The following is a 57,671-nucleotide window of genomic DNA, read 5'->3' as shown; positions in this document are numbered from 1 at the left end:
AATGTATACTTCATTTAATGGTCTAGGAGTATTACTGTTTTTAGTTTTAGATGCTGCGTTCCAAGCATTTAAACCTGACTTTTCTTCGACTTCTTTGGTTCTGTATGAATATAAGGGTAAATATACTTCAATAATATCTTCTTCAATTTCTTCTGGATTATCAATTATTGTCAGGTAAGCCTCTAGTAGAAAGGAAAAAGGGTCTTCAATGATTTTTACGTCAAACGTTTTTAGTAATAGGCTTTCGTATTTAGCTGAGTCAAATTTTTGCCATATTTGTGAATCCCCAAAAGTATATTTATAATCCTTATTACCATCAGACCAACTTAAAGCTGTTTTGGTTTCTTTGAAATCATTTAAATTTTTGAGATTTATTAAAGGATAGGCACATTCGTTAATTGTAAAACGACCTTTGTCTCGTGTAACATAATGATAAATATTATTTGATTCTATTAAACCAAGTCGCTCGTAGTCACTTAACATTTTTTCATTTCTAATTTCTGAAATTTTATATGCTAAGCCCTCTTTGTCATTACGGAATTCATTTATTTCATCCTGATAGCGTTTAAGTTGCATCACTTTTTGGTATGACGGTTTACTCCCCATCCATGTTTTCAAACCTATTCCAACCCTTACATTTCCAAAAACTGATAAAATATCATGAGGTGTATTTCCTATATCTACATTTTTACCTTTAAATGATTTTGCAAATATCGTTTCTTGATATTTTGAATCAAGATAAGGGATTAAATCTCCTTTTTTTTGTCGAAATAAGTTCGTTAAAGAACCATAAACTTGTAAAAACTTGACGTATTCATCCCTTTGTTCAATTGAGTACTTCTCCCATACACCCATATCAAATGACTTTTATGATTTCTTTGCTAATTCTTTCAACTAAAGTCGTAGTAACTGAATTCCCAGCTTGCATGTAAAGTTTACTATTTGCAAGGTTGGGCAATACATAATTTTTTGGATATCCTTGAAACAAAAAACATTCTTTGGGGCTTAATTTTCTAATACCATAGTTATCTCTTATTAATGGCACATTGTGTCCTCCAGTACCCATATTTGCAGTTAGGGTAGGACAAACATTACTTTTGTTTTCTCTTACATAAACTCTACGCCATTGATAAATAGTATCTTTAGAAAGCATATTTTTATCTAATTCTTTATAATATGCATGAGTTTTTTTGTAATAAAGTTTTTCATCCTGTTTCTCTTTTTCTAAAATATCATGTATTGTTTTGGTTAATTTAACTTTCGCAGGAAATTTAAAATTAGCGAAATTAGTAACTTGGTGGGGGTCAAATGCTACAATAAATATTCTTTCCCTATTCTGAGGAATATTTGCGTGGGTCATTGAGTTTAAAACTTTTGAATAAACTTTATAACCTAATTTTTTCTCTAGTACTGAAACTATAGTTTTAAAAGTATTTCCTTTATCGTGAGAAACTAAATTTTTTACATTTTCTAAAAAAACGACTTTTGGCCTATGCTTTTCAATAATTTGCTCAATATCAAAAAATAATGTTCCTCTGGTGTCAGCAAAACCTTTTCGATATCCTGCAATTGAAAATGCTTGACAAGGAAAACCAGCACATAGGACATCAAAATTTTGTGGAATAAAATCTTTGACTCTTTCTTTTGTTATATCTCCAAAAGGGATTTCCCCAAAATTTTCTCTGTAGGTTTTTTTAGCACTTTTTTCCCACTCGCTTGTAAAAACACATTTTCCACCAACATTTTGTAATGCCAATCTAAAACCTCCAATACCTGCAAACAAATCAATGAATTTAAAAGTGTAATTTTTAGGCGTAGGAAACGGAACATTTTCAACTTCAAAAAGTAATTGTTGCAATGCGTCCTCTGAGGCGATTGAACTTTTCTCTACATTCTGTTTGTATTCAACAAAAAGACTTAAAACCTTTTCACCAATATTTTTATAGTGTTTTGATACTCCATTTTTATAATTGTGCAAATAATGAGTTAAAATAGCCTTGTCATTGGGTTCAATAACTTTGATTTGATAGTTTTTGCCATCAAATTCTTCTATACTAATTTTCTCTTTTGTGGAATTCAATTTGATGATAGTATTAATTGTAACAAACTTACAATTTTTATTTTATTTTCAAACATTTTAGGAATTATGGAATGCAATAGCATTTCAAAAAAACTAAACTTACTCCCCAACCCTCCTTAAATCCAAATCCTGAAAATCATAGCTAAAATCAATATTTGGCGAAATTCCTTTCATTTTTATGGCAATGGCTTTTCCATTTTCATCCAACGTAAACATCGCCAACGCATCTGCTGGCATATCTTGGTAATCCCATTTAATGGCAAAAGTATTGGCTTGGTAAAAGTGCATTTTACCTGTAAGTTTAGGCGATCGTAAAGATGTAAACCAAAGTTTATTGTCTTTCTCAAAAATCTTGATGTTACCGAACCAATTGTCTTTATAAGTACCTACGAAGTTGGAGTTATTAACGTGATTGGATTTTGCATTAGCAACTGTTTCCCAAACGGCTTTGGTAATGGAATCACTTTCCGTATTATTTTTTTGAAGCCTATCTGATACCTCTGTTATCCAATCTTTCTTTTCAACGCCTAAATAAGCATCCATAATTGTATTGGGAACGGTCCAAAAACCATAACCTCCAGAGTCAGTATTGGTAAGTACCACAATACCCAATTTTAGTTCAGGAATAAGAATGGTTCTTGACAGCATTCCCGGTAAACCGCCGGTATGCTCTACCACTACATAACCAGCTTTATCATTAAGTCGCCAACCCAACCCATACGCATTAAAATGTGTTTTGTAAGGTGGTTCTGGCACTACGTTGAATCCAATATTTGTATGCGGCTTCCAAAGCTCGGCATGGTTTTTTTTGGAAATGAGTTGTTTTTCATCATCTTTACCATAGGCACCGTTGTTTAGGTTCATGATAAGCCATTTGCTTAAATCGTTAACGCTTGCATAGATGCCACCTGCTGCCCCTAAAGATTCGTCGTTTTTTGTATAATGTTTGAGCTGTTTGAGTTTACCGTTTTCCGTTGCGTGTGGAAAAGCGACGTTGCTTTTGTCTTTTAAACGTTGGTAAACACCAACAGATTTTTGCATACCCAAAGGTTTCATTATTCTAGTTTCTACAAATTCTGCCCAAGGCATTCCACTAACCCTAGCCACCACTTCACCTGCCACAACATAGAGCAGGTTATCATAATCGTATTTTGTTCTAAAAGCTGAAACTGGTTTTTGATATTGAAAACTGTTTAATACATCTTTAACGGTAAAGTCTGAACCATCGGGGAAAAACATTAAATCACCCGCTCCGAGTCCGAGACCGCTTCTGTGCGTTAATAAATCTTGGATATTAAAATTTTCCGTTACATACGGATCGTACATTTTAAATTCGGGAATATAATCTACAACCTTATCTAACCAGTTCAGTTTGCCTTCATCAACCAACATACCTAATGCCGTTGTTGTAAAAGCTTTAGAATTGGATGCAATGGCGAACAAAGTGTTTTCATCAACTTTCTGATTATTGTTAGCAGAACTAACGCCATATCCCTTCATGTGGACTATTTTATTGTCTTTTACAACGGCAACAGCAATCCCTGCATTCGGCATTACGGACATTGCTTTATTAACAATTGAGTCTATTTGTGTTGAAGAATAGCTTTGGCTAAAAAGTGGTTGTGAGATTACTAAATAGACAATTGATAGGGTTAGGAAAATTGTTTTTTTCATGGCTATAAATAGTTGAATTACACACACGAAGCTAGTTTAAAATTTATTGCGAAGCAAATGAATAAAATACTAGGCGGTATTATTATGAATTTAAATTATTGAATTTCAGTTAATTATTAAAATAAAAACTAAGTAAATCCAACTGCCCAGTATTTACGGGCTTTTAAGACTTTATCACATTTAAAGTAGGAATTTCACCCTCAAAATTGTTCTATAAATGTAATAGGAATTTAAAATAAGTGGAAAATGACACAAGAAATAAAACGTAAACTGACCCGACAAAAATTAATAGACAAAGGTTATGAGTTAATTAATACCTATGGGTATCATTCAATAAGTATTGACAACATAATAAAAGAAGTGAGTTTAACCAAAGGTGCTTTTTATTATCATTTTGAAAATAAGCATCATTTTGTGGAGGCTATTATTCAAGAAAAAGTGAGCAAGGAAATTCATAGTGATTTTATTGAACCGCTTTCTGAACGTGGAAATCCGATATTTATACTTGGCGATTTATTGCAAGAGAGATTGATCAACGATAAATCGTTACACCTTAATTTAGGCAGTCCTTTAATCAATTTCATTGTCGATTTAAGCCATGAAGCAAATGACTATGATTTGCAATTGCAATTGAAAGACATTATGAACGAATGGAAAGTTGCTTTGATTAATTTTCTATACAGAGGCATTGACGATGGATATTTAAACCGTCATATCAATACCGAACCTGCGGCAGAGTTTATCATTAGTTCTTTAGAAGGCGTTAGAACCATGAAAAGAATTACCAACGACAAAAGTATATTTTACAATTATATAGAACAGTTTAAGAATTATTTGGATACTTTAAAGACAACCGAATCAGATAGCGGTGTTAGACGGTATCAGTTGGTCAGTTAATAGCTCCCCGATAGCTCTATCGGGACTAGCCTCTTATTAGGGGAGGAAACTATCACGTGTAAATTGTTTTCATAGCGGTTGAACTCCTCTATATTTAATTAAAACTACATGAAAACACCCCTAAAGTCCCCTCACCGCGTGTCGCTAAAGCTTTAGTGGAGGCACAAGGGGACAATACTCACAGCGAAAACCCCAAAAGTCATTTAAAAACCCCAAAAATTGTTAATCAATTTTAACTTCGTACCTTTTTTCCTCGTACTTCGTACCTAAACCAACAAATTACACCCTCTAACATCAGAATGGTCAAACCTGCCAAGCACTTCAAAACTTCCGTCTTTATAGACTTTTCCTAAATCTTGTGTAGCTATAAATGAACAGGAATTAACATTAGCCAAATCAATAACATTAATACCACCGGTTTTCTTGTTGGATAATAGTTGTAACGGATCTTCGGTGTCTCTTATTAAAACTTTCATCCAAGGCGGTGTGTTAAAAATACCGTTTCCTTTGGAATAGGCTTGGCTTAATAATTCGGTCATTCCATATTCAGAATGAATTTGGTCAACTCCAAAACCGTTTTTTAGAATATCGTGCAATTCATTTCTAATCAATTCTTTACGACGACCTTTCATACCGCCAGTTTCCATAACAATGGTGTTTTTTAGGTTGAAAGTATAGTTTTCAACCAAATCCAACAAAGCAAAAGAAACACCAATTAGCAAAACCTTTTCTCCCTTTTCATCCAAATCATTTAAGGTTTCATTTAATGCTGATAAATTGTCCAAATAGAATCCGCTTTTAGTTTTTTTTGACCGTTTTATCAAGTCATCAACCATATAAATCAACGAAGAACCATCACGTTCCAAATAGGAGGGAAGTAGGGCCAAAACTGTATAGTTTTCAATATTTCCATAAAAATGTTCAAAACCACTTAAGTAGCTTTTTTCATACAAAGAAATATCGGTTACTTGATGTTTACTCGTGGTAGTTCCTGTGGTACCTGAACTGGTAAATATTTGTTGAACAGCATACGTTGAGGAAATTATGCTGTGTGATTTGAAAAACTGAATGGGCAAAAACGGAATTTCTTCAATGGACCTTACATCGCTAGAATACATATTCAACAACGTACAAAATGCACGATATACCTTATTGTTTTTAAATTGATGATTAAAAACAGATAAAGCGAGAGCGGTAAAATCCTCTTGAGATTGGATGTTAAAAATTTTATTTTGATCCATAAAGTTCTGACAAAATTAAGCAACCTTTTTCTATAGTAATCATCTTGGTATAAAATTAAAACAATCAAACAATGAATAGACGCCATTTATTTTCTTTAATTTTTCTAACCTTGGTATTATTTTCGTGCGAATCGGAAACTGACGAGCCATTGCCCGATTTTAATTCCATAGCTAAAAGTGGAGAAATTGTAGAGTCCAATAACAAATTTGCTTTTGATCTCTTTAAACAGGTTGCAAATGAAGAAACTAAGGCAAATTTTATGATTTCGCCAGTAAGTGCATCGTTGGCTTTGGGTATGGTCTATAACGGAGCCGAAAACGAAACAAAAAGTGCATTTAATACTGTTTTTAATTACGGCGATGCTTCTTTAGAGGAAGTTAATTTGGTAAATCAAAATATAATTGATCAGTTGACGGACAATAGCTCTGGATCTACATTTAATATTGCCAATTCTTTGTGGATTGAAAACAATTTTCCCGTAAAGGATAATTTTGTCGATTTAAACAAGCAATTTTATGATGCAAAAGTTGAGAGTTTAGATTTTAAAGACCCTAAATCTGTTGATATTATCAATAATTGGGTTGCCGATAAAACCCAACAGAAAATACCTACTATTATTGATGCTATTGACCCTGGAATGGTTTTATTCGCTATAAATGCTCTGTACTTTAAAAGCGATTGGAAATATACTTTTAAGGAAGAAAACACGCACAAACAACCATTTTATCCTGAAAATGGAACAGCAGCAGATGTGGACATGATGAATATGGAACAGGATTTATCTTTTTTGTCCAATGATCTATTTTCATCGGTTATTTTACCATATAAAAATGACAAATACAAAATGATGTTGTTTATACCAAATGAAGGAAAAAATGTTTCAGATATCAGTGCAAAAATGGATCAAGAGAGCTGGGATAGTTGGCTCGGTCAATATTATGAGGCCGGAGTTTCTCTAAGTATGCCAAAATTTACTTTTGATTATGAAACAATGTTAAACGATGCCCTTAAAAATTTAGGATTGGGCGTAGCTTTTACTGATGCCGCAGATTTTAGCGGATTAAGCGATAGACCCACCAAAATTTCTTTTGTAAAACAAAAAACCTTTATAGAAGTAAACGAAAAGGGTACAGAAGCGGCAGCCGTAACTGCAGTTGGTATTGAAACCACATCTGCTGGACAAAACATACAATTAATGTTAAATAGACCTTTTCTGTTCTTAATTACCGAAAAAAACACAAACTCTATTTGTTTTATTGGCAAAGTAGGTCTGCCCGAATACGAATAAGCTTAAATTTACGCAACCTTAATGCAAACCATACATCTTTAGCATAAGTAATAAAAAAAAAATTAGTATTATGATTAAAAAAATTTTAATAATCTTTTTGGTCGCTGTTACGTCGGTTTCATGTAAGCTAGGTGACGATAACGATCAAAATCTTGTTTTAAAATCATTACCGATTAAGGAAGCGGTTGTACCCGCAGAGTTTGAATTTGGTATGTCTTACACCATAAAAGTAGAATATGATCTACCTGATGGCTGCCATAGTTTTTATGATTTATATTATAAACAAGAAGGTACATCAAGAATTGTTGCAATAACTGCAATTGTAGATACAAAAGCTGCTTGTACGGAGGCAATTATTCCAAAAGAACATGAATTTGTGGTAAATGTAGCACAACAACAAGATTATACTTTCAGATTTTGGAAAGGAGAAGATAACGACGGTAACGATATTTTTGAAGATGTTGTTGTACCGGTAATAAATTAACCAATTTGAATAATGAGTTTAAAAGAGCTCATAAATAGCTGTAAGCAAAATGATATTAAAGCCCAGTCTCAAATTTACCAGCTATATGCTGGTAAATTGTTTGGGTTGTGCCTGAAATATTCTAAAAATTACCAAGAAGCCCAAGACAATTTACACGAAGGATTTATTACCATTTTTAATAAAATTGAACAATACCAGTTCAAAGGTTCTTTTGAAGGATGGTTAAAAAGAATAATTATTAACACGGCGTTACAGACTTATAGAAAAAAAAATGTGTTAAGCCTAGTTAATGAAGAAATACCGGATGTTGAGGTTGAAGTAGAAATAGAGGATGACGAAATATCGTTAGATTTTTTACTAAAACTGATACAAGAGTTACCGGAAAGGTATCAAATGGTGTTTAATTTGTATGTATTGGACGGTTATCCGCACAAGGAAATTGCCAAAATGCTGAATATTTCCGAGGGTACATCAAAATCAAATTTATCAAGAGCTAGGGTAATATTAAGAAATAAAATAGAAGCCGATCAACTAAACAAAAACGAAGCACTTTAACAATGAGTGACAATAAGAACATAGACAGATTATTTCAAGAAAAATTCAAAGATTATGAAGTTTTTCCTGATCCCAATGTATGGAAAGGCATTGAGAGCGAACTTACGAAAAAGAAGAAGAGAAGAATTATACCGCTGTGGTTGCGTTTAGCTGGTGCAGCGGCAATTCTGTTGCTTTTAATTCCTGCCGGATATTGGTATTTCGCCAATAATAATAACACAAAACCAGCTATTCCTGACACAAACATTATTACCGACACAGATAAAAATGATGAGTTGACAAAAGAAAATCAATCTTCTGATGATGAGAAAACAAAAGACTCTGAAAAGGATGATGATTCTGATAATTTGAACCAGAAACAAAACGATAAAACCTTTATTACTACAACCCAGCAACCGAACCAAAAGAATTCGAGCAATAAAAAGGACAATGTTATTGAGGAAAATATAAAAATCAATGAGATAGTTGAAAATAATGAAGGAATAGCATCTCAACAAAAACCGGTTGAACAACAAGAAAATAAAGCTGAAAATCAACTTAAAATTTTAGAGCGGCAACAAAATGTTGAAGAAACTAAAGTTGCTATCTCAGAAAAAGCAGAAGATAAAAACGCTAAAAAAACGGATTTAATAGAGGAACTGAAAAAGCAAAACACAGAAGATAAAATTACGAATATAAACGATAAAAAATGGTCAATTGGTTCCACTATTGGTCCCGTTTATCTGAATACTTCAAGTAAAGGTTCGCCTATTGACCCTTCTTTGGCAAATAATACCAAAACCGGTAATAATTCAATTTCTTACGGTTTAAAGGTAAATTATAAAATTTCTGATAAATTCAGTTTGCAGTCTGGTATTCAGAATGTTGATTTAGGCTACGCTACCGAAAATGTTTCGGTAATTGCTTCCTCTGCTTTGTTAGATAATTCTAAAACGAATATCAATTCGGATATGGGGGCAACATTGCAAGTTTCGTCAACGGCTGCTCAAAATTCGGAAACTTTTAGCCAACGTTCTCCATTTGATAGTAACGGAAGTCTAGACCAGTCTTTTAGTTATGTTGAGGTGCCTTTAGAAGCAAAATATGCTATTGTTCAAAAAAAATTAGGTGTAAATGTAGTGGGCGGGTTTAGTACGTATTTTTTATACGATAATGATGTCTCCATTACCTCTTTTGGTAAAAAAACCTCTCTGGGCGAAGCATCTAACCTTAACGATTTAAACTTTAGTGGAAACGTCGGGCTTGATGTAAATTACAATCTCAGTCCGAATTTATACATAAACGCATCACCCATGCTTAAATATCAATTGAATACTTTTTCTGAAAATTCAGGTGGATTCAAACCCTATTTCTTTGGTGTTTACGCGGGGTTAAATTTTAGGTTTTAGTTGGTTAATTTATATTTGGTTGGTTGCCAAATATAGCTTTAAAGTCGAGCTTTTTGCTCGACTTTTTTGTTTGTTCGGCTGAAAAGCAGGATCTTTCATTTTTTCTTGTAATAGTTATTATTAATCTTGATTAAAACTTTGTGAAACCACCTTTTTAATATTCTTTTCCATAATTTATATTTCGTAAATTAGCTGTTAAATAGATAATAGTAAAATGATAGCAATAGCAAAAGATTTTGGTATAAAAGAAGCCTTTGAAAAATTGGGCGTAAAAGACATAAATGACGGAACTTCAACAGGTTCAAATAACTTTAGTAATGGTGATTTTATAGAGTCGTATTCTCCAGTAGATGGACAATTGATTGGCAAAGTTAAAACGACCACGGCTGACGATTATGAAAAAGTTATGGAAGCCGCAACTGATGCCTTTAAATCTTGGCGTACAAAACCAGCACCACAACGTGGTGAAATTGTTAGACAATTTGGTGATAAATTAAGGGAGAAAAAAGAGGCTTTGGGCAAATTAGTTTCTTATGAAATGGGCAAAAGCTACCAAGAAGGGCTGGGCGAAGTTCAGGAAATGATAGATATATGCGATTTCGCTGTGGGTTTATCACGACAATTACATGGTTTTACCATGCATAGTGAGCGTCCCGGACATAGAATGTATGATCAATATCATCCTTTGGGTGTTGTGGGTATTATTTCCGCATTCAACTTTCCCGTTGCCGTTTGGGCTTGGAACACAGCGTTAGCATGGGTTTGTGGCGATGTTTGTGTATGGAAACCATCTGAAAAAGCACCTTTGTGTGGCATTGCTTGTCAAAATATAGCCGCTGAGGTTTTTAAAGCTAATGATTTACCAGAAGGAATATGTAACTTAATAAACGGTGATTATAAGGTAGGCGAGTTTATGACGATAGATAAACGTGTGCCTTTAATTTCGGCAACAGGTTCTACCCGAATGGGAAAAATCGTAGCTCAAGAAGTGGCTAAAAGATTAGGTAGGTCTTTATTGGAATTAGGAGGAAACAATGCTATTATCGTTACACCAGATGCAGATATTAAAATGACGGTTATTGGAGCTGTATTTGGAGCTGTGGGCACCGCTGGACAACGTTGTACCTCCACAAGAAGACTTGTTATCCACGAAAGTGTGTACGATAAAGTTAAAAATGCTATTGTAGATGCTTATAAACAACTGCGAATCGGCAATCCGTTGGACGAAAACAACCATGTTGGGCCATTAATTGATAAAGATGCGGTTGAGATGTACCAACAAGCCCTAAAAAAGGTGGTTGAAGAAGGTGGAAAACTGGTCATTGAAGGCGGTGTACTTTCCGGCGAAGGTTATGAAAGTGGTTGTTATGTAAAACCTGCCATTGCCGAAGCAAAACCTCATTTTGAAATCGTGCAACATGAAACTTTTGCACCTGTTTTGTATTTATTAAAGTATTCAGGAGGTGTTGAAAATGCCATAGAAATTCAAAATGAAGTGGCTCAAGGATTGTCTTCTGCTATTATGACCAATAACTTACGCGAAGCCGAACGGTTTTTATCACATGCTGGTTCAGATTGCGGTATTGCCAATGTAAATATTGGCACCTCTGGTGCCGAAATAGGTGGTGCTTTTGGTGGTGAAAAAGAAACGGGGGGCGGACGCGAATCGGGTTCTGATGCGTGGAAAGTCTATATGAGACGACAGACCAATACAATTAATTACACGGAAGACTTGCCTTTGGCACAAGGGATAAAATTCGACTTGTAACAAAAAAAGCCTTGTTTCAGTGCCGATTTTTTCGGGAGAAACAAGGCCTATCTCAAATTGGAAAATAGTAGTACAAACTTCATTCATTTAGAAAAACCAGTCAAGGGGAAAAACCCTAGAATTGAAAGGGGATTTTTCCTAACTAAAGTGTCTTTTTAACAATTGTACTACTTGCCTGTGCAGTGCAAAACACGAGTAGATCAGCAATATTAACATGTGGAGGTCTCGAAATTGCGAAATAAATAATTTCCGCAACATCTTCTGCTTGTAAGGCTTTATAACCTTTATAAACGGTATCTGCAACAGCATCTCCTTTAAAACGTACCTGAGAAAATTCTGTTTCTACCAATCCTGGGTTAATAGCTCCGACTTTAATCCCATAGGGGTTCAAGTCAATCCGCATACCTTCTGTAATCGCTAAAACGGCGTGCTTACTGCCACAATAAACATTTCCTTTAGGATAAACCTCTTTGCCTGCCGATGAACCAATATTAATAATATGTCCACTTTCCCGTTCAACCATTTGTGGAATAATAGCTTTGCTGACGTAAAGTAATCCTTTTACATTGATGTCCATCATTGCATCCCAATCTTCTAAGCTACCATCATGGATTGGATCTAACCCATGTGCGTTTCCCGCATTATTTATGAGTATATCTATACGCTTAAAATCCTCTGGAAGCGAATTTATGGCCTCAGAAACTGCTTTTTTGTCAGATACGTCAAAATTAAGGGTACAAACTTCGGTTTTTTGCTCCAACTCTTCTTGTATGGTTTTCAAACGTTCTTTACGTCTTCCACAAAGAACTAACTTTATGTTGTTTTTGGCGAGTTCATGGGCGGTCGCTAACCCTATTCCACTTGTTGCTCCCGTAATAAATGCTGTTTTGTTCATGCTTTAAAATTAAGCAAATCCTAAGTTTTTTAGAATATTTATTGCCAAAATTCGTTTCTATATGGAAGCGGTTTTATACTTTTAGTGCCTATTTTGGTATGAAATTTGTCTTATGTGGTATGATAAAATTATAAAAATCAACTAGTTAATAAATAAATTATGAAAAAAAAATTACTTTATATATTAGGTTTAACGATTTTAGTGGGCTTTATGAGCTTTACACTGCAAGAAGACCGTTGGAAAGCCCCTGAAGGAGCTAAAGATCTTAAAAACCCTGTTAGTTCAGCTGATAAAGCGGAATCTATCAAAAGAGGAGCAAAAATCTTTAAGACCCGTTGTATGATTTGTCATGGTACAGAAGGTAAAGGCGATGGTATTGGTGGAAAAGCATTGAGCCCCAAGCCACAAAACTTAACTTCCAGCATGGTACAATCACAAGCCGATGGTGAAATTTTTTGGAAAGTTACCAATGGTAGAAACGATATGATTAAATGGGGACCTATCCTTACGGAAGAACAACGTTGGGATGTTGTTAATTATGTGAGAACATTGAAATAGGAATTCTGAATATGTTCGTCATGCTGAACCTATCTGCCGACGGGCAGGCTCGTTTCAGCATCACATTACCTCGGTATTATAGAATGTGACCCTGAACAAGCTCAGGGTGACATTGATTTTAATTGCGAACATTCAGCCCAATTCTACTGACTATACCTTAACTTACGTAAAACCCTTAAGGCATCCTTTAATTTTATATAAGCGGTTTTGTCTGGCAATCTTCGTAAATAGGACCTTGCCAACTCCAACCTGTCCTTAGCATCTTTAAATCCGTTTAAGGAGCATATTAAGTAGGTAGTAGGTATTTGTTCTAAATCTACTTTGTTGTTTTTCGATAAAGGAATGCCTTTTTCTAATTTTTCTAAAATGGCGTTGTTATTATTGTATATATGCCTTAAAACTACAGAATCAAAGGTTGGAGGATTAAAAAGGATTTCACTGGCAATATCGTAAGTGCCGTTTTCTTTAAAGTTTATGATCGTTTTTTCTAACGGATAATAAGTTTGGTCATTTTCAAAGCCCAATTGGATATATTCCGTAATAATAAATGATTGTTTGTTATAATCAATTTCCACCTCGTCAAACGCAGAATAAAACAACCTAATTTGTTCATTTACTAGTTCAATGTCAACTCTAGAATAAAGTGTTTTGCCCTCTAACTCTTTTTTAATGCCCGCCCAGCACAACACAAAATGATCTTTAAAAACAATATAAGCAGGATTTAACTCCTGTTGATGGTCGTTTATAAAATCAAAAACACCGTCTAAAGTTAATTTTATGTTGTTGGTAGCATTTTTTTCAATAGCCTCAACAATGGCTTTATTCGTATTTTTTAATGCTACTTCTTTTACAGCGATGGAATTGCTTCCTTGCCTCAGAAAAATACTTTTTTTGGAATATTTCCAAATGCCTTTTTTAAGTGAAGTAATTTTTTTTAAGGGATTAATGGTTACCAAACCCACAACTTTATGACGGGGCAATTTCGGAAAAGCTATATTCTCATATTGTATTTTGGGCGGATTGTTAAAATAGGCGTTAACTAGGTTTTGAATTTTACTGTCGTCATAAAAATCTACACCAATAATTTTATTGCTCTCATCTTCAATACCAATCACTATGTACGAATTATTTTGTGGATTGGAATTGGACAAGGCACAAACATGCTTTAAAAACTTGGCTTTTCCTTCTTTTGAGCCTAAGTTTAATTGTATTTTTTTATCATAAAAACTATTCTCGTCATTATAAGCGAGTAGGTTTTTGATTAAAAGACGTTTGTTGAGCATTGTTTAGATATGAGACCTTAGACCCGTCTGCCGACAGGCAGGCTTGTGATTTTAGACAAGTAGACTTAAGAATTAAGACAAAAAAAAATACATTTTTTAGACCTTAAAGTTAAAAAAATAATTTGAGGTATAAATGTGAAATCATCTCACGTCTCACATCTAAAATCTAGACATAAAAAAACCGCCCCGAGTAATCGGGGCGGGGATGGTTGAACTTAATCAACCAAAATCAACTAACCAAACCTTATCTTTATACTGTGTCCTCTGTAGCTTTTTAGTGAAAGAGGATTATTATTTCTTTTTTATATTTCTCTTTTTTGTTTTGCGATTTGTTTTAAATCGCTTTCTTGTTTCGGGGATTTGTCCTTTTGCTTTAGCATTTTTAAAGACAATATTGGTTCTTCCTTTAAATGTATATATAGTTTCGGAAGCTATATGATACAAATCTATTTCACCATCATTAATAACGCTTAATTCAAATTCTTCATTGTCCGACGAATCATAATCTAATGTTAAAATTTTTAGATCGTCATAACCCTCAACATCAAAGACCTCATAACCTCCTACATAATCCCAATTAATATATTCAACATTCGTGCCAAAGTCATCTTGAGAAGACCTAAAAGTGGTTGTTTGTTCGGGTGTAAATTGTAAGAAATTCTCATTATCAAACTCGTTTACAGCACCTTGCTGACTAGTTGCGGTTTTTTCCCAAGCTACGTACTCCTGTAAAAAGTATTCTATGTTGTCATAAAAAACAAAGTCATAGTCAAAATTACTTTTTTGGTATCCAATTAAATAATAAGATGTATTCGTGTAGCTATCTCTTATTTTAATTTCATCTCCGGCCAGTTGTATCACTTCTAAATCAATAAAACCATCTTCGTTATGATCAATTTCCAATACACCGTTAATAGTTTCGTAATATCCAATTTGATCACCATAACCATTACCAACACTTCCTAAACCAACCATATTGTTATTAGCTATTAAATTTCCGTTTTGAAAAGATATTGTGAAAGCTTTTGACAAAAAAGGTATATCAACGCTACCAGTGGTTCTATTATAATCTATATACCATAAATCATATGATGTTACCAACTGCTCCAACGAAATGGAATCGTCATAAGGGTCATCGTGCACCACACAGGAAGTGAAGAGTGCTGTAGTTAGAAATAATATGCTAAGTAATTTTAAAGCTTTCATAAGCGTAAATTTTAAATTCACTTAGGATATTCCAAAAGTTGTGCCAAAACCTCACCCGGAAATACAAAAGTGTATTTCCGACCTCTCCCAAGGAGAGGTAAATGGGTAACCCCGATGGGGAATATTTTTTTAGTTTATGGATAGATTATCATCTTCCCTTTTTGAAGGGTATCTAACTTAAAATAACGTTTTTTGTTATTAATGGTATAGCTAATAACACATTCGTTTTTAGATAATTCGAAAGGTGATTTTTTATCTAGTGATGGTGGCTTGTTACCAAATTCTTTTTTCGGATCCTTATCTAAAATTATCATTTTATCCGTAACATCGGACGAGTTGAACTTACCGGATATAACAGTTTTTTCATCGGATGAATCTACACTTATATTAACGAATTTGTTATTATAGTAGATAGAATCAAACTGGATATTATCGTCAATTTTTTCAGCAAACTCTATGGTAACCATTGTTCCTTTAGAACCCGGCTTACCTCCAACCCATTCTTGTTGTTGGGCTTTCGTAATTGTAAATGGAGGTTTTTTATCAAACTGACCGCTAGCACAATTTGTAAATAGACTTAGTATTAAAATACTTGATAATAGTGTTACAGGAATCTTCATAATTTACTTTTTAGAAAAAGAATTGCAATTTGGATGCCAAATAATAGATTTGAGATGTTTGACATGAGTATTTAGGTTTTGAAACAATCAAAATTTAACACGGTTTTTCTGATTCTCGTTATTGTCCTGCAGTTTTCGCCGAAATTTTAACTCTGAACTCAAAACTCTGAACTAATAAGCTCTCTTATTATTTCCTTCAAAAAAGTTTATAAAGGCTCTATTGACTACTTTTGTGCCTCCAATTGTAGGATAATCACCACTAAAATACCAATCACCTGCATTTTTAGGACAAGCTTTGTGAAGGTTTTCCAAGGGTTGAAAAATAACTTTTATGTCAGCATTAATACTTTTAGTTTTTAGCATTTGAGCCACTTTATCGGAAACTTGTTCTACCGTAAACGGATTGTAAATTTCTTTTACATAATTTTCAATCTCGTCGTCTTTCAACTCATCTTGATGTTTACATTTTTTATAAACTTCTTCTACTAAATGATATTGATTCGTTTCTTTAAGTAACTCAATTGTGGCTTTAAAAGCAATAAATTCTTCTAGTTTGGCCATATCAATACCATAACAATCGGGATACCTAATTTGAGGAGCTGAAGAAACAATTACTATTTTTTTAGGGTTTAACCTATCCAAAATTTTAATGATGCTCTTTTTTAGCGTAGTACCTCGTACAATGCTGTCATCAATAATTACCAGATTATCCGTTGGTTTAACAACACCATATGTAATATCGTAAACGTGTGCTACCAAATCGTCTCTGCTATTGTCATCGGCAATAAATGTCCGTAATTTGGCATCTTTTATGGCAATTTTTTCAATACGCGGCCTTTCCGATAAAATTTCCGTTACTTTCCTTAAGGATAAATTGCGTTGCCCTTCTAAAATTCGTTTTAATTTAAATTTATTTAAATAGTCTTCTGCTGCTTCTGATATTCCAAAAAATGAAGTTTCAGCCGTATTTGGTATGTACGAAAATACCGTATTATTTATGTCACTATCAATATTTTTTAATATTGTAGGAAAGATAAGTTTACCTAAATTCTTACGTTCATTATAAATTTCGGCATCACTACCTCTTGAAAAATATATACGCTCAAAAGAGCAAGACTTTTTTTCACGTTGTTCTAAAACCTGCTCAACTGAGACCTTGCCATTTTTCTTGATTATTAAGGCATGTGCCCGCTCCAACTCTTTAACATCATCAAACGAAACATTAAATGCGGTCTGTATAACGGGTCGTTCTGAAGCTACTACAACTACCTCGTCATCTTTATAGTAATATGCCGGTCTGATTCCTGACGGATCTCTTAACACAAAAGCATCGCCATGGCCTAATAAACCTACCATGGCATAACCGCCATCCCAGTTTTTAGAGGCTCTTTGTAATATTTTTTTTATGTCGAGTTCTTCTTCAATTACTAAAGAAGCTTCTCTTTTTGAAATGTTTTTCTCTTTACATTGTTGGTAAAGTTTACCCACTTCGTCATCTAAAAAATGACCGATTTTTTCCATTACTGTAACAGTATCGGTATTTTCTTTGGGATGCTGACCGAGTTCTATCAATTCTTCGAGCAATTCATTGGAATTGGTCATATTAAAATTACCCGCAACAATCAGGTTTTTATGTTTCCAGTTATTTTGACGTAAAAAAGGGTGGACACTCTCAATACTGTTTCTGCCAAAAGTTCCATAACGCACATGACCTAAAAAGACATTACCAACGTAAGGTATATTTTCTATTTGCCATTGCACATCGTTCTTCTTGGATGGATTTTTTTCAAGCTCTGCATTTAAACGATTATTGATTTGGGCAAAAATATCCTGAATTGGTGACGTTTCATTTGAACGAACGCGGCTCATAAAGCGAGTACCGGGTTCAACATCAAATTTTACACTTGCAAAACCAGCACCGTCTTGACCACGATTGTGCTGTTTTTCCATCAATAAGTACATTTTGTTAATGGCGTAAAAAGAAGTACCGTATTTTTTTTGGTAGTAAGACAATGGTTTTAATAATCTTACTAATGCTATTCCACATTCGTGTTTAATGGCGTCACTCATTATTTGGTATTTAATAAAAAATCCGCATAAAAATGCGGAATACAATTAAGTTAATTCTATTTCAAATTGTGTTAGTTCTTTAAACCTTTTCAATCTATTTTGAATTTCGTCTTTGGTTAAATCTTCCATACGTCGTGTTCCAAATTTTTCCACCGAAAACGAAGCCATGTTAGATCCGTATATTATGGCATTTTTCATATTTTCGAATGAAATATCTCTCGTTTGTGCTAAATAACCTATAAAACCTCCTGCAAACGTATCACCTGCACCCGTTGGGTCAAAAACTTCTTCCAAGGGTAATGCTGGGGCAAAAAAGATGTTTTCCTTATGAAATAACAATGCTCCATGCTCCCCCTTCTTTATAACAACATATTTTGGCCCCATAGTTGAAATTTTTTGTGCCGCTTTAACCAAAGAATATTCCCCACTTAATTGTCTTGCTTCCTCATCGTTTATGGTAATTACGTCAATTTTTTTAATGACTTCTATCAGTTCGTCCCAAGCGTTGTCCATCCAAAAGTTCATGGTATCTAGTACTGTTAGCTTTGGTCGGTTTGGTATCTGTTTAATTACAGCCATTTGTACCGAAGGGTGTAAATTACCCAACATTAAAAAATCGGTATCCTTAAAATTTTCGGGGACAATCGGGTTAAAATCGGCCAATGTGTTGAGTTCTGTAACTAAAGTATCACGGGTATTCATATCATTATGATATTTACCGCTCCAAAAGAATGTTTTACCACCTTTAACGATTTCAATTCCAGTGGTGTCTATATTTTTGCTTTTTAGCAAGTCTAAATACCCTTGTGGGAAATCATCACCTACGATTGAAACAATACCTGAATCTACATTAAATTGAGATGCCGATAGTCCGATAAACGTTGCCGCACCGCCTAAAATTTTATCGGTTTTACCAAATGGTGTTTCAATTTTATCAAAAGCTACCGTACCTACAATTAAAAGTTTGCTCATTTTTTGTCTATTGATCTTTGGTCGTTAGTCGGTGGTATTTTACTCAAATAACGACACTTTAAGGTTTAAAATTCAAGGGTTTTTATACCTTGTACCTCCAACCACGTACCTTTTTTACTACGGTCTTCGGTATCTCGGCTACGGACTTTTCCGTATCTTTGCAAAAATAACTTTTAAAAATGACTATAAAAGAAATACAAGAAGAAATTATTGATGAATTTTCTATGTTTGATGACTGGATGGAGCGTTACGAATATATTATAGAATTGGGCAAATCTATTCCATTGATTGATGAGCGATATAAAACGGAAGATAATATTATAAAAGGGTGTCAGTCTAAAGTTTGGTTAAATGCCGAGATAAAAGACGATAAAATTGTATATACCGCAGATAGCGATGCCATTTTAACCAAAGGGATTATTGCCTTGTTGCTACGTGTGTTTTCTAACCATTCACCACAAGAAATTTTAAATGCAGATACTTATTTTATTGATAAAATCGGCCTGAAAGAACATCTTTCGCCCACTAGGGCAAATGGTTTGGTTTCTATGATTAAACAATTGAAATTGTATGCCATGGCGTATCAAGCTAAAAGCCCCTCCCAACCCTCCCAACAAGGGAGGGCTTAGTACATGATAGTATTTTTTAGAATGAATCTAAAAACCAGTATCTTTGTGTTTATAAATTTATGAATTATGACAGAAACAGAAGTTCAAGAAATAGGAGATAAAGTAGTTACGGTTTTGAAGACAATTTACGATCCTGAAATTCCAGTAGATATATATGAACTGGGATTGATTTATGATGTTTTTGTAAATGAAAATAGGGAGGTTAAAATATTAATGACTTTGACTTCACCCAATTGCCCCGTTGCAGAAACCTTGCCTGTTGAAGTTGAAGAAAAAGTAAAAGTATTGGAAGAGGTTAAAGATGCTGAAGTTGAAATTACTTTTGATCCAACCTGGACACAAGATATGATGAGCGAAGAAGCAAGATTAGAGTTAGGATTTTTATAATGGCAGAAGAAATTGTAAATAGAATTGCCAATAGTAAACTGATTACTATTGACTTGGAAGATTTCTATCCCGAAGGGGAAAGAATTCTCTTCGATATTTCCGATTGGTTATATGAAGGTCTTATTTTACGCGAAAAAGATTTTAGAGATAACGTATTAAACCACAATTGGTCTCAATATAAAAACACTTTTGTCGCCTTAACCTGTAAAACGGACGCTATTATTCCCTCTTGGGCATATTTGTTAATTACCACGCATTTAAGTCCTTTTACCAAAAAAGTGGTAGTTGGCAATTTGGAATTGCTCGAAACCACTATTTTTCAGGATATTATAAATAATTTAGATATTTCAGAGTATAAAGACAAACCCATTATAATTAAGGGTTGTGCTGAAAAACCTATACCAGAAACCGCTTCGGTACAATTGGTTGAAAAATTATTGCCTTTAGCCAAATCCATTATGTTTGGCGAGGCTTGTTCTACTGTTCCGCTTTTTAAAAGGCAAGGATAAATCCCATTATTAATGACATTTTTTAAAGCAGATATAGAAAATTGTGTATTTTTGCCGCTCAAAATAAAAAACTAAAAATTAAAATCATGAGAAAAATTGTATTTGCATTAGTGGCAATGTTTGCAATAACAAGCACTTTTGCACAAACACGCGAAGAATTAAAAGCTGAACAAGCAGCAAAAAAGGATTCTGTAGCTGCCATCCAAGCAAGAGTTGACGCTCTTCAAGGTCAAATCGATGCTTTTCCAGGTTGGAAAAAAGGTGCTTTTGGTACTATAGGAGGTAGTTTTTCTGACTTTAACAACTGGTATTCTAAAGCGGCTGCAAATTCATCAAACGGTAATATCGGATTTACCGTAAATGCTTTTGCCAACTTAGACCAACCAAAATTTTTCTGGAGAAATTCAGGAAACGTAAACCTTTCTTGGGTAAAGTTGGACGACAAGGATAATCCTGATGATAGCAAAAAGTTTGAAGAAGCTAATGATGTATTCAGTTTAACCTCTTTATATGGTTATAAATTGAGCCCTAAGTTTGCTATTTCTGCTTTGGGAGAATACAGAACAACAATTTTAAGCAACTTTAACGATCCCGGTTATTTAGACCTGGGTGTTGGTGCAACATGGACACCAATTACCGATATGGTTGTGGTAGTACACCCATTAAACTATAATTTTGTATTTAGTAAAGGCGAAAGCGTTTTTGAATCTTCTTTAGGTGCAAAAATAGTTGTTGATTATACTAAGCAATTGGGTGACATTAGCTTTAAAACTAACCTATCGGCATTTCAAAGTTATAAAAGTTCAGACTTTTCTAACTGGACGTGGACCAACTCTTTCGGTTACACACTTTGGAAGAAAATAGGTGTTGGATTTGACGTAGGCTTAAGAAAAAACAAACAAGAGGCATTGAATGCGATAACCACCAGAGATAACATTCCAGGTTACGATCCAAATGCTACTTTTGATACCGTTGACAACAAATTACAAACCTATTGGATGTTAGGATTGAACTATTCTTTCTAGTACAATTTGATAAATTTTATAAAGCACTCTCTTGCAGGTCATGAGAGTGCTTTTTTTATTACATTTAAATATTCGTTATTTTAGCAATAAATTATAAGTCAAATGACCTTACTAATACTTTACGCTGTAGTTTCTATCTTTTTTTCATTTTTATGTTCCATTTTAGAGGCGGTACTGTTGAGTATTACACCGACGTTTATCAATGTAAAACTTAAAGAAGGAAAGGCGTATGCAGCCACTTTGGAAACCTTGAAGAAAGATGTTGACAAACCTTTGATTGCCATACTAACTTTAAATACCGTTGCCCATACCGTTGGAGCCATTTTAGTGGGCGTACAAGCAGAAAAAGCATTTGGATCGGGTAATAACATGGTGGGAATCGTTTCTGCCGTGATGACGTTTTTAATTTTGGTACTCTCGGAAATCATTCCGAAAACCATCGGTGCAACCTATTGGAAACAATTGGCAAATTTTACGGCCAAGACCCTAAAAATAATGGTTGTTCTTCTAAAATATACCGGTATTTTATGGATACTTCAGTTATTTACCAGAATGGTAGGTGGTAAAGGACATCATGGTAGTATTTTAAGTCGTGAAGATTTTCATGCCATGGCAGATATTGCCGAAGAAGAAGGTGTTTTTGAAGCATCTGAAAGCAAGGTCATTAAAAATTTAATAACGTTTAACGAGGTATTGGCAAAAAACATTATGACCCCAAGAACGGTTATGATTACCTTTAATGAGGATAGAACCATTGAGCAATTTTTCACGGAAAACCCTAACCTGCGTTTTTCTAGAATACCGGTTTATACAGGCAAAGCGGATAATATTACCGGATTGGTTTTAAAAGACGAGGTATTTAGGGAAATGGCACTTGAAAACGGAAGTAAAAAACTATCCGAGATTAAAAGAGATATAATTGTTGTAGATAGAAACATGCCTATTCCACAATTGTTCGAACAGTTAGTGGAAAACAGAAATCATATGGCGTTGGTGGTTGATGAATATGGTTCCGTAAGTGGTTTGGTAACCATGGAAGATGTTATTGAAACGCTACTCGGATTGGAAATAATGGATGAAAGTGATACCGATTCAGATATGCAACAACTTGCCCGTAAAAACTGGAGAAAAAGAGCTCAACGCTTAGGGATTATTGAAGAGGATAGTGAATTTTAATTTCGAATATTTATCCCTTAGGGATAAAATATTAGGTAGAATATTATTAAATAAAACGATAATATCGTGCCGTAGGTACGAAACTTAATATGCTTTACAAGGTGTTGTACCTACGGCACAATTTTGCACAACAACAATTTTTTTCTGCTACCAATGTTCTGTCCCTATGGGACATTTATTGCTCATACTCCTGATACAAGAAATCATTATAAGGAAAACGGGCAATATGTATTTTCTTTACTGCTTCAAAAACTTTTTCCTTAAAGTCATCAATATTCTCTTTGTTTAGGGCAGAAATAAAGATACAATTTTCGTCCAACTTTGACATCCATGTTTTTTTCCAATCGTCCAAAGTATAGTGTTCCTTCGTTTTTTCGGTGACCAAATCGTCATCGTCAATGGTTTCGTAGGTATAATTATCAATTTTGTTAAAAACCATCAAAGTAGGTTTATCGGAACTTTCTATTTCATCTAAAATTTTATTTACAGATTCAATATGTTCTTCAAAATTAGGGTGGGAAATATCAACTACGTGCAGTAACAAATCAGCTTCACGCACCTCATCTAAGGTAGATTTAAACGATTCTACCAATTGCGTGGGTAGTTTTCTAATAAAACCTACAGTATCCGTCATTAGAAAAGGAATATTTTTAATCACCACTTTTCTAACCGTAGTATCTAATGTAGCAAATAGCTTATTTTCCGCAAAAACATCGCTTTTACTGATTACATTCATTAAAGTGGATTTACCCACGTTGGTATAACCAACTAAGGCAACCCTTACCAGTTTACCACGGTTGCCTCGTTGTACTGCCATTTGCTTATCAATTGTGACCAACTTTTTCTTTAATAAAGAAATTCGATCACGCACAATCCTTCTATCCGTTTCAATCTCGGTTTCACCAGGGCCACGCATACCAATACCACCACGTTGTCTTTCAAGGTGTGTCCATAATCCCGTTAAACGGGGCAATAAATACTCGTATTGAGCCAATTCTACTTGCGTTCTGGCATAACTGGTTTGGGCACGTTGGGCAAAAATATCAAGGATTAACCCTGTTCTATCTAATATTTTGCATTTTAGTATTTTTTCGATATTCCTTTGCTGGGCTGCAGAAAGCTCATCATCAAAAATCACCGCACCAATATCATTAGCTTCCACATAGCTTTTGACCTCATCCATTTTACCCGAACCAATAAAAGTTTTAGGATTTGGAACATCAACTTTTTGGGTAAAACGTTTTACGGCTTCACCACCAGCTGTAAAAGTTAGAAATTCAAGTTCATCCAAATATTCTTCTGACTTTTCAGCATCCTGTTCCTGATTTATAATACCGATAAGTACTGCTTTTTCAAGCTCTAAACTCTTTTCTTCAATCATATTGCAAATGTATAAAGAATACTGAACTTAAAAATATTATTTTTTGTTGTAATTTCGAATGATTAAATCCTCATTTTGATCGAAACCAAAAACCACAATTTATACACCATTGCTTTTTATAATTTGGAAAACCTATTCGATATTACCAATACCGATAAAGTTTTGGATAGGGATTACACACCCACGGGCAAAAATAAGTGGAACAAGAAAAGATACCATAGAAAATTAAAGTTATTGAGCCGAGTAATTGCAGAGATTGGCAAAAAAGAAACTGGGTTTTCGCCTGCTATTATCGGTATTGCCGAGGTTGAAAATAAACAGGTAATCAATGATTTGCTAAGCAAGGACGATTTAAAAGATAAAGGTTACAAAATTGTTCATTTTGATTCGCCCGATGAGCGTGGTGTCGATGTTGCTTTGTTATACAGACCACATATTTTCGAGTTAATTAATGCTGAATCGCTTACACTTTTGGTGGATAATTTTGAAGGCATTAGAGATCAAACCCGTGATATTTTATTGGTAAAGGGGAAACTACAAGGTAAACTGATTTACTTTTTTATAAACCATTGGCCATCACGAAGAGAGGATGGTGACACAAATTATAAGAGAATACAAGCGGCAGAACTAATTCACCGTACTATTGAAAAAATAAAGCTTGAAAGCCCAAACCCCAATATAATTATTATGGGAGATTTTAATGATGACCCAACAAGTACAAGCATCAAGCAACATTTGGTTACTGGTGATTTTTACAATCCCTACGAATCCCTTTTTTCAAAGGGATTTGGTTCGATGACTTACAGGAGGCAATGGCATCTTTTTGACCAGATTATTTTAAGTAAAAACCTTATTAACAGTGGAAATTTTAACATTAAAGATACCCATATTTTTGACCCTGAATATTTAAAAGAATGGAAGGGTAAACATAAAGGAAGACCTTTTAGAACTTATATTGGCCCATGGTTTCAAGGTGGCTATAGCGATCATTTTCCGGTGTACGTGATGTTAGAAATTGAAAAAACCTCTTAACAAAAAGAGGTTTTTTCTTTTATAAAAATTTAAAAACTATACATTTGGTTGAGGTGTCATTCTCAAATAGGGTTTTATTTCTTTAACACCTTTTGTAAATATTTTTTTAGCATCTTCTGTATTAATTGCAGGGCTTACAACCACGTCCTCACCATGTTTCCAATTAGCTGGTGTTGCCACTTTATGATACGCTGTTAGCTGTAACGAATCGATTACGCGAAGCAACTCTTGAAAGTTTCTGCCCGTTGAAGCAGGATAGGTCAAAATCAATTTAATGGTTTTATCAGGTGCAATTATAAATACTGAACGTACCGTTAAACTGCTGTCCGCTTTAGGGTGAATCATATCGTACAAGGTCGAAACTTTTCTGTCCTCATCCGCTATAATCGGGAAATTAACTTCGGTTTGTTGGGTTTCGTTAATGTCTTTAATCCACTCTTTATGTGAATCGACACCATCTACGCTTAATGCAATCATTTTTACATTGCGTTTGTCAAATTCAGGTTTATATTTTGCCGTTGTGCCCAGTTCCGTTGTACAAACAGGAGTGAAATCTGCCGGATGCGAAAATAATATTCCCCAACTATCTCCTAGGTATTCGTATAAATTCAATTTGCCTATTGAACTTTGTGCGGTAAAATTTGGAGCCGTATCCCCAAGTCGTAAAGTTGCCATAATTATCGTTTTAAGTTTATTATCCCACAAAGTTAGTAGATTAATGATGAATCTAGTAGGTTTATTGATTAAAAAACTGTTAAAAATAAAGTAGTGAGTTACGAGTTATCAGAATTTTGCTAAATAGGAAAACGACTGAAGTAAAGATACCAATTCTATATCAGTAAATTATCAGTATAAAATAATTCTATAGTATAATCTGAATATTCAGGTTGCGTAATTCCTTCAGCGTATTTTATATTTTCTTTTTGAGTATATTTTTTTAGATAAGCATCATTAATTAATGAGTTAACCTCATCATTAGTGTTTAATTTTTTGCCTTTTACATTAATAATTTTATTGCCATATTTAATCTGTCCAACACCAGTTTTTAACAATTCGGTAAACCAACTTTTTTCGCTTTTGTTCCAGCTTCTTGCAAATACTCTGGTACCTACTGTAACCATCCAAATACTTAAAAATGTTTTTCGTTCTAAACCGCCTTTAATTTCTATTAAAGTGCTATTATTGAGGTAATTGTAAAAATCTGTAGGAAAATTCATGTTTTTAGTTTTATGGGTATCCAAACTTCTTCTTCTGAATTTGGATCGTTTGGGTTATAATCTTTGGTCATTATCTCAAAATGTGGACGATTATCGAGTTGATATTCTGATTTAGGTAACCATTCGCCATAAATGTAAGATGCCATTTTATGAAATTCATCGGGTGTTCCTCTATAAATAAAAACAGCATATTTACCCGCAGGAATTATAAGTTTTGCATTTTCTGGAACGACTGAAAAATCACTGACCTCAACCGCTGCCCATTTGGTAAATACCGTAAGCGGTGTAAATTCATTCGGAACAAACGGGTCACTATATTGTTGCACCGAATAAAAATCGGTTCCTATTCTATCTCTGATATGCGGTAAAATGGAGATAAAATTTTGCCATAAATCTTTGGTTCTATTTTCTGACAAAGAGGTTTGAATTGCCATACCGCTTAGTTTTTTTTCTTTTAGGGTTGTTATTTTTGGTTTTTGCATGGACTATACTGAATATATTTCGAGTAAAAATATAGCAATTTTGTAACAGAATAAGGGTAAAATATGATTTATTTTGTAATAGAATAAGGGTAATTTTCTAAAAATATTGTAACAAAATAAGGGTAAAATATATTAATTAGAGAGACCTGACAGGTTTTAACCCCGAAGGGTCGGGGCTGTGAGGTCTAATATTATCTTACCCCAGGCGTAAAATCCTCAGGGGCATTTTGTGGCAATTTTGTTGTACCAGCATCGCCAGTATCGTTCCATATTTGCCATTCAGAGAATGTATAAAGGGGATTTCCTTGTGTTACGGAAGCATTCCGCAAGGCTCGACCATCTTCAAATTCATGGTTTGTTCCCGAACCATCTTCGCCAATAACACCAAAAATATCTATTAGAGTACCATTGGGGTCAACCAATGTTATATTGTCATCGCCATTAGAACCTGCTGGTCCTGTACTCAAACCATCCATATCAGGTGCAAAGCCGTAAACTGTTTCGAATACCGTGGCATCAACAGCAATGACGTAAGCTTGACCAACTTCTAGCGTAATTCCCGAAAGGTCAATTGAAGTTGAAATTGTGGGACTATCATTGGTATATCTATTTAAAGTCCATGCGGTAAGGTCAATTGGTTTTGAATCTGCATTATAGATTTCTATAAACCGTGCACTCGAATTATTATCAGGATCTGCTATTTCAGAAATAAATACTTTATTAGTGATGTCTCCAGTGGGCACACATCTTGTTTCGGTCATATTTGCAACATCGTCCAAATCTCTTATCAATAAAACAGGATTGGAATATGTGGAAGCTATTCCTACAATTTGTCCGTTTCCATTTGGATAATTCTCGTTAGCAAAAGAAGCTGGAGTAATTGTTAAAACATCAACTAAATCCTTACAATCTGTTAAGGGCTGGTTGCCTTTAAAAGTACCATCCTCTTCTTCAAATTGAACATTATCAATACTTATCAATTGAGCCTCAAAATTGCCTGTGTTAAGTTCTGCAATGGTTATAGATTTAGGTGCGGGCAAAGGCACATTATCATCAACAAAAAGCACTTGTTTATATTGTGTAATATTGGCTTGCAACAACCCTCTCAAACTGCCTAAGACTACATCTTTTAAATTGATTTTTACCTGATAACCTCTTCGTAATGAAGTAGCTGAAGACATTCGCAAAGCAATTGCCCCAGATTCATCCTGGATAAAGGCATTGCGGTCGGTCATATTGTTTTCATCGATTCCGGACATAGTAACTATGCCTTCAATAAAAACATCATCATTAATTTTAGTATCTGTACCCGAAAACAAAGCTCTGATGTCAGCAATATTTACTTTCGTACCCGAAATATTTTCCGCAAAACCAATTCGCTTTCTTTCGTTATTTAATTGTATATCTTCAATGTCTCTTATCAATATTTGATAGGTATTACTAAATTTAGTCAACACACCTCTGATGGTTCCGTTACCGTTTGGCACTTCAGTATTGCCAAAATCAGCAAAGGCACTTGTTCTAAAAGCAATGGATGCTTCTGAAATATCTTCAATCAAATAGTTAGTTCCGCCACCAACGTCAGTATTGGTATCGTACAAAGTTTTACCAAGAGCAGCATCTTCAAACTGAACATCTTTTAGCTCGATTAAAGTGTTGAGGTGTGCGTCGGTAATTTCGTTGAGCGATATTTTATTGACCAACTGTTCCTCATCAACTATATCGCAAGTTTTTACTAATACATTTTTAAAATTAGTAGCGGTTATTTGACCGATAAATTCTTCCTTGGTGCGTTCATCAATAGTTAAATTACCTATTTCCAAACTTTCAAATCGCAATTGCGTATAAGTGTTTTTAAGGTTGATAGATACTTTTCTTCCGGGATTAAAAATGGTGTATAAATCAGTCACATCTACGGGAATACTAAATCCGCGACTTCCATCTAAGGTCTGAAAATGTATTTCTTTAAAGAAATTACCCGATTGGTCGTTCGAAGTTACATAAGCCTCAATAATATCTGGTTCAGTATATTGCGTGGCAATACTGGTAGTGGCATTATAAATATCCTCAACGGTTTTAGTTGGTGCCAAAACCGTTTCATTGCAATCGGCAATTTTCGGAATATTATAATCGTCATCTTGCACGCACGAGATAAGGGTAAGGAAGATGAAAGTTAGATATTTATTGATTGTCTTCATTGTTTTGTTTTTTTTTGTTGGAACGTTGCAATGCAACGTCTTTATCTAGTTGTTGTCTTCATAACGTTTATATTTTTTCTTAAAACTGAACGCTAGATTGATAAAGTACGTCCGCCCAAAACCATACCAATATTTAGGGCCAAAGTTTCGTTGGTTGACACCATTTTCGGTATCCGCAACTAAAGATCCATAGTTTGCCGTTCGAGATTGTTCGTAACCACCAGATTTATAATTTACATTGAACAAATTATGGATACTGGCAACCAATTTGACGTTTACTCTTTTGAATTTCCATGATTTTCCAGCAGATAAATTCACAATAGAATAGCTATCGAACTTTTCTTGTTTCAATAGTTTTCGTGCCAAATCAAAGTCAATATCCTGAAAAGGTTGTCCATAATCATTGGGATTGTTGAAAAACCCATCGGTTCGGGTAATTGCCGAAATATCTAAATAGCCGTTGGAAAAATAATTACCCGAGGCATTGACCCACCAATCGTTAGGATTCTTATAAAATAACCCGACAGAATACGCTTGTTGAGGCCCGTTGGCGACTTTATAATTTTTAAGATAGTTTTCGCCAAGGTCTATAAAGCCTGTGTTGTTGATAACATCTTCACTAAGATCAGCAATATCAAAATTAACTCCAACATTGGCATTATTGGTATAAGTATGTTTTCCGAATGCTAAAACGGCAGAACCACTTAAATTTGGGATGATTTCATATTCCAAACCCAGTTCCAACCCCAAGTGTCTTTTATCAATATTAGTAATTACTTCCTGAAAAAAATCCGCACCAGAACCAATTTCCGCAAAAAAGGAATTGACGGTTGTTCCGTCTTTAAAATCGGTAATGTAACCTGTTAATCGCGATTGCAATTTTGGTGTATTGATGAGATAAGAAGCATCCGCCGAGATAATTTTTTCTGAAACAAGATTAGGTACGATTGCGTTATTTTCTCGGATATTGATAAATGAATTTTGGATGGTTGGGGCTTTGGTAAGATAAGCCGTATTCATTTGAAGACTGTGATTTGGTAATATTTGATAGTTTACACCAGCTTTTAACCCAAAATCATTAAAAGTTAATTGCTCACTTTTACCCAAAGAATTATTCTCATAAGATTGGTTTAAGAACTTTCCATCTCGTTGAAACGCTGTATTTGTATAGTTTGCTGAGATAAAAATATCCATTTTATCATATTTATATTTCAACTGAGTAAAAGCAGAGAGTAGATGGGCTTTTAGGTCAAAATTATATTTGATTTTATCGCCTAATCTTTTATTTTCTTCGCCTAAAAGGTCATTTTTTGAGGGTTGTCCATCAATAATGGTAAAAGGATTTACATCTTTAAAAAACAATCCACCTAAAAGGTCTTTCGGCGTTGCATAATTGATTGAATTGCTGTTTTTGAATGAAACTCCAACATCAAAATTTAGGTTTTTATTCAATTTATGATTCAATACCGAATTTGCCGTAAAAATTTGGTCATTTTTTACATGGTCATAAAGTAAATACCGGGCAGAACTACCATCTGGGACGTTGACAGAGTTTAAGTTCGTTTCATAAAGACTAAGCCAATCTATCTGTGGGTTTTCCGTAATGGTAGGTAAATATTTCCAATAATTGGGATAAGGATTCGGAGCATCGGTATAATCCAATCGACTATTTTTTTGAGTTACAGATTGATAAGAAAAATTGTTTGAAAAAGTGGATTTCTCATTTTTAAAACGATGCCCTATCATAAAAATTGGAGCTTTAAATGTTGAAATGCTCGAATTTCGTTTTTCGCCTTCTTGCCATCCCCAATAGGGGTTGTAGCTACTTCCAAATTCATTAAAAACACGTTCGGTAATGGCGGTGGTCTGTCCTTTTCGGCTGGGAGCGTAAATTGCTGTGGCATTAATACTGTGGTTATCGTTGATTTGATAAGATACTGCACCAAACAAGCTAAAAGCATCATATAAAGTGGCTTCGACAAAACCTTCATTTCCCCAACGTCGTGAAGCTGAAATACTATATGCCAACCCATTTTCTTTTAATCCAGAATTGTAAGTTGCCATGGTACTGCCTACATAATTTTTATTGGAAAAAGAACTAGAAATTCGTAAACCCGGTCGCATTTCTGACGGAATCGCATTTATAAAAGTAGTACCAGAAAGTCCACCATAATTTTGCTCGGAATAAGAAAGCCCGATAATTGATTCCCGATTTCTAGTAATATCGTTTAAACCGCTAAATGTATTCCAAATTGGTCTGTTGTTGTATAAATTGGACATGTCAATGCCATTCAGAACAATTTTCGATTGCCCGGCGTCATATCCGCGAAAGCTGAAAAAAGTAGGGCTAAAGTCAAAACCAACCCGCTTTAAAAACACGTCTTTTGAATTGGAATAATACGATTGATTGTTTTCGTATGGGTTGTCATCGTTCCAAACAATTTGATTGGAATCGTTAAACTCAAAATTATCTCTATAGAGGTAAATAGTACCTAAATTGAGGGTTTCGCTATTGTTTATGGTTATTGGGTAACGTTGTGCTTCGTAACCATTATGAGTTATTTCAACCAAATAATCTCCAAAAGAGATATTCTTTATTATAAAAATACCTTCTACATCGGTAAGTTTAGAAATGCTGGTTTCGGAAATGGTTATATTAACATTTTCTAGCGGTAACTGTGTATCGTAATCAATTAAAACCCCTTTTATAGCTCCGGTTTCTTGGGCGTTGTTAAATAAGGTAAATAATAAAAAAAGAATAAGTGTTAGCGTGATTTTACTCATATCTCATAAAAAAGATGCCCTAAATTACAATTATTTTAACATAATGTTAAAAAGCAGACAATTATTGTTTGGAGGGGACGTTATTTTTTATATAATTTTATTACAACTAAAAAAAACCTAAAACTTAATTTATGAAATTTAAAATTCTATTTGTACTTATTGCCATAGTTGCAGTAAGTTGCGGAAAATTGGGCGATAAAGCTAAAGACGCTTTGGATGCCGTTAGCGATTTAGGCTCGGACGATGCCGGAAATGTTATTGCCTATAACAATGCTTTGGTCGATTATATGAACGAAGCCAGCAATAAGATAACAAGAGCCGGTGAGGACTATGAAAAAATGAGTACAATGGTGGCAAAAAAGCAAAAACCCAGAATGTTTATAGCTAACGCTTTTATTGGATCAGGGGTTAATATTGATAGAGACCGCGACGGTATACGTTTGCTGGAACCCGGCAATAGTTTGCCTTCCGACATAAAAGAAGAGTTGACCAACGAGGTTAAAGCAACTTCCGAAGCTTACGAAAATACACAAGAGGCTTATAAAAGCTTTAAAGCGTATTATGATAACGAAGACTTTAAGGACGATGATTGGGCCAAAGGCAAGGAATTGGTCGATGTTATTGAAAAAAACATAATGGCTTTTTATGAAGGCAGGTCAAATTCGTATAAAATTTTAAAACCTGTAGCTAGTGCTGCCGAAGTTAAACTTTTGGAAGACCATCCTTTAAAAGAGAGTCTTATCGCTTCTAAAACCGATTTAGGTTTAGCAGAGGAAATTGTAAATATAGTCTATGCCGAACAAATTGATATGGACGCTCTAACGGCCAAGTACAACGAATTGGAAGCAAATTACACCAAACATAAAGATCTAACACCAGATTTGTTAAAAGAGCACAATAAGAATTTATATTATGATAACTTTTATGAAGATGTAGAAGAATTTTTGGGCGAAGTAAGAAAAAGTAAAAGAGATGAAAAGATTACTGAACGTGAAGCTGAGTATATCGGTAGAGAGTACCAAAGCTTGATAGGTTACTATAATAGTTTCGTTTAAAACTTAATTTGCTACAAATATTTATCCTGCAAAATATTCTAAATACTTTGCAGGATTTTTATTTTAAATAGTGTTAAGTTAATTTTGGCTTAACGTAACACTAGGCATCATTTTTGATAATTAAATTGTTTTACAGACCTTTACTTTATGATTAAGACAATTTCCCTTTTAATTTTACTTTTCTTAAATTTCTTCCTTTCTTTCGCCCAAGACGACTGGGGAAGTTACGTTATCGAAAAAGAAAAAGGGGTTATGGGCATTACTGTCAATTATAGGTATATGTTAGCCAAACCCAATTATAAAAACCTTGTTCTTGTAGGTAAAAGGACGAAGAATTGTTTTCAAAATGGCGGACCCAACGCCGATGGACTTGAAGAAATTTATGATTTTTCAGATGCCGTAGCTAATGAAATTAATAAAGTATCTAAAAAAAACAGACTAGTGGGAATTCTAACCTATCAATGTACTGGTTTTGATGTTTACTATGTAAAAGACACTCTGAATCTTAGAAGTAAAATTGACTCGCTTTACCAAAAAGAATTTACCAATTCGAAAAATTATTTAGTAATAAAAAGGGATAAACGATGGAATTACTATAAAGATGTATTGTACCCAAAAGACGAGTCAGAAGACTTTTTTATGAGTCAAGACCTGTTGAGCCAATTATTTTTTGAGGGTATGGATCTTACCCAAAAAAGAAAAGTGAACCATTATTTTTACTTTAAAAAAGAAAAGAACCGACAAAATTTTTTAGAAAAAATTAAAAAGATAAATTTTAAACTGGACTCTCTTAATTTTAAAAAAGACAATGATTATCCTTATGAGTTGCAATTACATAGCGAAAATGAATTGTACCCCACTTATATGGCCGAATTAGTAAAAGTGTTAAGAGTATTTTCAGCATCTAATAACGGATATTACGACGGTTGGAGTATTGAACCAGAAGATACCGATTAGTTTGTTTTATAGAACAATATTGAAGACATAGAGCAATGCAATTCCCTCTGATTACCAAATAGTTATACTTATATTAAATACTGTTTAGTATTTTTTCCAGCAAGAAATTTTTTTTAAAATTGAGATTATTAGTGAAACTTGTCACTACTTTTATCCTTTTATGACCCATTTAAATGCGTGTAAGCTGTAAGCCCCCTCTCCTTCGGAGAGAGCGGGGGGAGAGGCTCTTTAAAATAACTGCTGATATACATCCTCAATTTTAGAAACTAAAACTACTTCTATGTTGTATTTTTTTTGTGGAATTTTATTGTATTTAGAAACCATAATCTTTTGAAATCCTAACTTTTCGGCTTCCAGAATACGTTGGTCAACACGGTTTACAGGACGGATTTCCCCAGCCAAACCGACCTCGGCGGCAAAACAATAATCTTGTGGAATTGCTTCATCCTCATTTGAGGATAAAATTGATGCCACCACCGCCAAATCAATGGCAGGATCATCAACTGAAATACCGCCGGCAATATTTAAAAAGACATCTTTTGCCCCAAGGCGGAATCCTGCTCGTTTTTCCAACACGGCAAGAATCATGTTCAACCTTTTAGTATTGTACCCTGTAGTGGAGCGTTGAGGTGTTCCGTAAACAGCGGTACTTACCAAGGCTTGAACTTCTATCATTAAAGGCCGCATACCTTCTAGAGTTGCACCAATAGCGGTTCCGCTTAGGGTTTCGTCTTTTTCTGAAATCAGAATTTCTGATGGATTTTCAACTTCTCGTAATCCCGAACCTTGCATTTCGTAAATACCAAGTTCTGCAGTTGAGCCAAAACGGTTTTTTTGTGCCCTTAAAATTCTGTAAGTATGGTTTCTGTCACCTTCAAATTGCAACACAACATCTACCATATGTTCTAAAATTTTAGGTCCTGCGATAGTGCCTTCTTTGGTAATATGACCAATTAAAATAACTGGTGTTGCCGTTTCTTTGGCAAATTTTATCAGTTCAGCCGTAGTTTCCCTTATTTGTGAAATACTGCCAGGAGAAGCCTCTATATAATCTGTATGTAAAGTTTGTATAGAATCAATAACCACCAAATCTGGTTGGGTTTCTTCTATACTTTTAAAGATGTTTTGGGTTTTGGTCTCGGTCAAGATCAAACATTCTGTATTTACATTTTTAAGTCTTTCTGCACGCATTTTAATTTGCGATTGACTTTCTTCGCCCGAAACATACAATGCTTTTTTGTCAATTGTCAATGCTACTTGTAAAATCAAGGTAGACTTACCAATACCAGGTTCACCGCCCAATAATGTCATAGAACCTTTTACGAGTCCACCGCCCAATACACGGTTTAGCTCATTATTTTGGGTGTCAATTCTATCTTCTTCATTGATGGCAATTTCATTGATTTTTAATGGTTTTGCCACTTTTTTGGTAGGAGAAGATTGTTTCCAAGCTCTTTTCTCTTCTTTTTGAATAACTTCTTCAACAATGGTATTCCATTCGTTACAGGCATTGCACTTACCTACCCATTTGGCATATTGCGTACCGCAGTTTTGACAGAAAAAAGTTGTTTTGGTTTTAGCCATTACTGATTATTTCATTTAGAATTCTTATGTACAAATTTAAAAAACTCTCCTCCTTATTTAAGGAGGAGTGGATTTATGTGTGCGATAGCAAAACATAAAGACGAGGTGGTTATGTTTTAAAACTTGATTTAATTTCTTCTAGCACTTCATTTAATTGTTCAAAAACAAATTTATTTTCGAACCTTAGAATTTTGAACCCTAATTGCTCTAAATTTTTAGAACGTTCCTCGTCATAATTTTGCTGGGCAAAATCTAAATGAACCGCACCATCTAACTCAATTATCAAGTTTTCTGAAGCACAATAAAAATCAACAATATAGTTTTCTATACTGTGCTGTCTTCTAAACTTTCTTCCTTTTAACTGTTTTTTTTGAATGAATTTCCATAACGTCGCTTCGGCAGAAGTCAAACTTTTACGTAGTTCTTTTCTACGACTTTCAAGGTATTTGCGATTGTGTATTTTAGTCATACTTTACTATTAACCCTTCCGTCCACGCTCTGGCGTGGCCACCTTCCCTTGAAAAGGGAAGGAATTCTCAATTCGTTACAGGCATTACATTTTCCGGACCACTTAGCATATTGTGTTCCGCAGTTTTGACAGAAGAATGTTGTTTTGGTTTTAGGCATTGAAAATTGTTTATTTAAGCATAACCGTTAATTAGTATTATGGTTAGCTTATTAGTTCTGGCATTAATTACTGCTTGCCAACAACAATCACCACCATCTTTATGATATTCAAATTTGATTAAGTTACCATGCGAATCATACCTTTTTATAGGAATATCTCGTTCTTCACCTTCTTCATAATCAAAATGACCTCTTCCACTGATTGCATTTATGTATATTTTTTTTTGTACCCTTTACCTTATCATAAATTCCCGCAATTTGCATACTGTAGTCACAAATATTTTCAATCATGAAATCTGTAGCGTTCTCGCAATTTTTAATTTCGCTTTTCAAGATTTTTTCTATGTAGATGATATCTGATTTGTCAATATTAATACGTTCATATCTATCAAAATCTAATTTTTTTTGATTAATTAACATTTTGTTTACATCATAGAAGTAAGGAATTTCAAATTGCTTGTCTATGATTTCATAGCTAAGATTACAATCTTTCTTGCAGGAAGTTACTGAAAACACTAGTATAAATATGGTTAATCTTAAAAAAATCATTTTTTCAGTTCCATTTTCTCCCCATCAAAAACACCATACGTAAAATGGCTAATCCAATCGCCTAAATTGATGTATTTGCTATTTTCGCCCACTTCAATTTCCATAGGCAAATGACGGTGGCCGAAAACAAAATAATGGTAATGTTTGGTTTCCAATTTCCTTTTGCAATAGTGTGCTAACCATTCATTTTCTTCGCCTAAAAATTTGGCATCTTCATCACCGGAAATCATTTTATTTTTAGTGGATAAATACACTCCCAAACGCATACCAATATCTGGGTGTAACCAACGGTATAACCATTTAGAAAAGGGATTTGTAAATACTTTTTTCATCCGTTTATAGCCTTTGTCACCAGGACCTAAACCATCACCATGACCAATTAGAAAAGTTTTGTTATTGAAGGTGTATTCCCGAGGTTTATGATAAACGGGAATATTCAATTCTTTTTCAAAATAACCGTCCATCCATAAATCGTGGTTTCCAACAAAAAAGTAAATGGAGATTCCACTATCTCTAATTTCGGCTAGTTTGCCCAATACACGCACAAATCCTTTGGGAACAACTTTTTTATATTCGAACCAAAAATCGAACAAATCTCCTAATAAAAAAATGGCTTCAGCATCTTGTTTAACAGTATCTAACCATTTAATAAAAATCTTTTCGCGTTCTAAACTGTCTTTATAATTGGGCAGACCCAAATGCTGATCAGAAGCAAAGTAAATTTTTTTATTTTTTGGAATGGTGATGTTCATCAATCGAATTTGACTTCAAAAATAGCGAAAAGTAGTAACAATTGGCTAGATAAATTTATACTCACGCCTAACACACCCCTAACCCCTCTCAAGAGTGGAACTGTCACGCAGTCTTTTCATTAAAAAAGTCTGTAGTAAAAAAATTTAAGAACAATTTAAATTAAAAAACGAAAATTAACTCCCTCTCCCGAGGAGAGGGGCGGGGAGAGGCTTTTTATTGGTCGGATGCAAACCACTCTGCATACGAATTATTAGTTTCATATAACTTTAAAGAGTGCAACTGAACGGTTTTTGGTAATTTTTTACTGATTTTTTTGGCAAAATCTACAATCATATTTTCGCTAGTAGGTTGATAATCTACCAAAATTACACGTGACGAGTGGCTTTCAATTTTATCTGCCAATTCTTTATGGGGTGAGTTGGCATTGAGTATCGTAGCATGGTCAAAAATATCTATAATTTCTGATTTTACCAGCTTTTTTAAATCACCAAAGTCGAGAACCATTCCGTTTTTTACATGGTTTGTATCGTTAATCGGTGTGCCGATAACCGTAACGAATAGTTGATAACTATGACCGTGAATATTTTTGCATTTGCCATCATAACCATACAAGGCATGTGCAGTTTCAAAATCGAAATGTTTTGTAATTCTTATGATGCTCATGGGGCAAAGTTAGGGTAAACATTCAAAAAACAAATTCCAAATTCCAAATAAATTTGTGGAGAAAACCCCTAATGAGCTACGCCCGCTAGTTTTAAAGCCAAATTCATTTGATTTTTCACTAATCCTCAAGGAGAATATTTTCCACAAATTTTTTTAAAAAACTAATTTAAATAGCATTTAATGGAACTCCCTCTCCTGAGGAGAGGGTTGGGGAGAGGCTTCTTATATTACGTTTAACGCTTTTCCCACCTTGGTAAATGCCGCAATGGCTTTATCTAAATGCTCTTGGCTATGTGCAGCGGACAACTGTACTCTAATTCTGGCTTTTCCTTTTGGTACAACTGGGAAAAAGAATCCGATCACGTATATTCCTTCTTCCAGCAATGCATTTGCCATATCTTGAGATAATTTGGCATCGTATAACATTACGGGAACAATGGCTGCCTCGGCTCCCACCAAATCGAAACCGGCAGCTTCCATTCCTTTACGGAAATAATTGGTGTTCCACTCTAATTTATCACGTAAGGATGTGTCGTTTTCTAATAAATCAAAAACTTTTAATGAAGCCCCAACAATGGCAGGTGCCAAAGAATTTGAGAATAGATAAGGCCTCGAACGTTGCCTTAATATTTCAATGATTTCTTTTTTAGCAGTGGTATATCCTCCCATGGCACCACCTAGTGCTTTTCCAAGTGTTCCGGTAACAATATCAACCCTGTTAAGTACATTTTTTAGTTCCAATGTGCCTTTTCCTGTTTTGCCAATAAATCCTGTGGCGTGGCATTCGTCCACCATAACCATTGCATCATATTTATCTGCCAAATCACATATTTTGTCAAGACTTGCCACTATCCCATCCATGGAAAATACACCATCGGTAACAATAATTTTAAATCTTGCACCAGCTTCGTTGGCTTCTTTCAATCGAGCTTCCAATTCTTCCATATTGTTATTTTCGTAACGGTAACGAGCTGCCTTACATAGACGAACACCGTCAATAATAGAAGCATGGTTCAATGAATCAGAAATAATAGCATCCTCTTTGGTCAACAAAGGTTCAAAAACACCACCATTGGCATCAAAACAAGCGGCATATAAAATGGTATCCTCAAATCCGTAAAAGTTGGCAATACGTTGTTCCAATTCTTTGTGGATATCTTGTGTACCACAAATAAAACGTACTGAGGACATACCATAACCGTGAGTATCCATTGCATTTTTTGCAGCCTGAATTACCTCTGGGTGATTGGAAAGCCCTAAATAGTTATTGGCACAAAAATTAATAACTTCCTGTCCTGTCGAAATTTTAATTACCGCATCTTGGGCCGAAGTAATTATACGCTCCGATTTGTACAAACCCGCTTCTTTTATTTCTTCGAGTTCTTTTTGTAAGTGTTGTTTGATATTGCCGTACATAGTTTATTTTTTTATTAATATACAAAAGTAATTGAATTATAAGTATTCTTAAATATAATGGCGAAAAACATATGTAGAAATTTGTTTAAAAAAATATTAAATTTGCTGTCCCAAAAATTTCGGACTTTATGCTAAAGAACATTTTTTCGATTATTTTATTAGTAGTGTTGGCTAATTTCATAATAGTGTCTACCATTGTTTCTTTAGTTGAAAATACTGCTGATATCTCACAAGTTTTTGACTTGAGTGAAGAAGAAATAAAAGAGTCTTTAGAGGTTCAAGAGATACTGGTTGCCAAATTTACCCACAAGGAAATTATTGGCTGTAATATTCAAAGAAAAAGTATTTTTGAGTACTTTCTAAAAATCTACGATTCCCTTAGCGTAACACTACCGCTGCCACCCCCAAAACAAAAACAAATTATTTAGAGTTTAGTTGATTCATTCTTTGTTTTTCTGAAAAATACTACTATGTCAGTGTTTTAAGAAGATCATTTTAAAGTATTTACTAGGCTTTTTATTGTTTAAACTAAATAAGATCAAAACAATTTTATTTATTGCTTTAATTAGCAATAAGTTATTTATAATTTAAAATCATTTAATAATGAAAAAAGTAATATGTTTTCTGCTAATTTTAATTCCGGCTATATCCTACTCACAAAGTAGTAATCTAGGAAATTGGTGGCTTTATTTTGGAAATAAGAAAATAGATAAAAATTGGAATTGGCATCACGAGGTACAATACCGTAATTATAATGCCATTGGAGACTTAGAACAACTACTCTTACGAACTGGAATAGGGTATAATCTAACAGAAAATAATAATAACCTGTTATTGGGTTATGGTTTTATTCACAGTCAGAATTATATCAACGATACAGACGAAAAAACGAAAGTTGATGAACACCGTATTTACCAACAATTTATCACCCGTCAAAGTTTAGGAATAGTAAAAGTACAACACCGTTATCGCTTTGAACAAAGGTGGGCAGAAGATGATTTTAAATTGAGATTCAGGTACTTTTTAGCATTAAATATTCCCTTGAACAATAAAGAATTGGTAGATAAAACAGCTTATTTATCAACTTACAACGAGATTTTCTTGAATACTAAAAACAATGTATTCGACAGGAATAGGCTTTATGGTGGAGTAGGATATAAACTAAACCAAAATGTCAAGTTTGAGTTAGGCTATATGAATCAATTTTTAAATAATGGCAATAGAGATCAGTTAAATATTATCACTTTTATAAATTTTTAATTAGATTTTTTCCGATAATTAGGTGAAGAACATATTTAGACATTAATTTAAAAAATATTATATTTGCCATCCATAAATTTTGGACGTTCATGTTAAAAAATATTCTTTCAATTATTTTACTGGTAGTATTTGCTAATTTTATAATAGCACCTACAGTCATTTCTTTGGTTGATGATGCTACGGATATTTCTTTGGTTTTTAACTTGAACGAAGAGGAAAACAAAGAAAAAGAATCTGAAAAAGACAAGGAAATAAAATTATTTCAAATTGAAAATCTTAATCATTCGTTTAGGGATTTTTCAGGAAAATTATACGAGCTTTATAAAGCAAACTATTCTAAGCATTATTTAAAGCTACACCTACCACCTCCAGAGTTTTCTTAATTTTAACGGGTACAATTTTAACTGAAAAGTTATAATTTTAATATTTAGTTGTTAAAACCATATTATTATGGTTTTGAGCTATAATTTTGAAAAAAATCAATAATTATAAAAATTTAAGAATGAAAGCATATACAAAAGAAACACAAGCAACAATGACACCTGAAAAATCTTTACAAGCTTTAAAAGAGGGAAATAAAAGGTTTCAAAAAAATTTAAAAGCTGAAAGAGATTTATTAGATCAAGTTAAAGATACAAGCAAAGGTCAGTTTCCATTTGCTACTATATTGAGTTGTATTGACTCAAGGGTTTCTGCAGAACTTGTTTTTGACCAAGGTGTTGGCGATATTTTTAGTGTAAGAATAGCAGGTAATTTTGTAAACGAAGATATTTTAGGAAGTATGGAATTTGCCTGTAAATTAGCGGGAACAAGACTTATTGTTGTTTTGGGACACACGAGTTGCGGTGCCGTAAAAGGAGCTTGCGATGATGCAAAAATGGGTAATTTAACGGCATTGCTATCTAAAATAAAACCAGCGGTAAATGCTGTGGCAGAACCTAAAGACGAATCACAACGGAATTCAAAAAATGTTGAGTTTGTAAATAATGTTGCTGAGAAAAACGTGTATTTAACCATAAATAACATTAGGAAAGAAAGCCCGGTAATTGAAGAGATGGAAAAAAATGGTGAGGTAGAAATAATTGGGGCAATGTACGATGTTGGATCTGGTGCAGTTACATTTTATGAATAAAGATTTAATAAGTTCACTATAAAATTACAATTATGCTCCAAATACAGGGGCATAAAATTTAATCAAATCGATAAAATATTAATAAATGAAAAAATTATTTTCAAATTTTAGAGGAGATATGTTTGGCGGTATAACTGCTGGTATTGTAGCCTTACCGTTAGCTTTGGCTTTTGGTGTATCTTCCGGATTAGGCCCTACCGCTGGTCTGTACGGAGCAATCTTTATCAGTTTTTTTGCAGCACTTTTTGGTGGTACAAACACTCAAATATCTGGACCAACAGCACCTATGACCGCAGTAAGTATGGTTATTATTGCTGGATTAGTTGCAGCTTATGATGGTGACGTAAACAAAGCCTTACCCATAATTCTAGCAGTTTTTTTATTGGCGGGTCTAATGCAAATAGGGCTTGGTATTCTGGGGCTTGGTAAATATATAAAATACATACCTTACCCTGTGGTTTCTGGTTTTATGACTGCTATTGGAGTCATTATTTTGGTAACTCAAATTTTGCCCGCTGTTGGTTATTACCCTAAAGAAGATGCTGCCTATGTAGAGCAATTTAAACCGCAGGCCGAGGAAATTATATTAGACAACATCTTAAAAGAAGAGGCTGGTGAAGGAATTTTAGTTTTGGAAGATTTTGAAGAGACTATAAAAAGAGCCAAATTAATTACACAAGAAGACATTTTAAAAGAATCTCAGACATTAGCAGGAAAAGAAGCTTCTGGGGTTTTAGGCACATTTAAGGTATTGGGCAGGGCGTTGTCAAATATTAATTGGTTAGAATTGATATTAGCCTTGTCAACAATTATTATCATTTATGGATTTAAACGGATAACAACTGCCATTCCGAGTGCCTTGGTGGCTCTAATTGTTGTTTCGGGAGTTGCGGTCGGTTTTGGTTTGGACTACAGACCTATAGAGCAAATTCCAAGTGGTTTGCCTATACCAAAGTTAGAAATTTTTACCGAATTCAGTTTGAGCAGTCTTACACCTTATATTTTTACCGCACTTACCTTGGCTTTATTGGGAGCTATTGATTCACTATTGACCAGTGTGGTTGCTGATAACATGACCAAAACCAAGCATAACCCGAACAAGGAGCTTGTTGGTCAGGGAATAGGTAACAGTATTGCGTCTATTTTTGGTGGTATTCCAGGAGCTGGAGCAACCATTAGAACCGTTGTAAACATTAATGCTGGTGGTAAAACAAAACTTTCAGGCATGATTGCAGGTGTGTTGCTATTTATTATTTTGCTGGCGTTAGGGCCCGTGGCATCTAAGATTCCAGCCGCTGTGCTTGCAGGAATTTTAATCACAGTGGGTATTGGTGTAATGGACTACAAAGGATTGAAAGCAATACCAAGTTTACCCAGAGATGCAAAAGTATTGGGCATCAAGATGAGTTCAGAGGTAATTATCATGTTAGTTGTATTAGTGCTTTCCACATTTTGGAATTTGGTTTATGCCGTTGGTATTGGCCTTGTAATTGCATCTTTAATGTTTATGAAAAAGATAGGCGATCTAACTGCTCAACGATCGGATGTAAAGCCGTTACAAAAGGAAAAATATTGGGAGGATGAAATGGAAATGCCGGATCGTTTAAAAGAAGAAGTGTTTATAAAGCACCTAAAGGGACCACTGTTCTTTGGATCGACCAGCGATTTTCAAAACCTGGCAAAGCAAATTCCAGAAACGGCAACCGCAGTTGTTATCCGTATGGACAGAATGCAGTATTTAGATCAATCAGGGCTGTATGCTCTTGAAGATGTTTTTGTCGATTTAAAACAACAAGGAAAAGATGTTTTACTGGTTGATGTGCTGGAACAACCTTATTATTTGATGGAACGTATTGATATTATTCCAGATCTTATTCCAAAGGAAAATATCTTTGCAACCTTTAAAGAATGTTTGGTTTGGATAAAAGCTAACGTTAAAGATAGAAGTACCAAGGATAAATAATAAATTTGTCATTTATTTTAGACCTACAAAGTTTTCATAACTTTGTAGGTCTTTAATTATACAAGAAGAATGGCCCGAGATATAGAATTAAAAAAAAAGTGGGAAGTTTTAAGAACTAAAATTTCTAGCCAATTCGCAGATGGCGAAGCGGTTGATTTGGATGCTATTATTTATTTAATCGGTGTACAAGAATTGGGTCAAGGCTATAGAAAGTTTAAAAAAGACGATAAAGTAAATTTGATGCATATTGCCATTTGTAGATTGTTGGAACCGCTAGGCTATTACGAATTTGACTTTTTTGATAATGACGGATGGCCACATTACAAAGTAAAAGAAGAATTGCCCTTTTTAAAAGCAGGCGAGCAATCCGTTTTAATGAAAGAAGCCGTGGTGCAGTATTTTGTTGAAAAGGGGTTGATTTGAATTTAAAATTCGAGATTCAAGATTCAAAATTTTTGTATTGTGTTCCTACCTATTTATAAGAGTTTGGGATAAGAAATCTATAAATTATTTAAGTTTAACTCTGAACTTATAACTCCGAACTCTTAACTTTTTTAGATTGCTTCAAAAATCTTTCCCGGTAGGGGTTTTATTATTCCTTTTAATTCTAATGTCAACAATAATGTGGCTATTTTAAAAATAGGTAAATTGCAATGCAACGCTATAACATCTAATTGTTGTTTGCCCTCTTTTAGCAGATAATTATATACTTGTTTTTCAGTATCTGAAAGTTCTACAAATAACTGTTTTTGAACAGCTTTTTTCTTTTCGTCGTCTTTTTCCCAACCCAAAATATAGGCTACGTCTTTAGCTGAAGTGAGTGCTGCCGCTTTATTTATCTTTATCAATTGATTGCACCCTCGGCTATAGGCATCTGTAATTCTTCCAGGTATGGCAAATACATCCCTATTGTATGAATTAGCTATGTCTGCAGTAATTAAAGACCCACCTTTTTCTGCCGATTCTATTACAACGGTAGCTTGTGAAAGCCCCGCTACAATCCTGTTCCGTTTAACAAAATTCTCCCTATCGGGTTTTGATCCAGACCAAAAGTCGGTAATTAAACCGCCGTTTCTTAGCATTTCATCAGCATATTTTTTATGTAAGGCGGGGTAAATTCTATCCAAACCATGAGCTAAAACCGCTACTGTTTGTAACTTATTTTCTAGTGCCAATTTATGGGCATGAATATCCACTCCATAGGCCAATCCACTAATAATAACAGGATTATATTCCTTTAGTTTTACTATTAAATCTTCCAAGACAGACTTACCATAACCAGTCATTTGTCTTGTGCCAACAATGCTAATGGTTTTATAATTGTTTATGTCCATATTCCCCTTTTTAAAGAAGAGTATTGGAGCATCAAAACAATGTTTCAAATAATTAGGATAGTCATCATCCTGAAAATAAGAATATTGAATGTTATTTTTATTTATAAATTCAACTTCTTGTGCAGCCCTTTCAAAAAGGGTTTTATCTTTTAGAGCATAAGTAATTGAAGTACCCACACCCTGTATTTTACCTAAATTTTGGTTTTTTTCAGAAAATACGGCGGTGGCACTACCACAATGCGATATTAGTTTTTTTGCCATTACATCACCAATGCCGTTGGCGTTGATTAGTGCGAGTACATGTAGTAATTCTTCGTTGTTCAATATAAAAAAATAAGATTTTCAATATACAAACTTTGTTAATAAAAAAGGGAATGGAGACTCAATTAAACTAAAGTTTTTTTTACATTTGTTGCACCAGTATTTAGTTGAAGTTGAAATGACGGATAAGACAATCACGGATTTTGTAGTGGTTCTAGGCAAAAAATAATTGCATAGCCATTTACGGAATTATTTTTTAACGACGGAGTACGGCAAAGGACGCATTGAATTTGGCGACAATTTTGACCTCAACTAAATACTAACTATAACCCCTAAATTTTACACAACTGAAACTTTGCAATTACATAAGTGATTTACTATATCGTTACGAATGTGTAATTGTTCCTGGGTTTGGCGGCTTTGTAACCAATACAAAATCCGCTATTATCAGTCCATATTCCAAGACTTTCTATCCGCCTCATAAACTCATTACTTTTAACAGTCATTTAAAAAATAATGATGGTTTATTGGCCAATTATATTGCAGCATTGGATCAAGTACCTTATGAGCATGCATTGAATTTTATAAAATTTGAAGTTGGGCAATGGTACGATATTATAAAGCAAACCGATTTAACGTTGGAATCTATTGGTAAATTTTCTTTAGACAATAACGACACTATACTTTTTGAACCGCAAACTGAAATTAATTACTTAACAGAAGCTTTTGGGTTATCTTCCTTTGTATTGCCAGAGGTTCAAAGAGAAATCTTAATTAAAGAAACAACACCAATTGTTGAAAGGCCAGTTGTATCAGATGGTAAAAGAAAAAAGGAATCAAATGCTTTCTTAAAATACGCCGCTATATTTGTAATAGGGCTTTCTTTGCTTGGGGTAGCTGCCAATTCCATTTATCAGAGACATATTTCGGAACAACAGTCAATAGCTGAACAAGAGCAGCAGCAACAAATTCAAACAAAAATAGAAAAAGCTACTTTTATAGTATCGGAAGCTTTGCCTTCAATTAGCGTAGAAGTTACGTTGGATAAAAAACCATATCATATTGTGGCGGGAGCTTTTCGTTATCCTGAAAATGCTCAACGTTTGGTGAATCAATTAAAAGCTAATGGCTATAAAGCCCGAATTTTAGGGATTAACAAATGGGGATTGACCCAAGTTTCGTATGAAAGCTATACCGAAAAGAACGATGCCATTAACAACTTATACAGAATCAGGGAAACGGAATCTAATGACGCGGCTTGGTTGTTGATTCAGGATTTGTAAAATCCTACTTCTTTAAGGGATGCACCCGTTGTTTATTACCTATTTTATTATACTATTTCAAATTCAAGTAATATGCTCTTGTTTTCTTATCCAATTTCTCAATGGCGTAACGTAGTGTTATTCTTGGCATTGTAGTAGCGTATTTATTTAGAAAGTTGGTTAGTTTTTCTTCATTTCGCTTTCCTGCTTCCCTTATCCAACTTCCAACAGCTTTTTGGACATATTCATTGGAGTCATTTATTAATATTTCTGCGATTTTGAAGGTGTCTTCAATTTCATTTTTTCTAATAAAGTAATAAGTGCTTACAATTGCAGTTCTTCGTTCCATTGGATGTTTTGACTTAGCCAAATCATGTAGAGGTTTTCTGTCCTGATCGTATAAATATTGCCCAACCACATAAGGTGCCGCTCTATCTACCAAACCCCAATTGTCTATATATTTATGATTATCAATATAAGCTCTGAATATGTTTTCTCGTTCCTTCTTAGAAATTTTCTTATTTCTAGCTTTCCAATCTAATATTGAAACTGCTCCAAGTCTTAGGTTGTCGTCTTTATGTTTAAGCAGTTTAATTACCTCTGTTACTGGCATAGATTGAAATTCTTTCGATAAAGAAAATATTTCTCTTTTAGGAATTGCTTCTGAATAATCTTGAGCAATTAAATTTAAAGTTTCAATAAATTCCTTAGCGGTCATATTATTTTTTGTAATTGTCATTCAAGCCTTCTCCATTAAGGATTTTCTCCGTGTATTTTTCAATTCTCGATTCACGCGTCTTGGATTGTTTGGCTTGTGAAAAGTACAAAAGATAACCTCTTTGCCGCCCTGGTGTTAATGCGTAAAATGCCGTTTTTAAATCAGAATTACTGTCCAGTGCTTTTTTAAATTCTTCTGGCATTTTAAATTCAGAAGTCTTTTTCATTTTAACTTCCGAACCCGCTTCTTCCACTTCAATCGCTTCAAAGATATAGGTTTTAATAACTGATTTTAAATCAATAATTTCTTGCAAGTTCGTGAATCGAATTTGACGTGCTGATTGCACATTTTCCGTTTGTTGAATTAGAATATTCTCTGTATCCTTCAATAAAGCACCTTTATGAAAAAGCAAGGCACAATAACCTTTAAATCCATGTATTAAAACAATATTTTTACCTTGAAAAGTATAGCAAGGATGCATCCATTTAAAATCTTCATCAAGACCACAATCTAAACAGATGTCACGCAATAACTTGGTTTCTTCTTTCCAATTTCTTATCTTTTCTATATAGTTTTCAACTTTTTCCATTTACAAGCTTATTACTTAATGAGATAATTTTTCTACTTTCTGGTCTGAAATACCAAGATAGAATTATTACAAATATTAATACCAAAGAAGGCATTGCTTCTATGAAGGGCTGACCGACTGCAAAATGTGAAATGGCTGCACCAGACATAGCAAAGAAAAATCCTGCATAGCCCCATTCTTTTAAAAGTGGGAATTTGGGAATTAGAATCGCTATAACACCTAATATTTTCCAAACACCAAGAATACTCAGCAAGTATTGTGGATAACCCAACTGCTCTATAATTTCGGTGTACCCACCAATTTGAAGCACTTGCTGTATACCACCTGCTAACATTCCAAATGAAAGGAATATAGTAACAATCCAATAAATAATTTTGCCTGTACGCCCGATACGATGATTTCTTTTTGCCATAATAATAATTTTAAATTATACTTTTTCTGTTACAACTGCCAAGTTGTTAATTATTTTCCATTCGTTATCCGAATCTAATACGAGAGAATTGTAAGAAATGAAATCATATTTAGAACTTTCAATGCGTAATTTTACAGAAGCAATAATTCCACATTGGTCAATTTCCTCAATTTTCATCTTTCTAGGAACACCACCAAAAATTCCGCTTTTAATATTTTCTAGATAGTCTTTTTTGTTAATTATTGTAACTCCTCTTGTACCCATAAATCCGTTATTGGTAACTCTAAAATCTTTATGGAGCACTTGGTCTAAAATCTTAACATCACTAGTATCGCCACCTTTTACGAAGTTTGTTATGGCTTCCTTTATTTTCTTGATTTCACTCATATCTTTTGTAATAGTTCTTCTAATATATTGTGAGCCATATTTAACCCTTGTGCAAAAGGTTTTCTTAACAATTCATTACGTGTTTCTACAGATTTAAAAATAATGTGCATTGTCAATTTACTTGTTTGACTAGTTATTGATTCAAAATCCAGGAATTCGAGTTGAGCGGGTAGAGAAAACACATCCATTTCAAATGTTCTAACAATCATTTTATTTAGAATAAAGCTATGAAACGTTCCTTTTCCACTAAAAATCACATCTCCATTTGTGTTGCGTTTTTCAAAATGATACTTTCCATATTGCTTGAACTCAAACTCAATTAAGTCGCTTCCCATCCATTGTTCAAATAAGTTCTTATTTTCATATGCCGTAAATAATGACTCTACTGGAATATCAAACTTACGGGTAATCTGAATTTCCTGTTTGCCATCTTCGGCATTAATTTTCGTCTTTTGTTCCATATTATTTAGGTCGTTTATTTTTCATTATAGATTCCAATTTATTAAATCGTTCATCCCATAGTTGCCTGTAGGGTTCTATAAATTCAGCAATTTCTTTCATTCCGTTTGGATTTAAATGGTAGTAAATTTCCCTACCTTTCTGTTCTTGTTCTAATATTTCACACTCTGTAAGAATTTGAATGTGTTTGGAAATTGTTTGCCTAGAAGAATCAAAATTTTCGGCAATAGCGGTCGGTGTCATTGCTTGTAATGCGACTAAAGAAATTATCGTTCTTCTGGTTGGATCCGCAATGGCTTGAAATACATCTCTTCTTAATTTCATTGTGCAGTTATTTGACAGCAAATATATGTGCAATCATTTAACTGCACAAATTTTTTTCTATAATTTTTATGCTAACTCTTTTTAATTAAACTAACCGTTCTATATTTACCATCCAATAACAAATAAGACAGTAACTATTAACCTTTATCATGATGAATACCAAAACTCCAAAAGAATCTTTAACCATTTTAACCGACATGGTGTTACCAGGAGAGTCCAATTCTTTAAATAACCTGTTTGGTGGTGAATTATTAGCAAGGATGGACAGGGCTTGCAGCATTGCAGCTCAAAGGCATTCCAAAAGAATTGTAGTTACGGCATCTGTTAATCACGTTGCGTTTAACAAAGCAGTTCCGGTGGGGAGTATTGTTATTGTGGAAGCCAAAGTTTCTAGAGCGTTTAATTCTTCAATGGAAATTTATGCTGATGTTTGGACGGAAGATCGTGAAAGTGGAGAAAAAACTAAGGTAAATGAAGGTATTTACACCTTTGTAGCGGTAGATATGACAGGAAGCCCCGTTAAAGTGCCACCCATAAGTCCAGAAACAGAACTCGAAAAGCAACGTTACGATGGAGCTTTACGCAGAAAACAGCTGAGTTTGGTATTGTCAGGAAAAATGAAACCACAAGAAGCAACGGAGTTAAAAGCTCTTTTTAGTTGAAGAGTTCATTAAATTATTTTCCCGATCCAAGGTTCTGGATTCAGTTTTTTTGTTTCTTTAAATAAGCTAAAAATCAATATTGTTTTACCGTTAACAGCGTCTGTGTGGATAGTACCTATTTCATCACCGGTGTTCACGGTATCTCCCAATTTAAAGAGGACATCGTCCAAATTAGTGTATGCCGTAATGTAATTGCCATGTTGGATTAGCACCAGTTTTTTTCTGCCAGATTGTAATTGGATGGACATTACCTTACCTTTAAAAATAGCTTTGGCCTTGGCTCCTTTTTCTGTTGCAATATGGATACCGCTACTTTGTATAGTAATTCCGGCTAGGGTAGGGTGCGGTTGTGTACCATATTTTCTGGTAACAAGTCCTTTTTTTACCGGCCACGGCAATTTTCCTTTATTCGCTACAAAATCACTCGCTAAATTTTTGCCCTCCGGTGTTAAATGGAAACCGGATGAAGCCTTCTTATTAGTGCCCTCTTTAGATTTTGCAATGGCAGCGGCAATCAACTTATCTATTTGACGGTCTATTTTACGCTCTTCGGCCTGCTTCTTCTTTATCTGGGAAATATATTTTTTCTCTTTTGCCTTTACCTTACCAACTAATCGTACCTGTGAGGTTTTTTCTCGGTCAATACTATCTTTTTGCCTAGTGTGCAACGCGATCAATAATCTTTTTTCATCTTCTCTTTCACGCAAAGAATCCGTTAAAACGCTTAATTCATTGGCAGATATTTTTATTTGTTCTCCCTGTTGTTTTCTATAATTTGCATATTGTTTTATATACTGTAAACGTTTATAGGCCTGGGCAAAGCTTTCAGAAGACAATAAGAACATCAAGCGGCTTTGTTTGCTTTTGCTTTTGTAGGAACTGACTACCATGTTGGCGTATTCTTCTTTTAGAGCAGCTAAATTCTTTTCTAATGATTGTATTTCCTTTTCGTTTTTTGCAATGGCTTCAGAGAGTATCTCTGCTTCTTCGTCAATGGTTCTTATCAATCTGGCACGGATACTTATTATTTTATTCAAATCATCAAGCTCTGAGAGTAAGGTCTCCGCTTCCTTTTTAGATTTTATTAATAAGGTTTGGGCTTCTTTTATTTCTTTTTGTATCTCTTTTCTCTTTTTTTCCAATTGAGCTTTAGATTGCCCCAATGAAGACAATGAAAAGAAAATCGAAACAACAATAAAAAGTAAAACTCTTAGATTCATGATACAAAACTATCTCTTTTTGAGCAAATAGATTTTCCGATTTTAAAAATGTTTCAACAAAGTTATTTTAATTCTATTTTTTCGTAATTTTTAGGAATTTCAAAAGGAAAACTAACCGATTTGTTAAATTCTACCGATTTATAATCAACATCTATTGTGGAAACATTTTTTGTGTCAGATGCCGTGATATGAATTTCCCGAGGGAAAAATTCGTTTTCTATGGTTTCGTAATTTGCATAGTTTATGACCAAAGTGTTGTTTTCGTCTTTTTGATTGAGCTGTTGACTGTTCATCTTAAAGTTGATAGGATTTATCAAAAACAGAATATCGAACAACGGATTGCCAACTTTTGGTTTTAGCATATAATTTTTCTCAAAAACCGAAACATCAAAAGATTCTTTTTTAAGGTCTAAAAGACTCTGACCTAGTAGTAGGTCTTGAACTTTTTGAAAGTTAAGCTCGGTGCCTAAAAAGTCGCTCAACAATGAAAAATCACCCTCAAAATAAGTTCTGTTTATTTTTTCGTAAAAACTGACCCTGTTTGGTGTTATTAAAACTTTACCCACCGGAAAACCTAATTTGGTCAAACTGATCCAAATGGTTTCATCTTTTTTAAGCCTTAAAGAACCCGTTACACTTGGTAAACTGCTCTTCCCTTTATATTTGATTTTTAACTTGGCATTAATGGTCTTTTTATTAAAAGTATTGGTGTAATGATTTTTAATAATCTTTTTTGAAGACAAACCCATATTTTCTGATGTGTTGGTCACTTTAGTGGTTTTGCAAGCCGAAACGGAAAACATGATGAGTATAATAAAACTGATTTTTTTTAACATGTTATGATTTTTTTTCGCGTAAAGTAGCGGCTTTTTTATAGTTTTTAGAGGCTTCAACATTGTTTTTTAAACCCTTGTAACTCAAACCCATCTGATCGTAAAAATCCGCTTCAAGTGTTGTATCGTCAACAATATAGTCTAAGCCTATTTCCAATTGAACAAGAGCTTGGTCATATTTTTTTGTATAATTTAAGGCCGTAGCGTTCATTAAGTAAACAAAGGGCTGGGCAGGGAAAAATTCAAGACCTTCGGTACTCTTCTTTTCCAATTCCAAATATTTCTTTTTATCATTTAGTTTTATAAGCAATTGCTCTAAAACCCTAAACGATTTTTCTGTTTCATATCTCGTCTGTAATTCCGGTAAAGTCTGCTCTTCTAGTGGTTTATCTGTAGAAGTATCATTTGGCGTTGATACACTTCCGCTTAAGATAGATTCTTTAAAAGGCAGTAAGTTTTCGTCCAGTGTACCTTTTTTCTCTAAATCCAACAATATTTTTTTAGCTTCATCAATTTTATTGTTTTTTATGTAGAGAATAACTAAATCTAATTCGGAATTATCGTTTTCTTTTGCAATTTTCTCTTGTATTTCTAGAGCAGCTTTAAAGTTATTTTGTTTATTGTAAATGTCTCTTAACAAGATTTGTATAAACAAATTATTTGCATCTTTTTGTAATGCTCTTTTCGTGTAAGCCTCGGCTTCTACGTATTTTTCTAGTTCAAAATAGTTTTTACCAAGTTCAAAATTTAAGGCTTTGTCATCACTTTTAATATTTTGGCACTTTTCTAAAGCCATAATGGCTTTGTCAAAATTACCAATGGCTTTTTGCTGCAGGGCTTCAAAAAAGTATTGTTCAAAATCTAGATTGCTTTGTTCTTTTTTGAGTTCTGCTGCGTTTTTTTCGGCTAAAAAAACTTGTGCCAAAGAATCGTTTTGGGCAAATCCCATTAGAGAAAAACCCATCATTAATAAAATCACGATATGTGTGATACGCTCTGTCATTTAGACTTAAACCAAATTAGAATAATCTCCTATACTTATTGAGGTAAAATTACCATTATATTCCACATTGTTACCAATCATTGCGTTGTCTAAAGTCGCATTTTTAATATTCGTGTTGGTCTGAATCAACGAATTACTGATTGTTGAATTTTCTACAACACTATTTGTGCCAAGCGATACGTTCGGACCAATTTTAGCATTAATTAACTTAACGTTATCGCCAATATAACAAGGCTGTATAACCTCCGAATTTTCTAAAACTACAGATTTTGACACCAAATTTTGTCCAGCTTGTTTTGCAAATTGCAACACTCTTCCGTTGGTCTCTACGGTAATTTCCTTGTTGCCACAATCCATCCATTCATCCACTTGACCAGGAACAAATTTCAACCCCTTTTGCTTCATGTTTTCTAGGGCATTGGTCAATTGGTACTCTCCTTTTTCTTTAATATCATTATCCAATAAATATTGAATTTCGTCTCTTAAAATTTCTCCTTCTTTAAAATAATAAATTCCGATTATTGCCAAATCTGAAACAAAAGTTTCTGGTTTTTCAACAAAATCGGTTATAATACCATCTTGTATTTTTATAACGCCATAGGCACTGGGGTTTTCAACTTTTTTGACCCAAATGGCACCATCAGCATCGGCGTTTAATGTGAAATCTGCTTTAAACAAAGTATCGGCAAAAGCCACAACGCAAGGCCCGTTTAAAGATTCTTTTGCACATTGTATGGCATGTGCAGTACCCAACGCCGTTTCTTGAACGGTAACCACCCCATTTGCACCCAAATCTTTAGCAATAGCCAATAATTTACTTTCAGTATTCTTAGGAAAAGTTGGCCCGATAATAAAAGCAATTTCTTCAACATCTTGTTTTAAAACAGCGGCTATATCTTCAACCAATCTTTGTACGATGGGTTTTCCAGCTATTAATGTCAAGGGTTTTGGAATAGTTAAGGTATGCGGTCTTAGGCGTGAACCTATGCCTGCCATGGGGACAATAATTTTCATATAATTTTTTGTTTTTTAAAAAACGCAAATATAGTTAAAATTAAAAGAGCTCAAATCTTATAACTTCTTAATAAATGCACCATCTTTAACGGTGTAATGGAAAGGAATATTGTTGTTTTTACTGGTTTTTTGCCATAATAAAACATGGCTTTTATAATTGGAAGCGTCAGCAATAATCTTTTTAGGTTCTATTTCATTTATCAGTCTTTGTAAGTTGATATTTGGCGAATTTATCAACCAAATAATTTCTGGTTTAAAGTTTAAGTTTTTGTATATACCAAAACTGTCAATAACTATTAACTTTTCAGACTCTAATTGATACATATTTTCGATCTTATTTTCTGCAGATTTAATGTAGGAATTTGTTCCAATTAAGAAATCGTTAATAATGGTGTTATTGGTAATACTGTCCAAATTATGCTGAATACTGGCTTTATTGCCATCTTTTTTTACCAGCATTGAATATCTGGATTTATTAAAAATGACAAATTCCGAAGAAGTATTTGTCTGGTATTTTTCAAAAATTAAATTTGATTGAAATAAGATAACCACTATCAAAACATATTTTATAAGTGACCGATTTTTGGTTTCGAACCATTTAAAAAATGTGATAATTATTAAATAGCTTATAATAGTGGAAATGATCGTAAAAGAGATATTTTGAAAAAGGAAGGATTCTTGTTTGCCAATCCAACCCACGGTTGAATTCAAAAGAAAAATAACTTGCTCATAAAGAGAGGCAATAAAATTTGGTAATATATCCATTAAAGAGAGTATAATTACCAAAATTCCCAAACCTAAAATTAAACCTAGAAATGGTATAATTAAAAGATTGGCAACGAAAAACAAACCAGGAAACTGATGAAAATAATACAAACTCAAAGGCAAAACACCCAATTGTGCCGCCACGGAAACCGTAAATAATTGCCAGGGATAATCAATAACCTTATAGTTGGGTTGCCACAGATTATACAGTTGCGGTTGTACCCAAACTATAAAAAATACCGCCAAATAACTCAATTGAAACCCAACTTCAAAAAGGTAAAAGGGATTAAATAACAACAAGAAAAAGATGGAGATCAATAAAGTTTTATATGTGCTGACTTCCTTTTTGGTGGCGAGTGCCACTGCCACTGCTGTAAACATAGTTACTGCCCTGATTACAGAGGCTGATAAACCTGCTAGAAAAGCAAAAGTCCATAAAGAAAAAACTACAATAACCAGTTTAATAACCTTACCATTTTTTAGTCTTTCTAGGGGTTTAAATAAAAAATTGAGTAATAATAGTATAATACCAACGTGCAAACCTGAAACTGCCAAAATATGGATGGCACCGGCATTTTGGTAATTTTCTATAATTTCTTTTGAAATCTCTTGTCGCTGACCTAATAATAAAGCGTTGATAATTGCCAGCTCATCGCCTTTAAAACCATGTTCTTCTAATGCAAGATTTATTTTCTTTCTAAAAGAATGTGCCAATCCTTTTAATGATGTTTTTTCGTTTTTTAAGCGTAAAAAGTTTTCATCATAAATAGTCATTTGATGCTGAACTTGCTGTTTGGCTAAATAATTTTTATAATTGAACTGATAGGGGTTTTTGGGATTATCAATCTCTTCAAAATCATCAAAAACTATAATTTTATCATCAATTGAAAGTATATTTTTAGTGGAATCTTTTTGAATATTGAGCTTTATTTTTCCTTGTGATTGATTTCCGTTTGTAGAAATAACCGTGGCGATATAATTGTTATAATAGTTGTTATCTTTTAAAATATCATCTATAACCAAAGTGGTTTCATTTACATTTTCAGTAAAGAAATTGCTGTAATTATTTTCTTTGAATTGAGGATTTTTAAAAGTAATTGAAGCTATTCCAATCAACATAAATACTGCATAAGTAGCAATTGTAAAATAATAAGATTGAGTTCCTTTTTTCCTTGAAACAAAATAAAATGTGGATAAAAGTAGTAAGGAAATTATCAAAAGGATACTTACTGATTTTAGGGTGAGCTCTAAATAATACCCCAAAACAATTCCGAGAATTAGAAAAAAGACAAGTTGAGCAGGGATGTATTTCAGTATTTTCAAATTTTTATAATCTTAAATAAATTTCAAGTTACCATTTATTGTTAAATCTATACCATTTGTTAAGAAAAACAATACTTATGTTTAATTTACTTTAAATGAACAGTTTTCTAAACTATATTTGAGGTAAGTAAAAACCCAAACCAAAAAAAATTGCTAATAGTCAAATCTACTATTTAAAGAAATTAAATTTAGAGTTATTTAATTAAAAGCCTCATTTGCATCTCATGTCATTTGGGGCTTTTCCCATTTAAAGATTTACCTTTTTCTATTCCTCTTTTTTGAAAATTATTTCCCGAACTTCGCATTTTTAAAATGGAAATGCAAACCAAACCAAAAATAACCTTTAAATATATCAATAAATTAGCATTACCAGCTTTGATAGCCGGTATTGCAGAACCGTTACTTTCTATAACCGATACGGCTATTGTTGGTAATATTGATGTAAACGCTACGGAAGCGTTGGCCGCGGTTGGAATTGCAGGTTCGTTTTTGTCAGCTTTAATTTGGATTTTAGCTCAAACGCGTTCAGCAATTTCTGCCATTATTGCCCAATATTTTGGAGCTAAAAGATTGGATGAAATAGAATCTTTACCAACCCAAATTATTGCAATTAATTTGGGTTTGAGTGCCTTGCTTTATGTTATGTCAATTGTTTTTGTTGAATTTATTTTCAAATTATACAATGCAGAAGGGCTAATTTTAAATTATACGGTTTCATATTATAAAATTAGAGCGATTGGCTTACCGTTAACACTATTCGTTTTTTCAATTTTTGGTGTTTTTAGAGGTTTGCAAAATACATACTGGCCAATGGTAATCAGTATTACTGGAATGTTATTGAATATTGGTTTGGACTTTATTCTAGTATTTGGCATCGAAGGTTTTATTCCCGCCATGCACATTGAAGGTGCTGCCTATGCAAGTGTAATAGCACAGTCCGTTATGGCAGTTATGGCGTTATATTTATTTCTTAAAAAAACACCATTTCGTTTTAAATTTCAATTACCATTTAATAAGGAAATAAAGCGGTTATTAATGCTTAGCTTAAATTTATTTATTAGGGCATTATCCTTAAATATTGCCATTTATTTTGCCAATTCTTATGCGACAGCTTACGGCAATAATTATATAGCAGCACAAACCATTGCTTTTCAGATATGGTTGTTTTTCGCCTTTTTTATTGATGGTTATTCTAGTGTAGGTAATATTGTTTCAGGAAGGTTATACCATTTCTCTTGTTAATTTACTCAATTATTTGTAAATTGCCTTATGGCAAAACAAATAGACTTACACATTAAAGAGAGTGAATCAGAACTAAAGGCTCTTATGAATGCTCAAAGCAAGCT

The 57,671-nt window shown here is 33.8% G+C and carries 57 protein-coding genes and 1 pseudogene (1 of these 58 running past the window's edge); 25 read left to right on the top strand and 33 right to left on the bottom strand.

Translation table 11 applies throughout. The features are described from left to right. The 3 genes from UMM65_RS05350 to UMM65_RS05340 all read right to left on the bottom strand — a co-directional run. Window positions 1–855, bottom strand: the 5' portion of a protein-coding gene (locus UMM65_RS05350; RefSeq protein WP_321975455.1) for a phospholipase D-like domain-containing protein. The gene continues 447 nt to the left of window position 1, outside the view; the window shows 855 of its 1,302 coding nt (coding positions 1–855); the start codon lies at window positions 853–855; the stop codon falls past the left edge of the window. A 1-nt stretch (window position 856) separates the two neighbouring features. Beyond that, window positions 857–2,080: a DNA cytosine methyltransferase gene (gene dcm / locus UMM65_RS05345; protein WP_321975454.1), complete on the bottom strand. Its 1,224-nt coding sequence runs from the start codon at window positions 2,078–2,080 to the stop codon at window positions 857–859. 99 nt (window positions 2,081–2,179) lie between these two features. After that, window positions 2,180–3,754, bottom strand: coding sequence for a serine hydrolase (locus UMM65_RS05340; protein ID WP_321975453.1), 1,575 nt, complete (start codon window positions 3,752–3,754; stop codon window positions 2,180–2,182). A 246-nt stretch (window positions 3,755–4,000) separates the two neighbouring features. Between UMM65_RS05340 and UMM65_RS05335 the strand changes: the two genes are divergently transcribed. Beyond that, window positions 4,001–4,651 carry a TetR/AcrR family transcriptional regulator gene (locus tag UMM65_RS05335; RefSeq protein WP_321975452.1) on the top strand — a complete coding sequence of 217 codons (651 nt, stop codon included), beginning with the start codon at window positions 4,001–4,003 and terminating at the stop codon, window positions 4,649–4,651. A gap of 266 nt (window positions 4,652–4,917) precedes the next feature. Here the strand turns inward: UMM65_RS05335 and UMM65_RS05330 are convergent, their stop codons facing one another. Beyond that, window positions 4,918–5,892, bottom strand: coding sequence for a LuxE/PaaK family acyltransferase (locus UMM65_RS05330; protein ID WP_321975451.1), 975 nt, complete (start codon window positions 5,890–5,892; stop codon window positions 4,918–4,920). Window positions 5,893–5,963: 71 nt separating this feature from the next. Here UMM65_RS05330 and UMM65_RS05325 point away from each other — a divergent pair, with 71 nt between their 5' ends. From UMM65_RS05325 to amaB, 5 genes are all read left to right on the top strand, one after another. Next, window positions 5,964–7,181, top strand: a complete 1,218-nt coding sequence (locus tag UMM65_RS05325) for a serpin family protein (RefSeq protein ID WP_321975450.1) — start codon at window positions 5,964–5,966, stop codon at window positions 7,179–7,181. A gap of 70 nt (window positions 7,182–7,251) precedes the next feature. Next, the gene (locus UMM65_RS05320) at window positions 7,252–7,665 is read left to right on the top strand and encodes a hypothetical protein (RefSeq protein WP_321975449.1); all 414 of its coding nucleotides are present in this window, start codon (window positions 7,252–7,254) and stop codon (window positions 7,663–7,665) included. Between the two features lie 12 nt (window positions 7,666–7,677). Beyond that, on the top strand, window positions 7,678–8,220 hold the full coding sequence (locus tag UMM65_RS05315) for an RNA polymerase sigma factor (RefSeq protein WP_321975448.1): 543 nt from the start codon (window positions 7,678–7,680) through the stop codon (window positions 8,218–8,220). Window positions 8,221–8,222: 2 nt separating this feature from the next. Further along, complete coding sequence (locus UMM65_RS05310; protein ID WP_321975447.1) at window positions 8,223–9,608, top strand: outer membrane beta-barrel protein; 1,386 nt, start codon at window positions 8,223–8,225, stop codon at window positions 9,606–9,608. Between the two features lie 214 nt (window positions 9,609–9,822). Then, window positions 9,823–11,376 carry an L-piperidine-6-carboxylate dehydrogenase gene (amaB, locus tag UMM65_RS05305; RefSeq protein ID WP_321975446.1) on the top strand — a complete coding sequence of 518 codons (1,554 nt, stop codon included), beginning with the start codon at window positions 9,823–9,825 and terminating at the stop codon, window positions 11,374–11,376. A gap of 142 nt (window positions 11,377–11,518) precedes the next feature. Here the strand turns inward: amaB and UMM65_RS05300 are convergent, their stop codons facing one another. Next, complete coding sequence (locus UMM65_RS05300; protein ID WP_321975445.1) at window positions 11,519–12,271, bottom strand: SDR family NAD(P)-dependent oxidoreductase; 753 nt, start codon at window positions 12,269–12,271, stop codon at window positions 11,519–11,521. A gap of 159 nt (window positions 12,272–12,430) precedes the next feature. Between UMM65_RS05300 and UMM65_RS05295 the strand changes: the two genes are divergently transcribed. Next, window positions 12,431–12,829 (top strand): c-type cytochrome, encoded by a 399-nt coding sequence (locus UMM65_RS05295; protein ID WP_321975444.1) that lies wholly within the window; start codon window positions 12,431–12,433, stop codon window positions 12,827–12,829. A 143-nt stretch (window positions 12,830–12,972) separates the two neighbouring features. Here UMM65_RS05295 and UMM65_RS05290 read toward each other — a convergent pair whose 3' ends face one another. From UMM65_RS05290 to UMM65_RS05270, 5 genes are all read right to left on the bottom strand, one after another. Then, window positions 12,973–14,112: an ATP-binding protein gene (locus tag UMM65_RS05290; protein ID WP_321975443.1), complete on the bottom strand. Its 1,140-nt coding sequence runs from the start codon at window positions 14,110–14,112 to the stop codon at window positions 12,973–12,975. A 291-nt stretch (window positions 14,113–14,403) separates the two neighbouring features. After that, entirely contained in the window at window positions 14,404–15,318 is a 915-nt protein-coding gene (locus tag UMM65_RS05285) for a hypothetical protein (RefSeq protein ID WP_321975442.1), read from the bottom strand. 134 nt (window positions 15,319–15,452) lie between these two features. After that, window positions 15,453–15,938, bottom strand: a complete 486-nt coding sequence (locus UMM65_RS05280; protein WP_321975441.1) for a hypothetical protein — start codon at window positions 15,936–15,938, stop codon at window positions 15,453–15,455. 171 nt (window positions 15,939–16,109) lie between these two features. Beyond that, window positions 16,110–18,008, bottom strand: a complete 1,899-nt coding sequence (locus UMM65_RS05275) for an amidophosphoribosyltransferase (RefSeq protein WP_321975440.1) — start codon at window positions 18,006–18,008, stop codon at window positions 16,110–16,112. A gap of 45 nt (window positions 18,009–18,053) precedes the next feature. Next, on the bottom strand, window positions 18,054–18,980 hold the full coding sequence (locus UMM65_RS05270) for a PfkB family carbohydrate kinase (protein WP_321975439.1): 927 nt from the start codon (window positions 18,978–18,980) through the stop codon (window positions 18,054–18,056). 179 nt (window positions 18,981–19,159) lie between these two features. Here UMM65_RS05270 and UMM65_RS05265 point away from each other — a divergent pair, with 179 nt between their 5' ends. The 5 genes from UMM65_RS05265 (at window position 19,160) to UMM65_RS05245 (ending at window position 22,706) form a co-directional block, all read left to right on the top strand. Beyond that, on the top strand, window positions 19,160–19,609 hold the full coding sequence (locus UMM65_RS05265) for a SufE family protein (RefSeq protein WP_321975438.1): 450 nt from the start codon (window positions 19,160–19,162) through the stop codon (window positions 19,607–19,609). A gap of 66 nt (window positions 19,610–19,675) precedes the next feature. Continuing rightward, on the top strand, window positions 19,676–19,996 hold the full coding sequence (locus UMM65_RS05260; RefSeq protein ID WP_321975437.1) for an iron-sulfur cluster assembly protein: 321 nt from the start codon (window positions 19,676–19,678) through the stop codon (window positions 19,994–19,996). Continuing rightward, window positions 19,996–20,505 carry a DUF2480 family protein gene (locus UMM65_RS05255; RefSeq protein WP_321975436.1) on the top strand — a complete coding sequence of 170 codons (510 nt, stop codon included), beginning with the start codon at window positions 19,996–19,998 and terminating at the stop codon, window positions 20,503–20,505. Before UMM65_RS05260 ends, UMM65_RS05255 begins: the two co-directional genes overlap by 1 nt. A gap of 86 nt (window positions 20,506–20,591) precedes the next feature. After that, on the top strand, window positions 20,592–21,530 hold the full coding sequence (locus tag UMM65_RS05250) for a DUF3078 domain-containing protein (protein WP_321975435.1): 939 nt from the start codon (window positions 20,592–20,594) through the stop codon (window positions 21,528–21,530). A 102-nt stretch (window positions 21,531–21,632) separates the two neighbouring features. Continuing rightward, the gene (locus UMM65_RS05245; protein WP_321975434.1) at window positions 21,633–22,706 is read left to right on the top strand and encodes a hemolysin family protein; all 1,074 of its coding nucleotides are present in this window, start codon (window positions 21,633–21,635) and stop codon (window positions 22,704–22,706) included. Between the two features lie 175 nt (window positions 22,707–22,881). On the opposite strand, the gene hflX is transcribed toward UMM65_RS05245, so the two are convergent. Next, complete coding sequence (hflX, locus tag UMM65_RS05240; RefSeq protein WP_321975433.1) at window positions 22,882–24,087, bottom strand: GTPase HflX; 1,206 nt, start codon at window positions 24,085–24,087, stop codon at window positions 22,882–22,884. A 75-nt stretch (window positions 24,088–24,162) separates the two neighbouring features. On the opposite strand from hflX, the gene UMM65_RS05235 reads away from it, so the two are divergent. Then, on the top strand, window positions 24,163–25,119 hold the full coding sequence (locus UMM65_RS05235) for an endonuclease/exonuclease/phosphatase family protein (RefSeq protein ID WP_321975432.1): 957 nt from the start codon (window positions 24,163–24,165) through the stop codon (window positions 25,117–25,119). 36 nt (window positions 25,120–25,155) lie between these two features. On the opposite strand, the gene UMM65_RS05230 is transcribed toward UMM65_RS05235, so the two are convergent. The 5 genes from UMM65_RS05230 to UMM65_RS05210 all read right to left on the bottom strand — a co-directional run bounded on the left by UMM65_RS05230 (window position 25,156) and on the right by UMM65_RS05210 (window position 31,800). After that, complete coding sequence (locus UMM65_RS05230; protein WP_321975431.1) at window positions 25,156–25,794, bottom strand: peroxiredoxin; 639 nt, start codon at window positions 25,792–25,794, stop codon at window positions 25,156–25,158. A gap of 155 nt (window positions 25,795–25,949) precedes the next feature. After that, the gene (locus UMM65_RS05225; RefSeq protein WP_321975430.1) at window positions 25,950–26,336 is read right to left on the bottom strand and encodes a DUF2255 family protein; all 387 of its coding nucleotides are present in this window, start codon (window positions 26,334–26,336) and stop codon (window positions 25,950–25,952) included. After that, entirely contained in the window at window positions 26,333–26,818 is a 486-nt protein-coding gene (locus UMM65_RS05220; RefSeq protein WP_321975429.1) for a GyrI-like domain-containing protein, read from the bottom strand. Before UMM65_RS05220 ends, UMM65_RS05225 begins: the two co-directional genes overlap by 4 nt. A gap of 191 nt (window positions 26,819–27,009) precedes the next feature. Beyond that, window positions 27,010–29,016: a DUF5689 domain-containing protein gene (locus UMM65_RS05215; RefSeq protein ID WP_321975428.1), complete on the bottom strand. Its 2,007-nt coding sequence runs from the start codon at window positions 29,014–29,016 to the stop codon at window positions 27,010–27,012. A gap of 45 nt (window positions 29,017–29,061) precedes the next feature. Next, entirely contained in the window at window positions 29,062–31,800 is a 2,739-nt protein-coding gene (locus tag UMM65_RS05210) for a carboxypeptidase-like regulatory domain-containing protein (RefSeq protein WP_321975427.1), read from the bottom strand. A 131-nt stretch (window positions 31,801–31,931) separates the two neighbouring features. Here UMM65_RS05210 and UMM65_RS05205 point away from each other — a divergent pair, with 131 nt between their 5' ends. Continuing rightward, window positions 31,932–32,855: a DUF6845 domain-containing protein gene (locus tag UMM65_RS05205; protein ID WP_321975426.1), complete on the top strand. Its 924-nt coding sequence runs from the start codon at window positions 31,932–31,934 to the stop codon at window positions 32,853–32,855. A 147-nt stretch (window positions 32,856–33,002) separates the two neighbouring features. Then, a complete protein-coding gene (locus UMM65_RS05200; protein ID WP_321975425.1) occupies window positions 33,003–33,812 on the top strand; it encodes a DUF695 domain-containing protein in 810 nt (269 codons plus the stop codon). Window positions 33,813–34,040: 228 nt separating this feature from the next. Here UMM65_RS05200 and radA read toward each other — a convergent pair whose 3' ends face one another. The 5 genes from radA to kbl all read right to left on the bottom strand — a co-directional run bounded on the left by radA (window position 34,041) and on the right by kbl (window position 39,404). Then, a complete protein-coding gene (gene radA, locus UMM65_RS05195; RefSeq protein WP_321975424.1) occupies window positions 34,041–35,396 on the bottom strand; it encodes a DNA repair protein RadA in 1,356 nt (451 codons plus the stop codon). Between the two features lie 109 nt (window positions 35,397–35,505). Further along, on the bottom strand, window positions 35,506–35,865 hold the full coding sequence (locus tag UMM65_RS05190) for an endonuclease domain-containing protein (RefSeq protein ID WP_321975423.1): 360 nt from the start codon (window positions 35,863–35,865) through the stop codon (window positions 35,506–35,508). A 703-nt stretch (window positions 35,866–36,568) separates the two neighbouring features. Then, entirely contained in the window at window positions 36,569–37,324 is a 756-nt protein-coding gene (locus UMM65_RS05185) for a UDP-2,3-diacylglucosamine diphosphatase (protein WP_415859555.1), read from the bottom strand. 214 nt (window positions 37,325–37,538) lie between these two features. Then, window positions 37,539–37,988, bottom strand: a complete 450-nt coding sequence (locus UMM65_RS05180; RefSeq protein ID WP_321975422.1) for a 6-pyruvoyl trahydropterin synthase family protein — start codon at window positions 37,986–37,988, stop codon at window positions 37,539–37,541. A gap of 222 nt (window positions 37,989–38,210) precedes the next feature. Next, window positions 38,211–39,404 (bottom strand): glycine C-acetyltransferase, encoded by a 1,194-nt coding sequence (gene kbl, locus UMM65_RS05175; protein WP_321975421.1) that lies wholly within the window; start codon window positions 39,402–39,404, stop codon window positions 38,211–38,213. A gap of 128 nt (window positions 39,405–39,532) precedes the next feature. Between kbl and UMM65_RS05170 the strand changes: the two genes are divergently transcribed. The 6 genes from UMM65_RS05170 to UMM65_RS05145 all read left to right on the top strand — a co-directional run bounded on the left by UMM65_RS05170 (window position 39,533) and on the right by UMM65_RS05145 (window position 44,182). Beyond that, complete coding sequence (locus UMM65_RS05170) at window positions 39,533–39,832, top strand: hypothetical protein (RefSeq protein WP_321975420.1); 300 nt, start codon at window positions 39,533–39,535, stop codon at window positions 39,830–39,832. Between the two features lie 175 nt (window positions 39,833–40,007). Then, a complete protein-coding gene (locus tag UMM65_RS05165; RefSeq protein WP_321975419.1) occupies window positions 40,008–40,664 on the top strand; it encodes a DUF2490 domain-containing protein in 657 nt (218 codons plus the stop codon). An 89-nt stretch (window positions 40,665–40,753) separates the two neighbouring features. Continuing rightward, the gene (locus UMM65_RS05160) at window positions 40,754–41,047 is read left to right on the top strand and encodes a hypothetical protein (protein WP_321975418.1); all 294 of its coding nucleotides are present in this window, start codon (window positions 40,754–40,756) and stop codon (window positions 41,045–41,047) included. 119 nt (window positions 41,048–41,166) lie between these two features. Continuing rightward, on the top strand, window positions 41,167–41,796 hold the full coding sequence (locus tag UMM65_RS05155) for a carbonic anhydrase family protein (RefSeq protein ID WP_321975417.1): 630 nt from the start codon (window positions 41,167–41,169) through the stop codon (window positions 41,794–41,796). Between the two features lie 85 nt (window positions 41,797–41,881). After that, the gene (locus UMM65_RS05150) at window positions 41,882–43,759 is read left to right on the top strand and encodes a SulP family inorganic anion transporter (protein ID WP_321975416.1); all 1,878 of its coding nucleotides are present in this window, start codon (window positions 41,882–41,884) and stop codon (window positions 43,757–43,759) included. 69 nt (window positions 43,760–43,828) lie between these two features. Continuing rightward, window positions 43,829–44,182 (top strand): hypothetical protein, encoded by a 354-nt coding sequence (locus UMM65_RS05145; RefSeq protein ID WP_321975415.1) that lies wholly within the window; start codon window positions 43,829–43,831, stop codon window positions 44,180–44,182. A 131-nt stretch (window positions 44,183–44,313) separates the two neighbouring features. On the opposite strand, the gene dprA is transcribed toward UMM65_RS05145, so the two are convergent. Further along, a complete protein-coding gene (gene dprA, locus UMM65_RS05140) occupies window positions 44,314–45,417 on the bottom strand; it encodes a DNA-processing protein DprA (RefSeq protein ID WP_321975414.1) in 1,104 nt (367 codons plus the stop codon). Window positions 45,418–45,701: 284 nt separating this feature from the next. On the opposite strand from dprA, the pseudogene UMM65_RS17640 reads away from it, so the two are divergent. Together UMM65_RS17640 and UMM65_RS05135 are read left to right on the top strand one after the other, a co-directional pair. Further along, a pseudogene (locus UMM65_RS17640) lies at window positions 45,702–45,863 on the top strand (HU domain-containing protein); the annotation flags it as partial. An 18-nt stretch (window positions 45,864–45,881) separates the two neighbouring features. Continuing rightward, window positions 45,882–46,637 carry an SPOR domain-containing protein gene (locus UMM65_RS05135; protein ID WP_321975413.1) on the top strand — a complete coding sequence of 252 codons (756 nt, stop codon included), beginning with the start codon at window positions 45,882–45,884 and terminating at the stop codon, window positions 46,635–46,637. Between the two features lie 52 nt (window positions 46,638–46,689). On the opposite strand, the gene UMM65_RS05130 is transcribed toward UMM65_RS05135, so the two are convergent. The 6 genes from UMM65_RS05130 to UMM65_RS05105 are packed head-to-tail and all read right to left on the bottom strand — an operon-like array spanning window position 46,690 to window position 49,505. Then, entirely contained in the window at window positions 46,690–47,355 is a 666-nt protein-coding gene (locus UMM65_RS05130) for a DNA alkylation repair protein (protein WP_321975412.1), read from the bottom strand. Continuing rightward, a complete protein-coding gene (locus UMM65_RS05125; protein ID WP_321975411.1) occupies window positions 47,336–47,923 on the bottom strand; it encodes a YdeI/OmpD-associated family protein in 588 nt (195 codons plus the stop codon). The genes UMM65_RS05130 and UMM65_RS05125 overlap by 20 nt, the downstream gene beginning before the upstream one ends. After that, complete coding sequence (locus UMM65_RS05120; RefSeq protein ID WP_321975410.1) at window positions 47,910–48,335, bottom strand: DoxX family protein; 426 nt, start codon at window positions 48,333–48,335, stop codon at window positions 47,910–47,912. The genes UMM65_RS05125 and UMM65_RS05120 overlap by 14 nt, the downstream gene beginning before the upstream one ends. 15 nt (window positions 48,336–48,350) lie before the next feature. Then, the gene (locus tag UMM65_RS05115) at window positions 48,351–48,722 is read right to left on the bottom strand and encodes a nuclear transport factor 2 family protein (protein ID WP_321975409.1); all 372 of its coding nucleotides are present in this window, start codon (window positions 48,720–48,722) and stop codon (window positions 48,351–48,353) included. Then, complete coding sequence (locus tag UMM65_RS05110) at window positions 48,719–49,183, bottom strand: SRPBCC domain-containing protein (RefSeq protein WP_321975408.1); 465 nt, start codon at window positions 49,181–49,183, stop codon at window positions 48,719–48,721. The genes UMM65_RS05115 and UMM65_RS05110 overlap by 4 nt, the downstream gene beginning before the upstream one ends. Window position 49,184: 1 nt before the next feature. Further along, complete coding sequence (locus UMM65_RS05105) at window positions 49,185–49,505, bottom strand: ArsR/SmtB family transcription factor (protein ID WP_321975407.1); 321 nt, start codon at window positions 49,503–49,505, stop codon at window positions 49,185–49,187. A gap of 152 nt (window positions 49,506–49,657) precedes the next feature. Between UMM65_RS05105 and UMM65_RS05100 the strand changes: the two genes are divergently transcribed. Next, complete coding sequence (locus tag UMM65_RS05100; RefSeq protein WP_321975586.1) at window positions 49,658–50,167, top strand: acyl-CoA thioesterase; 510 nt, start codon at window positions 49,658–49,660, stop codon at window positions 50,165–50,167. Window positions 50,168–50,175: 8 nt separating this feature from the next. On the opposite strand, the gene UMM65_RS05095 is transcribed toward UMM65_RS05100, so the two are convergent. The 5 genes from UMM65_RS05095 to UMM65_RS05075 form a co-directional block, all read right to left on the bottom strand. Continuing rightward, window positions 50,176–51,387 (bottom strand): murein hydrolase activator EnvC family protein, encoded by a 1,212-nt coding sequence (locus UMM65_RS05095; RefSeq protein ID WP_321975406.1) that lies wholly within the window; start codon window positions 51,385–51,387, stop codon window positions 50,176–50,178. A 62-nt stretch (window positions 51,388–51,449) separates the two neighbouring features. Further along, window positions 51,450–52,223: a lipoprotein insertase outer membrane protein LolB1 gene (gene lolB1, locus UMM65_RS05090; protein WP_321975405.1), complete on the bottom strand. Its 774-nt coding sequence runs from the start codon at window positions 52,221–52,223 to the stop codon at window positions 51,450–51,452. 1 nt (window position 52,224) lies between these two features. Then, complete coding sequence (locus UMM65_RS05085; protein ID WP_321975404.1) at window positions 52,225–53,223, bottom strand: tetratricopeptide repeat protein; 999 nt, start codon at window positions 53,221–53,223, stop codon at window positions 52,225–52,227. A 6-nt stretch (window positions 53,224–53,229) separates the two neighbouring features. Further along, complete coding sequence (locus tag UMM65_RS05080; RefSeq protein ID WP_321975403.1) at window positions 53,230–54,237, bottom strand: sugar phosphate nucleotidyltransferase; 1,008 nt, start codon at window positions 54,235–54,237, stop codon at window positions 53,230–53,232. A 57-nt stretch (window positions 54,238–54,294) separates the two neighbouring features. After that, a complete protein-coding gene (locus UMM65_RS05075; protein ID WP_321975402.1) occupies window positions 54,295–56,325 on the bottom strand; it encodes a ComEC/Rec2 family competence protein in 2,031 nt (676 codons plus the stop codon). A 318-nt stretch (window positions 56,326–56,643) separates the two neighbouring features. Between UMM65_RS05075 and UMM65_RS05070 the strand changes: the two genes are divergently transcribed. Continuing rightward, on the top strand, window positions 56,644–57,567 hold the full coding sequence (locus tag UMM65_RS05070) for an MATE family efflux transporter (RefSeq protein WP_321975401.1): 924 nt from the start codon (window positions 56,644–56,646) through the stop codon (window positions 57,565–57,567). Window positions 57,568–57,671 lie beyond the last annotated feature (104 nt).

It is taken from the genome of Aureibaculum koreense, from assembly GCF_034296135.1.
Taxonomy (GTDB): Bacteria; Bacteroidota; Bacteroidia; order Flavobacteriales; family Flavobacteriaceae; genus Aureibaculum.
The sequence above is the reverse complement of the archived record's forward strand: the minus strand, read 5'-3'. Positions and strand labels throughout refer to the sequence as shown.

What these genes read in the sequence shown, in the direction of transcription:
- UMM65_RS05340 (WP_321975453.1), bottom strand. Translation starts at nt 3,754, where the DNA reads ATGAAAAAAACAATTTTCCTAACCCTATCAATTGTCTATTTAGTAATC.
- UMM65_RS05335 (WP_321975452.1), top strand. Translation starts at nt 4,001, where the DNA reads ATGACACAAGAAATAAAACGTAAACTGACCCGACAAAAATTAATAGAC.
- UMM65_RS05330 (WP_321975451.1), bottom strand. Translation starts at nt 5,892, where the DNA reads ATGGATCAAAATAAAATTTTTAACATCCAATCTCAAGAGGATTTTACC.
- UMM65_RS05325 (WP_321975450.1), top strand. Translation starts at nt 5,964, where the DNA reads ATGAATAGACGCCATTTATTTTCTTTAATTTTTCTAACCTTGGTATTA.
- UMM65_RS05320 (WP_321975449.1), top strand. Translation starts at nt 7,252, where the DNA reads ATGATTAAAAAAATTTTAATAATCTTTTTGGTCGCTGTTACGTCGGTT.
- UMM65_RS05315 (WP_321975448.1), top strand. Translation starts at nt 7,678, where the DNA reads ATGAGTTTAAAAGAGCTCATAAATAGCTGTAAGCAAAATGATATTAAA.
- UMM65_RS05310 (WP_321975447.1), top strand. Translation starts at nt 8,223, where the DNA reads ATGAGTGACAATAAGAACATAGACAGATTATTTCAAGAAAAATTCAAA.
- amaB (WP_321975446.1), top strand. Translation starts at nt 9,823, where the DNA reads ATGATAGCAATAGCAAAAGATTTTGGTATAAAAGAAGCCTTTGAAAAA.
- UMM65_RS05300 (WP_321975445.1), bottom strand. Translation starts at nt 12,271, where the DNA reads ATGAACAAAACAGCATTTATTACGGGAGCAACAAGTGGAATAGGGTTA.
- UMM65_RS05295 (WP_321975444.1), top strand. Translation starts at nt 12,431, where the DNA reads ATGAAAAAAAAATTACTTTATATATTAGGTTTAACGATTTTAGTGGGC.
- UMM65_RS05290 (WP_321975443.1), bottom strand. Translation starts at nt 14,112, where the DNA reads ATGCTCAACAAACGTCTTTTAATCAAAAACCTACTCGCTTATAATGAC.
- UMM65_RS05285 (WP_321975442.1), bottom strand. Translation starts at nt 15,318, where the DNA reads ATGAAAGCTTTAAAATTACTTAGCATATTATTTCTAACTACAGCACTC.
- UMM65_RS05280 (WP_321975441.1), bottom strand. Translation starts at nt 15,938, where the DNA reads ATGAAGATTCCTGTAACACTATTATCAAGTATTTTAATACTAAGTCTA.
- UMM65_RS05275 (WP_321975440.1), bottom strand. Translation starts at nt 18,008, where the DNA reads ATGAGTGACGCCATTAAACACGAATGTGGAATAGCATTAGTAAGATTA.
- UMM65_RS05270 (WP_321975439.1), bottom strand. Translation starts at nt 18,980, where the DNA reads ATGAGCAAACTTTTAATTGTAGGTACGGTAGCTTTTGATAAAATTGAA.
- UMM65_RS05265 (WP_321975438.1), top strand. Translation starts at nt 19,160, where the DNA reads ATGACTATAAAAGAAATACAAGAAGAAATTATTGATGAATTTTCTATG.
- UMM65_RS05260 (WP_321975437.1), top strand. Translation starts at nt 19,676, where the DNA reads ATGACAGAAACAGAAGTTCAAGAAATAGGAGATAAAGTAGTTACGGTT.
- UMM65_RS05255 (WP_321975436.1), top strand. Translation starts at nt 19,996, where the DNA reads ATGGCAGAAGAAATTGTAAATAGAATTGCCAATAGTAAACTGATTACT.
- UMM65_RS05250 (WP_321975435.1), top strand. Translation starts at nt 20,592, where the DNA reads ATGAGAAAAATTGTATTTGCATTAGTGGCAATGTTTGCAATAACAAGC.
- UMM65_RS05245 (WP_321975434.1), top strand. Translation starts at nt 21,633, where the DNA reads ATGACCTTACTAATACTTTACGCTGTAGTTTCTATCTTTTTTTCATTT.
- hflX (WP_321975433.1), bottom strand. Translation starts at nt 24,087, where the DNA reads ATGATTGAAGAAAAGAGTTTAGAGCTTGAAAAAGCAGTACTTATCGGT.
- UMM65_RS05230 (WP_321975431.1), bottom strand. Translation starts at nt 25,794, where the DNA reads ATGGCAACTTTACGACTTGGGGATACGGCTCCAAATTTTACCGCACAA.
- UMM65_RS05225 (WP_321975430.1), bottom strand. Translation starts at nt 26,336, where the DNA reads ATGAATTTTCCTACAGATTTTTACAATTACCTCAATAATAGCACTTTA.
- UMM65_RS05220 (WP_321975429.1), bottom strand. Translation starts at nt 26,818, where the DNA reads ATGCAAAAACCAAAAATAACAACCCTAAAAGAAAAAAAACTAAGCGGT.
- UMM65_RS05215 (WP_321975428.1), bottom strand. Translation starts at nt 29,016, where the DNA reads ATGAAGACAATCAATAAATATCTAACTTTCATCTTCCTTACCCTTATC.
- UMM65_RS05210 (WP_321975427.1), bottom strand. Translation starts at nt 31,800, where the DNA reads ATGAGTAAAATCACGCTAACACTTATTCTTTTTTTATTATTTACCTTA.
- UMM65_RS05205 (WP_321975426.1), top strand. Translation starts at nt 31,932, where the DNA reads ATGAAATTTAAAATTCTATTTGTACTTATTGCCATAGTTGCAGTAAGT.
- UMM65_RS05200 (WP_321975425.1), top strand. Translation starts at nt 33,003, where the DNA reads ATGATTAAGACAATTTCCCTTTTAATTTTACTTTTCTTAAATTTCTTC.
- radA (WP_321975424.1), bottom strand. Translation starts at nt 35,396, where the DNA reads ATGGCTAAAACCAAAACAACTTTTTTCTGTCAAAACTGCGGTACGCAA.
- UMM65_RS05190 (WP_321975423.1), bottom strand. Translation starts at nt 35,865, where the DNA reads ATGACTAAAATACACAATCGCAAATACCTTGAAAGTCGTAGAAAAGAA.
- UMM65_RS05185 (WP_415859555.1), bottom strand. Translation starts at nt 37,324, where the DNA reads ATGAACATCACCATTCCAAAAAATAAAAAAATTTACTTTGCTTCTGAT.
- UMM65_RS05180 (WP_321975422.1), bottom strand. Translation starts at nt 37,988, where the DNA reads ATGAGCATCATAAGAATTACAAAACATTTCGATTTTGAAACTGCACAT.
- kbl (WP_321975421.1), bottom strand. Translation starts at nt 39,404, where the DNA reads ATGTACGGCAATATCAAACAACACTTACAAAAAGAACTCGAAGAAATA.
- UMM65_RS05170 (WP_321975420.1), top strand. Translation starts at nt 39,533, where the DNA reads ATGCTAAAGAACATTTTTTCGATTATTTTATTAGTAGTGTTGGCTAAT.
- UMM65_RS05165 (WP_321975419.1), top strand. Translation starts at nt 40,008, where the DNA reads ATGAAAAAAGTAATATGTTTTCTGCTAATTTTAATTCCGGCTATATCC.
- UMM65_RS05160 (WP_321975418.1), top strand. Translation starts at nt 40,754, where the DNA reads ATGTTAAAAAATATTCTTTCAATTATTTTACTGGTAGTATTTGCTAAT.
- UMM65_RS05155 (WP_321975417.1), top strand. Translation starts at nt 41,167, where the DNA reads ATGAAAGCATATACAAAAGAAACACAAGCAACAATGACACCTGAAAAA.
- UMM65_RS05150 (WP_321975416.1), top strand. Translation starts at nt 41,882, where the DNA reads ATGAAAAAATTATTTTCAAATTTTAGAGGAGATATGTTTGGCGGTATA.
- UMM65_RS05145 (WP_321975415.1), top strand. Translation starts at nt 43,829, where the DNA reads ATGGCCCGAGATATAGAATTAAAAAAAAAGTGGGAAGTTTTAAGAACT.
- UMM65_RS05130 (WP_321975412.1), bottom strand. Translation starts at nt 47,355, where the DNA reads ATGACAATTACAAAAAATAATATGACCGCTAAGGAATTTATTGAAACT.
- UMM65_RS05125 (WP_321975411.1), bottom strand. Translation starts at nt 47,923, where the DNA reads ATGGAAAAAGTTGAAAACTATATAGAAAAGATAAGAAATTGGAAAGAA.
- UMM65_RS05120 (WP_321975410.1), bottom strand. Translation starts at nt 48,335, where the DNA reads ATGGCAAAAAGAAATCATCGTATCGGGCGTACAGGCAAAATTATTTAT.
- UMM65_RS05115 (WP_321975409.1), bottom strand. Translation starts at nt 48,722, where the DNA reads ATGAGTGAAATCAAGAAAATAAAGGAAGCCATAACAAACTTCGTAAAA.
- UMM65_RS05110 (WP_321975408.1), bottom strand. Translation starts at nt 49,183, where the DNA reads ATGGAACAAAAGACGAAAATTAATGCCGAAGATGGCAAACAGGAAATT.
- UMM65_RS05105 (WP_321975407.1), bottom strand. Translation starts at nt 49,505, where the DNA reads ATGAAATTAAGAAGAGATGTATTTCAAGCCATTGCGGATCCAACCAGA.
- UMM65_RS05100 (WP_321975586.1), top strand. Translation starts at nt 49,658, where the DNA reads ATGAATACCAAAACTCCAAAAGAATCTTTAACCATTTTAACCGACATG.
- UMM65_RS05095 (WP_321975406.1), bottom strand. Translation starts at nt 51,387, where the DNA reads ATGAATCTAAGAGTTTTACTTTTTATTGTTGTTTCGATTTTCTTTTCA.
- lolB1 (WP_321975405.1), bottom strand. Translation starts at nt 52,223, where the DNA reads ATGTTAAAAAAAATCAGTTTTATTATACTCATCATGTTTTCCGTTTCG.
- UMM65_RS05085 (WP_321975404.1), bottom strand. Translation starts at nt 53,223, where the DNA reads ATGACAGAGCGTATCACACATATCGTGATTTTATTAATGATGGGTTTT.
- UMM65_RS05080 (WP_321975403.1), bottom strand. Translation starts at nt 54,237, where the DNA reads ATGAAAATTATTGTCCCCATGGCAGGCATAGGTTCACGCCTAAGACCG.
- UMM65_RS05070 (WP_321975401.1), top strand. Translation starts at nt 56,644, where the DNA reads ATGCAAACCAAACCAAAAATAACCTTTAAATATATCAATAAATTAGCA.